Here is a 57,671-nt window from a genome sequence, read left to right as displayed (position 1 = left end):
ATCGACCATCAGGGACGGCCCTGCCCGTGCGGGCGGCTCGGCTGCGTCGAGCGGTACGCGTCCACCGCGGCGGTGGTGGCGGCGGCCCGGGCCGACCCGGTCATGCGGGCCGGATTGAGCCTGGACGGTGGCACGGCGGCGGCGTACGACGCCGTGGCCCGGGCCGCGATCAACGGCGACCCGGACGCCTTCGCCCTCCTCGACCGGGCCGCCGCCCGGCTGGGGGCCGCCGTGACCTCGATGGTGAACCTGCTGGGCCTGGGCCGCCTGGTGCTCACCGGGCCGGGCGTCGCCCTGGCCGGATCGATCTACGCCCGCCGGGTGCGCGCCTGCCTGGACCGGCCCGAGGTCAGTGTGGAGATCTCCGCCCAACCCCGGGACGCGGCCGGCATCGGCGCCGCCGCCCTGGTCATCCAAGCCTCCGTGGCGCCCGGGCACACCCCCGGGCGCGTGTCATGAGAAAGGAGTCCGCTGTGCCGGATGCAACGGCCGGACGGCCCCGGCGGGTCGGTCTGGTGCTGGCCCGGGCCTCCCGGGTACTCGGCGAGGAGCCGTACTACCACGAATTCATCGAGGGTCTGGAGCGGCTGCTCATCCCGGCCGGCATCTCGGTGCTGGTCAAAGTGGTCACCGACCACGCCGCGGAGATCGCCACCTACGAGCGGTGGTCGGCCGAGCACCGGGTGGACGGGGTGATCATGGTCGATCTCAGCCCCGGCGACCACCGCGTCGACCTGGTGCGCCGGCTCGGTCTGCCGGCTGTGGTGATCGGTGACCCGTCCACCGCGGACGGCCTGCCGACCGTCTGGACCGACGACGCCGGCTCGGCCCGCGAGGCGGTCCGGTTCCTGGCCGACCGCGGGCACACGGTGATCGGGCACGTCAGCGGACCGCTGACGCTCGCGCACACCCAGCTGCGCCTCGGCGGCTTCCGCGCCGAGGCGGCCGCCCGCGGGATCATCCTGACCAGCGCCGAGGGGGACTTCTCGCACGAGTCCGGCCGGGCGGCGACCGCGCGGCTGCTGTCCGCCGGCGCGGAGGTTCCCACCGCGATCGTCTACGACAACGACGTGATGGCGCTCAGCGGCCTCGTCGCGATCACCGAGCGCGGTCTGGGCGTGCCCGCCGACGTGTCGGTGGTGGCCTGGGACGACTCGGTGCAGTGCCAGCTGGCCGGGCCGGCGCTGTCCGCGATGAGCCACGACGTCGGCCGGATCGGCGAGATCGCGGCGAACGCCATTCTCGACGCGATGCGCGACATCTCGGCGACCCAGGTGTACGAGGCGCCGCAGGCACACATCGTGGATCGCGACAGCACCGGCCGACCGCCGCTTCTCTCGGCCCGGTGACCGTCCGGGGGTGCGATTCAACCCATGTCGTCAGGACGAGTGCGGCGTCGTGTGTGGCCGTCCTGCGACCATGGTCAACCTGCCGGGTGGAGGTCGCCTTCCGTGTGGAGGTCGCGGAGGGGGCGGACGCCGTCGTTGCGGAGGGTCCCGCGCAGTCTGCGCATGGTGTCGTCGTCGTCCACCTGGTCGGAGCGGCGGAGCCAGTGCTCGGCTTCGTCGGTGGCGCCGCGGTCGCGGAGGAGGCCGCCGAGTACGTACATGGCGAAGCTGTTGTCCGCTTCGGCGGCGCGGCGCAGCCAGATCTCGGCCTCGTCGGTGGCGCCGCGGTCGCGGAGAAGGCTGCCGAGCAGGCACTTCGCGTAGTCGTTGTCCGCTTCGGCGGCGCGGCGCAGCCAGATCTCGGCCTCGACGGTGGCGCCCCGGTCGCGGAGAAGGTCGCCGAGCAGACACTTCGCGTAGTCGTTGTCCGCTTCGGCGGCGCGGCGCAGCCAGATCTCGGCCTCGACGGTGGCGCCGCGGTCGCGGAGAAGGTCACCGAGCAGACACTTCGCGTAGTCGTTGTCCGCTTCGGCGGCGCGGCGCAGCCAGACCTCGGCCTCGACGGTCGCGCCGCGGTCGCAGAGGAGGTCGCCGAGGCTGCACATGGCGGAGTCGTTGCCCGCTTCGGCGGCGCGGCGGAACCAGCGTTCGGCTTCGTTGGTTTCGCCGTGGTCGCAGAGAAAGTCGCCGAGTTTGTACATGGCGTAGTCGTTGTCCGCTTCGGCGGCGCGGCGGAACCAGTGCTCGGCTTCGTCATCGTCGCCGCGGCTCAAGTGGAGGTCGCCGAGGCTGCACATCGCGAAGTCGTTGCCCGCTTCGACGGCACGACGGAACCAGGCCTCGGCGCTCACCTCGTCGCCGCGGCTCAAGAGAAGGTCACCGAGTTTGTACATGGCGTAGTCGTTGTCCGCTTCAGTGGCGCAGCGGAACCAGTGCTCGGCTTCGTCGTGGGCGCCGCGGCTCAAGTGGAGGTCGCCGAGGCTGCACATCGCGAAGTCGTTGCCCGCTTCGACGGCACGACGGAACCAGGCCTCGGCGCTGACCTCGTCGCCGCGGCTCAAGAGAAGGTCACCGAGGCTGCACATGGCGGAGTTGTTGCCCGCTTCGACAGCGCGACGGAACCAGGCCTCGGCATGGACCTTGTCGCCGCGGCTCAAGTAGAGATCACCTAGGCGGTCCATCGCGTAGTCGTGGCCCGCTTCGACAGCGCGACGGAACCAGATCTCGGCCTCGGCTGTATCGCTGCGCTTCCACAGCAGGTCAGCGAGTTCCACCATCGACGTGGTGCGGGCCGGGTCGGCGGCGATGGCCCGGCGGTGCCACGCCTCCGCCTTGACAGGGTTGGCGGGCGGCTGGTCGGCGGGGCGCAGCCAGCGCCGCCAGGGGACTCGGCTCACAACGGCCATCGTGGCACACGAATGTTAATGCCGGCCGTTCCCGAACGTCGCGAGCGGAATCGGACAACGACTCCAGGCGGCACGGAGCACACGTCAATGCGGTAGGGCCCGCCCCGGCGAACCAGCGGACACCGGGGCCGGGCCACTGAGGTGCCCAGTTGGGTAGCGCGATCGGGTAGCGCCGAGCGCGAATCACCGCGCAGGCTGCCGCGCCAGCCGCGGGTGTGCAGCTCGGCGCGCAACACGGTGGCGTCGATCAGTCCTTCGGCGCGGCGCCGGTCGCCGCCCGCCCTCGGCGCCTGCCCACCGACCAGGGCCGAACTGGACGCGTGCTGACTACGGCGTGTTCCCGGAGGTCTGCGGCTGCGTGGCGGCCGGTGGTGGCGGCAGCACCCGCTGCACGAACACCGCCGCCGCGCCGGTGCCGACCGCGGTGACCGTCGCGGTGACGACCGAGACCAGCATGGTCGACACCGAGGCGGTCAGCACGTTCATCCGGTGCAGCTCGCGCAGGTGCGCCCAGCCGTAGCCGAAGCGGCGCAGCGTGAGCAGATCGGTGGCGAGCCCCATCACCAGGCCGAAGGCCAGCCACTGCAGCGTCTGCAGACCCGCCGCGGCCAGTGCCGAGGCCCGCGTCGGATCCGGCAGCAGGGTGATGATCAGGGCCGGGACGGTCATCGTGACGAACAGGCTCAGGCCCTTGCCGAGCCCGGTGCGGCCGCGCACCATCGGGTACGCGATGCCGAGCACCAGGCCCGCGATGGTGAACCGGGCCACCACCAGGATCCCGCCGGCCGCGTCCACCAGGCGGAACGGTCCGCCCGAGGAGAGGGTGGCGAGCACCGTCGACAGGTCGATCAGCGACCAGGGCAGGCCCACCAGGGTGGCGAGCAGCCCCAGCGTCAGGGCGAGGCGCCACGGGGTCAGGCCGCGGTACGACGACAGTGCCGACCAGACCACCGTCGCCGACCGGCACGGCGCGCCGGCGAGGTCCGCGACCCGCTCGGCGCGCGCGTCCTGCACCGCGGCGTCGGGATGCCCGTCCGCGACGGCCCTGCGCAGGTCGCGGACGAGCGACTCGGTGACCCGCGCCCGGACCGCCGTCCGGGTCAGCTCCCCGACCTCGGCACGGGCGACGAACTCCTGGTCCGGTCCGACCGGCGGCGACAGATCCGGAACGGGCCGCGGCGGCAGCAGCCAGCGGTGGATCGCGAGGAGCCCGAAGGCGAAGGCCAGCGGCAGACCGGCCGTGGTGGCGGTCGGCGACAGCAGCCCGGTCACCGCGAGCAGCGCGGCGACCGCCCGGAGCTGCCCCCGGGTGCCCACCGCGGTGCCCCCGTCCGGCACGGCTCGGCCGAAGTGCCACATCAACAACACGAGAAGGAGTACCGCGACGGCGCGCAGCGTGCCGGCGATCGACACACTCAGCGACAGCGTGTCGTAGAAGGAGAACCGTGGCCCCTCGTCGCCGTAGACGACCACGGGCACCGAGAGCGCGACGGCCGCCAGGAGCCGCAGACTCCGCCAGGGCCGCAGCCGGGCGTGCAGGCCGAGCCACCACGACGGCGGGTCGGCGGTGACGGCATGCCGCAGGATCCGTTCGAACGCCGTCCACACCGCCACCCCCGCGGCGATCGAGACGGCGCCCTGCACCACCGTGCTCACGGTGTCGATCCGGGAGCCGAACGGCGTCAGGTACAACAGCGCGAGCAGCACCGCGGCGGTGGCCGCCGCCGTCCGCACGGTGTGGCCGCAGGCCCGGATCGACCAGGCCAGGGCCGCGGACGCGGTGACCAGCAGCAGGCACACCAGCAGCAGCGTGATGGCGTAGCCGGCCGCGGTACCGGTCAGCCAGTGCAGCGGGGACGGCTCCGCGACCGGCGGTACCCCGCCGATCGCGGCCGGGCGGGTCGCCGGGACCGTGACGGCCTCCGACTGTGGCGAAGCCCCGGCGGTCAGCATCGCCGAAGCGGGGACGGCCAGCACGACGAAGGCTACGAAGATCATCGCCCAGAACCGTCTCGCGCGGGGGTGCCGCACCGTGAGCACCGGCCACAGCGCGAGCGAGCGCCACAGCACCGCGGTGCACGCCACCATGGCCAGCGGGACCAGTTCATAGGGCGCATACAGCGACGTGGGCCAGGGATGGCCGGTCAGGCTCCAGTGGAACAGCATCTCGCTGACCACACTCTGGGTGGCCGAGCCGGCGCAGGCGAGGACGCCGAACGCCGTCATCGACCCGAAGACGTGCACGACCCGGGCCGGCAACTCGCCGGGCCACGCCCGGCCTCGCATCGAGCGCCACATCATCAGGATCGGCAGCAGAAGCAGCAGCCCGAACCACAGGTTCCGCAGCGCCACGGTGATCTGGCGCGGCAGTCCGAACAGCGGCCGCGGACGGGTGCCGGCGGCATCGGCCGGACCCGAGGGCTGTTCCAGGTCGAGGTGCGCGCCGCCGAGGCCGTGGAAGGTCACCGATCCGGCGGTCTGCTCGTCCCAGGCGCCGGTGGGGCAGTCCCCGCCCGCCGGCTCGGCGGTCAGCCGCCTCGGCACGAGTCGACCGGTGTTGACCACGACCGTTCGGGACCGGAATTTCCCGCAGAACATCGTCGCGGGAACGGCCATCGTCGTCCGGTCGCGCACCGGGACCAGCACCGAGCCGTGCAACCGCACGGTCGCCGCACCGGGGCGGACGGTGACGACCGGATCCTCCCAGTGGGCCGTGTAGGTGAACCGCACGGCGGCGCTGCCCAGCAGGGCCGGAATCTGTTGCTGGTCGGCACCCGAGCGCAGCAGGGACACCACGGGATGGTCCGCGCCCGGAAAGGTGAACGTCGCGTCGACGTCGAAGTATCGGGAGCCGCCACCGACTCGGCCCGGGGTGACCGTCACGTCCAGTCGCACGCTGCCGTCCGGGGCGGCGAGCCAGGCGTCGGACGCCGCCCGCACCCCCGACGCGTCGTACCGGAGCAGGGCGACCGCCAGCCGGGACGCGGGCGCCGCGAACGAGGTGAGCAGCGCGCCGGCCAGCGCGGCGAGCACTGCGACAGCGATCGTCAGGACCGTCCACAGCAGCACCCGCACGACCGGCCGGGCCGTTGCGGAGGGATCGGTGGCAGCCATGACGGCATGGTCGGGGACCGCCACCGGGCACCGGGCGCTTGCCGCGGAAGTTCGCCCGTCCGAGACCGTTGATCGCGGAGGATAGATTTCCGGCATGTCTGAGCAGTGGCGCGTCGGCGCGGTCGTCCTGGGCCGCTACGAGGTGAAGGGTGTCCACGAGGGCGGCGCCATGGGGCTGGTCTACCGGGTCCGGCACCGGCAGTGGAACACCGACCTGGCCGTCAAGGTGCCCCGCCCCGCCGTGCTGAACCAGCCCGCCTTCCGCGGGCAGTTCGTCGCCGAGGCCGAGACCTGGGTCGGCCTCGGCATCCACCCGCACGTCTGCACCTGCCACTACGTGAGCACCGAGGACGGCGTCCCGCGGGTCTTCGCCGAATATGTGGACGGCGGCAGCCTGCGCGACTGGATCGACGACGGCCGACTCTACGAGGGCGGTCCCGCCGACGTGGTGGCCCGGGGGCTCGACGTGGCGATCCAGGTGTGCTGGGGTCTGGACCACGCGCACACGAACCGGCTGATCCACCAGGACGTCAAGCCCGGCAACGTCCTGCTCGACGCCGACGGAACCGTCAAGGTCACCGACTTCGGTCTGGCACGGGCGGCCGCCTCGGTGCCGCCCGCCGGGCCGGGGCCGGTCGACGGGACGCTGATGGCGACCACCGGCGGGCTCACCCCGGCATACGCCTCCCCCGAGCAGATCGCCGGGGCGAAGCTCACCCGGCGCACCGACGTGTTCAGCTTCGCCGCCCTTCTCCTGGAGATGCTGACCGGCGACCGCACCTGGACGTTCGGGCCGATGGCCGCCGCCGCCCTCGCCGAGTACGTCGCCGCCGGCCGGATGCCGGCCCGGCTCGGCGGACTGCTGACTCGCTGCCTGCAGGAGGACCCGCAGCGGCGGCCCCGGGACATGGCCGCGGTGGCGGCTGAGCTGATCGACATCTACCGGACGATGCTGGGCCGGCCCTATCCGCGTCCGGTCCCCCGGATCGCCGGTCTGCGCGCCGACGAACTGACCAACCGCGGGCTCTCGCTGCTCGACCTGGGCCGCACCGCCGAGGCCGAGGCCGCGTTCGCCGAGGCCCTCGCCGCCGACCCGCAGCATCTGGAGGCCACGTACAACGCCGGTCTGCTGCGCTGGCGGCAGGGGCAGCTGTCCGACACCGCCCTGCTGACCTCACTCGACACGGTCCGCGCCACCACCGGGGACCCGTGGACGGCCCGCTATCTGACGGCCCTCGTCCATGTCGAACGCGGCGATCTGGAGTCGGCCGAAGCCCTGCTCGCCGATGCCGGTGACGACCCGGATGTGCGGGCCGCCCGGGACCTGCTGCGCGCCGGCGCGGTCACCGCGAGCGGGGCACACGCCGTCTTCGACGGTCACGAGAGGGCGGTGCTGTGCGTCGCGGTGGCCGCCGACCGGCACGTCGCGGTCACCGGCGACGAGGTGGGCACGCTGCGCGTCTGGGATTTCGACGAGCCGATGCTGCGGTACGCCGTGAAGGCCCACGATCACGCCATTCTGGCCGCCGCGCTCAGCGCGGACGCGAAGGTGGTCGCCTCCGTCGACGCCGACGGCACCGTCCGGGTCCGTGACCTGGAGCGCGGCTGGCGCCCGCGGCCGGCGCAACGCACCCTCACCGGGCACACGGACAAGCCGAGCAAGGTCGCGATCAGCCACGACGGCCGCCGGGTGGTCACCAACGACGGCCCGCAGATCCGCGTCTGGGACGCCGGCACCGGCCGCTGCCTGCGGGTGCTGACCGGGCACCCCGGCCGGGTGGTGATCGTCGCCGTGACCGCCGACGGACGCCGCGTGATGTCGGTCGACGCCGGCCGGGTCATGCGGCACTGGGACCTGGACACCGGCGTCTGCCTGCACGAACTGCCCGCCCCCGACTGGCCGGGCCACGGGGCGGTCAGCGCCGACGGGCGGCTGGGCGTCGCCGCGAGCACCCTCTCCGGCGCCCACCTGTGGGATCTGCGGGCCGGCCGGCTGGTGCGCACGGTCCAGGCACACTCGGACACGCAGGTGTTGTTCCGGCACGCCCCGGTCGCGCTCAGCGCCGACGGCAGTCGGATGATCACCTCCGGTCTGCATCGGACGTTCCGGGTGTGGGAGACCGCCACGGGCCGCTGCCTGCGCACCTACACCGCACACGAGGCCGAGGTGTGGGCGGCCGGGTTGACCCGCGACGGCCGGTTCGCCGCCACCGCCGACCGCGACGGCGTGCTGTACTGGTGGCGGCTTCCCGACCCGCGGCCGAGCCCGTTCCGGCTGTGCCGGCCGCGAACCCACGTCGAGCTCAGCGGCCTGCAGATCCGGGTCGAGGCGCTGCTGGCCAAGGCCGACAAGGAGCTGGCGGCCGGCAACCGGCCGGCCGCGCTCGCCCTGCTCCGCGAGGCCCGGGCCATTCCCGCCCACGAGCGTGAGCCGCGCGTCATGGACGCTTGGCGGCGCCTCGGCGAGCACACCACCCGGTCCGGGATCCGGGCCGTCTGGCCGGTCCGCACGCTCGCCGAGGACGCCGGCATCACCCGCGGCGTCAGCCTCAGCGCCGACGGCACCCTCGGCCTGACCGCCAGCGACAACGCGGTCCGTTTCTGGCGCACCGACGGCAGCGGGGCGTACGCCGTCCACGACCCCGGCGACTCCCCCGGCACCGCCTCGCTCAGCGCCGACGCCACCGTCGGCGTCACCGGTGGCCTGCGCCTGCACATCTGGGACGCCCGCACCGGCGAGTTGCGGCGCTCGTTCGGCGGGCACACCCACTACAAGGTGCTCAGCATTCAGGTGGACGCCGCGGCCCGGCGGGTCGTGTCCGGCGGCGGCGACCACGCCGTACGCCTCTGGGATCTGGAGATCTACAAACAGATCCGCGCCTTCACCGGGCATCGCACCCGCGTCACGTCGGTCCGCTTCGACCCCGGCGAAACCCGGATCGTCTCCGCCGGCGCCGACGGCCAGGTGCGGCTCTGGGACGTCGCCAGCGGCGAATGCCTGCAGGTGTTGACCGGTCATCGCGGCTGCGTCAACACCGCCGTCCTGACCCCGGACGGGCACACCCTGCTCACCGGCGGCGAGGACGGCACCATCCGCTGCTGGGACGCGGCAACCGGCGAATGCCGGTGGGCGGTGCAGGCAGACGGCGACTGGGTGAACGACCTGGCGCCGACCAGCGACAGCCGCTTCGCCGCATCCGCCGGCTACGACGCCACGATCCGCTTCTGGGATCTCACCACCGGCGCCTGCCTGCAGGTCGTGGAGGGCCACACGTACCCGGTGTGGTCGGTGTCGCTGAGCGCCGACGACCGCTATCTGCTCTCCGGCAGCCACGACCAGAGCATCCGCCTCTGGGAGGTCGACTGGGACCTCTAGCAGGCACTATGGTGTCGCCCATGATCGTTGAGGGGCTCGGGTGGGTCGCGCGGCGGCGGGTGGCGGTGCTGGTCACGGCAGTCCTGCTCGCGGTCGCTCAGCAGGTGTCGCTGCCAGCCGTGCACTCCCGGCCGCTGGACCTGACCATCCGCATGGTGCCGTCGACCGCGCTCATCCTGGGCGCGGCCCTCGCCGTCCGCGTCTTCCCGCCGGCGAAGCTCGTCGCCCGCCCCGCGGTGCCCGCCCTCGACACCCCGGCGAGTCCGGCGCTCGTCCTGATGGCCGCGAGCTACACGTCGTTCGCCGCCCTCCTTCTGACCACCCTGATCCGGACCGTCGAGACCGTCTCCGATGTCTGGTTCGCGGCCCTCCCGGTGCTCATCATCGGGGCCAACCTGGCCGCCGTCGGTCGGCTGATGCTGACCCGGTCCGGGGTTCGCCTCACCCCGGACGGCATCGAGGACCGCCGGATGTACGGCGATCTGTTCGTGCCGTGGGCGGCGCTGACCAGCCCGGACCCGGCCCATGTCACCGGCCGTCGACAGGTGGGGCTCGCCATCGCCCGCCCCGACCTGGTCCGCGTCCGCGGCTGGCGGGTCGGCCCCCGCACCCTGCTCCCCGCCGTCGGCGTCGACCCCGACGTGCTGGCCCGCACGATCAACGAGTACGCCACCATCCCGGACGCCCGGTCGACCATCGGCTCGGCGATGCCCCTCGCCGGCTCTGCCACGACCGCGGTGGCCTGACGACCTGCCGGGCGCTCACCGCGGCGGCGGTACCGGCCGTGGAAGGCGGGCAGGCCCCGTCGTGGTGCCGGCCGGGGACCAGGCGATCCAGCCGGCGTAGGCACGTCGGCGGTCGCCCGGCGTGATGGCGGGATCCCGGGCGAGCCGATGCAGCAGCCGGGCGCCCCGGCTCGGGTCGGCGGCGAGTCGCGCCAGGGCTTCGGCGACCGCCAGGGTTTCGGTCGGCGACAGCGGGCCGGTGACGAGCCGGTCCGCGGCCGCGACGGCGATCGGGCGCAACCTGGCATCCCATCCGGCGAGTGTCGCCGCGGCCAGGGCTGTCGGTGCATCGTCGATCCGGTTCAGGACCAGGGACCGCAGGACGTCGAGGCCGTCCCGGCGGGTTCTGCCGGACAGGGTGGTCAACGCGGTGGCGGCCGTGCGTCGATGCTCCACCGGCGACTGCGGGTCGTGGGCGACCGCGGTGAGTGCTCGAGCGGCGGCTTCCCGCCGCGCCGGCCGGACCTCCGCCAGGATCGCGTGCGCCATGGCCTGCTCACATCCGGACAGCTCACCGTCTGCGGCCAGGTCGCGGAGCAGCTGAAGGCCGGCGGTGGTGCCGCCCAGCCGGACCAGGATGGCGGCGGCCCCGGCGCGTTCCCGGACGTCGGCCGCGCGGTCGGCGGCGACCCGGTCGAGGGCGGCCAGGGCGGCGGGGCGGGCCGGCGGGCCGTAGGGAAGAAGGCGGTCCACCACGTAGCGGACCTGGTCAGCGGCCACCGCCGGGTGGCCGGCCAGCTGCTCCAGCACCTGGATCGTCGCCGGCCGGTGCGCCGGGTCGAGGGCCTCGTACGCGACCGCGCAGTCCGCCCTTTCCCAGACGTCGGCGTCGGGGTCGCGCATCAGGATCGCGAGACCGGCGGCGGCACGGCGCCGATGCTCCGGGCCGAGGCGGGCCGCCATCCGGGCCGCTTCCCGCCGCTCCCAGAGGCGCAGGTTCGCGTCGGCGGTCACGGCGTCGAGCAGTTCCGCGGCTGCCTCGATGTGTGCCGGGCCGAGTCGCACCAGGTACGCCGCGGCCCAGAGCCGGTCGTTCGGCGAGTTCGCGGCGTCGGCGGCCACCTCGGTGAGCAAACGCGCCGCACGGCCATCGGATCCACCCTCGATACCGACCAACAGAGCGGTGGCCATGGCCTGATGCAGCCGCCCGGGGTGGTCGGCCGGGAGGGCGATTGCGCGCAGGCGTTCCGCGGCGAGACCACGCGCTGCGGAGCCCAACCCGGCGAGGTGGCCGATCAGCACGAACCGGTCCGGCACGGCGGCGCGGTCCGCCTCGTCGGCGAGCAGCCGGGCCGCGTCGGCCCGGGCGGACTCCCCGAAACCGGCGAGGGTTTCGGCGGCCTGGCCACGATCCGCGGCCGCGATGCCGCGTTCCCTGATCAGGTCGCGCAGCATGTCACGGTGCAGGTCGGTGCTCGCCGGCTCGCGCTGCGCGAGATCCTGGATCGCCCTGATCCGCTCATCCGCCGCGACCGTGCCGTCGGCGGCGAGCTCGCGGAGAAGGCGGCATGCCTCCGCGCGATGCGCACTGCCCTGCCGATACAGCGAGACGGCCGCACCTCGTCGCGATGCAGCGGGGGCGACGGGGTCGACGGCGAGCCGGCGAAGTGTCGTGGTGGCCTCGTCGATTCCGGCGCCGCCCAGGGAGACCAGCTCCCGGGCGGCCGCCAAGCGGCCCCCGGCGGGCACCTCGCTGTCCGCGGCGAGGGTGGCGAACATCGCGATCGCCGACGCCCGCCGGCCCGAATCGACCTTGACCAGCTCGGCCAGGACGGGGACGCGATCCTCATCATCCAGATGCGGGTCGTCGGCGATGCCCCGGAGCAGGTCCACTGCCCGCCGCCGCTGCCCGTGGATACGGAGCAGTGCCTGCGCCGCGTCGAGCCGGGTCGAGGGCCACGCGCCGGGGTCGCCGGCGATGAGGGCGAGCAGATCACCGGCCCGATCCGCGGCCTGGTCGCCGAATCGGGTCACCAGGGTCGCGGCCTCCCGCCGGGTCTCGTCGTCCTGCGCCGGGTCCGAGGCGAGCTCCAGCAGAATCTCGGCGATCTGCGGCCGGCGCGGGTGGTCGGCCCGGGCCACCAGGTGGGCGGCCCTGACCCGCTCGGGGCCGGCCGTCACCGCGACGACGATCCGGCTCAGCTCGGTGATCGCCTGCACACGCCTGTCCGGCTGCAGACGGGCCAGCAACGTCGCCGCCGCTATCCGGACCGTTGCGTTGATCAACGGATCGGAGGCCAGCGCGCCGGCGAGGCGACACGCATGCTCCTGCCCGGTGACCCATCCGGTCAGCGACTGCAGCGCCTCCCCGCGGGTCGGGTCGTCCGTGGCGGGGTCGGCGACGATCTCGGCGAGGGCACGCTGAGCGGCGGCGGCACCGCCGCGGAGGGTGCCCAGCTCCCGGGCAATGGTGAGGCGGTGCTCCGCGTGGGGTCCGGCTGCCATGCCGGTGAGCACCTGCCTGGCAAGGACATGGGTCTCTGGCCGCAACCAGGCGAGGAAGGCGGCACCGACGGTCTGGTCGAGCGGACCGGCATGCTCGTCGGCCACCAGGCGCTCGGCGAGAGCGCCCGCCAAAGCCGACCGCGTCCCACCCAGCTCGGCCAAGGATTGGCCTGCCGACAGGCGGTCATGGAGCGGCACCGTTGGATCGGTCAGAAGCCCGGCGAATATGTCCGCGGCTCGATCAGTATGGTCAGGGCCGAGGTCGCACAGCGCCGATGCGACCGCGCTGCGCTCGTTCACCGCCAAGGGCACGCGTTCGTAACCCGCCAGAATCGTGAGTGAATGATCTTTTGTGAGTGATGGATCCCGGAGGCATCGAACGGCTCGCAGCCGCGTAGCCACGGGCAGGGTCGGATTCGTCCAAAGCTCCCGGGCGATCTGCGCGACCATGGGCGCGTCAGACTTTTCGAGTCGTTCCATCACCCACAAACGCCACCATTCATCCAGACGGGGGTCAGCACACCACTTTCGGCACAGGTCGATGAGCTTCTGTCGGTGCGACTCCTCTTGCTCCAGACGCCGCGCGGCTTCCGGGAGCAGCGACGGTGAAACGTCTCGACTCTCGAGAACCTGGACGAGAGCGGTCGCGAAGATGCCTTGATCACGGCTTTCCAGCGATTCGGCGAAGGAAATCAACAGGCTTCGGTCAGGCTCTGCTTGTACTTCCTCGCCCGCCGAACGCAGCACTTTGACGGCTTGATCGCGATACTTCTCGTCTGCCTGGACAAGGTCCTCCGCGGCTCGACAGAGACCGATCACCTCGAGTTCGCCATACCGTCGAAAATGGTCGAAGACAATTCTCGCCAAGCCTGGACGAAAACGTTCGAGAATGACGATATCATCAGAAAATAGGTACAGTGCACCTACCAGCGGATCCTTCAAGATCTCAGCGACCGTTTCCGCGGCCTTCACCGCCGAGTTCTGAGAAAAGGAGCGCAGCCGCCAAACGATCGATTGCAGGTCACCTTCGGCGGGCCAGGGGCCGGTCAAGCACTGGAGGAGCAGGGCACTCGCCTCTGCTCGATATGCGTCCCCGAGTCCGGCCAGGTCGGAGACACTATCCCCGTAGTCAGAAGGATCACCCGCAGTCGAGATCATCTCACGCAGGAGCTCGGCGGCCTGGCTCCGGTGAGTCTCCGCCACCTCGGCCAGTCGTACCGCAGCCGCTCGGCGTGAAAAGTCGGGAGAGAGCGGATCGGTCGCGGCCATCAGTAACAACCGTGCCGCTCGGTCGAGGTTGTGACCGGCCAACTGCGCCAGAGCATGGGCAGCCGCCAATCGGGCTACGTGGTGGCCGTCGGCGACGGCCGCCAGGTGATACAGGGTGTCAGCCTCCGTGGTAGCGGAATCCGGCTCCAGTGAAACCAGGATCACGGCCGCCAATATCCGGCTGGCCGGAGTGATGGTGGGATCGGCCAGCCACTCCCGGAATCGGGTCCTGACCTGGGTACGTCGCTGTTCGTCGAGGTTGGCCGCCTCCAGCGCCGCTTGCGCACGATCATTGAGATCCGTGGTGGCGGCGGAGGCGATTTCCAGCAGGCATTGCGCGGCCATCTCACGCGCGGCACCCTCATGACGGGCCAGCAGGCGCGCCGCACGACGCCGCGAGAAGCTGACCGCCGGATCACCGACGACAGCGGTCAGCGCCTCCAAGCTCCATTCCCGGTAGGCGGGGCCGAGCGCGGCGAGAGCCTCTGCCGCCATGGTACGCAGAACCCCCAACTGTGTGGAGAAAGCCATGTCTCTCATGGACCTTGCCGCGCTTCTGCGGGCAGACCCACCGAGGCTGGCCAGCTCACGAGCAGCGTTCAGCCGGAGGTGACCGGCGACCCACGGGTCCTCGCACACTTCCTGCAACAGCTGTGCAGCGCGATTCCTCCCATCCGCTTCGAGCAGCGACACGGCGGCGAGCCAGAGCCGGCGGTCATCGGAGTACAGAGAGCCAAAGGAGCTCGCGCTGAGCCGCAGGGCGACCATGGCACGGCGACGATGGTCGCCGCCCAACGCCGCGAGGCTCTCCGCAGCGCTGCGCCGCGCTTGTGGGTCGAGCGCGGTGTCAGTGGCGAGTCGGGACAGCAGATCGGCGGCACGATTGCGGCCGGCCGAGCCGAGCCGGGCGAGGTTCTCCGCGGCCTGGCGGCGATACCAGCCCTCGACGCCCGCATCCTCGGCGACCTGGTGCAGCAGGTCGGCCGCAGCCGTTCGGTGCTCGTCGCCGATCGAGGCCAGTGCCGTGGCGGCAGCGGTCCGGCAATTGCCTGAGAGGTCACGGTTCGCCGCGATCCGCAGCAGCGCCGCCACGGCCATCGAGGCGTAGGGCGCACCGAGTTTGGCGAGGACTTCGGCGGCACCGGAGCGGATCTCGCCAGGTTGTCCGGGATCTTCGAGCAGCCCTTCGAGGGTTCTCGCGCCTTCGTGCCGCACCTGCGGGCTGCGTTCCCGCATGATGTCGATGATGGCCAGTTTGATCCGGGCCGGAGTCCGCTCGTCGCGGAGCCAGGTGTACATCCGTTCCCGCACGGCGGGGTGGACAGTGAGACCGGACGCCGGTCGCAGGTCCAGATCCACGTCGGCGAAGATCTGCCCTTCCGTGGTGTCCAGGAAAGCGGCCAACTCCGCATCGGTGCGGGGCGTGCCCTGGAGGATGAGGACTCCGGCCTTCTCCCGCTCCGCCTGGCTACGTGCTTGCAGATACCCGATCAGACCGCTGTCCGACCTGTGCAGATGGAGGTAGTGGGCCAGGGTTCTTTCAGCGGACTCGTCGTCGAGCAGGAATTGCCTGATCAGCTCTCGCCAGACCGGCTCGGCAGGGGCGAATCTGCCGGGCAGGGCACGGGCCCGGGCAGTGGCCGCCAGATGCTCGGCGAAGGTCTGGTGCTGAAATCGCAGCCGCACCCCGTGCCAGCCGAGCAGGCCGGCCCGAGACAGCCAGTTCCCCAGCAGGCTCTCCCCACCGACCGGCAGCATCGTCAGCCTCGGGCCGTGTTCGTGGACGTAGCTTATGGCCACCTCGGCCAGCGGTGTCTCGCTGCGGGTGTACTCGGCGGCCAGCGTTTCCAGCAGGGTGGTCCGCTGCGCGTCGAGCCATGCGCACCAGGCCGGGTCGGCGGCGGCGCCGAACACTTCGGCCGCGGAGGCATTGCGGGTCGCGAGGTGGGCGATGTATGCCTCGTACAGCTCGTATCGGTTCGACGGCAACGGTTGGTCGCGGCGGCGGTCGGTGAAGACCTGCGCGGCGACCGTCGCGAGCAACGGCACGGTGAGGACCTGTTCGAGGCCGGCGAGGCGGACCTGGCTGAGGAATTCCGCCGCCTCGGCCGCTCCCCCGGCCGTCCCGTCCGGGTTGAAGTGCCGCTGGGCGAACATCTCCAGAGCCGTCGCGTCGAACGGCTGGAGTTCGAAGAACCCCACCCGCGGGCCCTGCAGCTGGGCGATCTCGCCCGGTACCAGTGGACGGCTGGTGACCAGTAAGCGCGCCGGCTCCGGGGTGGCCATCCGGGTCGACAGCACCTTGAGGAGCCGGTCCCGGTCGGCCTGATCGGGAATCTCGTCCAGGGCGTCGATGACCACGAGCCAGTTCCGCCCGGCGATCGGCCGCTGAAAGGTGTCCGCGCTGACGCCTTCGAGTGCTCCGTACTCAGCGGTCACCGCCTCGTGCAGCGCTTCTGCCCAGGGTCGTCCGATGTGCCTGGCGAGCACCCGGGCGGGCAGCATCACCGGTATCAGGCCGGCGGTGGGAAGACTGCTCGTCCTGCCGTCCAGCATCGTGCCGATGAGGTCGCCGACGAGGAAACGGCCCAGGGTCGACTTGCCGAGCCCGGCCGCGCCCGCGATCACGAAGTGGTCGTACTCGCTGAACACCTCGTCGAAGGGCTGGGCGAGCCGGGTGACGCGACGGTCCTCCTCGACCATCGCCACCTCGTCGAGCTCGCGATCCCAGACCTGACGCACGGCCTCGACCGGGCTGGCGACGCTTTGGCTGACGTAGACCGTGGAGAGCGCCTGCAGGTGCTGACCCGGCTGCTGCACGTACGGATGCTCTTCGGCGTACAGCCTCATCAGCCGCAGCAGTCCGATCACCGCCGCCGGGATCGGGGCTGCCGCTCGTGGGGTGGCGCGCTTGCCGGGGCGGCCGCCGCGCTGGGCGCGGCGGTCCTGCTGGGCCTGCCGGTGCAGCCGCAGCCAGTCCTCCACCGGGGGCGGCCGTTGCCCGGTGCGCTTCGCGACAAGGTCCTGGAGGAAGGTCACCACGAACTTGACGGCCGCCGCGCTGGTGGGCACCGACTTGCCGGTGAGCCAGTCGCTCAGGCTGCTGTCCGACAGCCGGATCGCCGGCCGCTGGACGCCGGCCTGGCGGATGAGGATCCGATACTCCGGGGAGCCGGCGGCCGTGTAGAGACGGTGGAGCTCGTCGGCGAAGCGCCGGGCGGACGGCGCCTCAGGCTCGGTCACCGCACGATCCGGGCGACCCGTCCAGCATTCCGGCGCCGGATCCGGCCGTGAGCGCGTTCTCGCAGCATGAACGCACCATAGACAACGATGATATCGCCGGAAACCGGCCGGACGGGCGAAATGGCCGCATCGCCACCGTTCGCTGGAGGGAATCGCGATGTCACTGCTCACCGATCTCGTGCCGGAAGTCCTGCATCCGGACGGGGGCCTGCTGACCGGGGCGGCAAGTCTCGTCTATGCCGGCACCGTCACCGGCGCCACGATCGCGGCGCTCTTCAGCCGCGACCCCGGACGACGCCGTGCCGCCCGGTACGTTCTCGCACTGCTCCTGCGTCGGACCGGGGGCGGTGGATCCGACACGCCCGAGAGCTGACCGGGACGGCACCGTGGCCGAATGGGGTTGCCCGGCAATCGGCCCCTGTCCAGAATGGCCCGGTGCAGGTGCGAGCGCTCGATCCCCATGACCCGGAGGCCGGCCCGTGGCATGCGGCGTTCCGTGCCGGTCTGGTCGCCGGCCGCGAGCAGCCGACCGTGGCCGGTGCCGAGTCGACGCTGACCTCGCTGCGCACCATCGCCGACAACGCCGTCCTCGACCGCCGGGCGTTCGGCGCGTGGGACGGCGGCGAGTGCCTCGGCGGCGTCATCGTGGACCTGCCCCGGGTGGCGAACACGCACACCGTCGGGTTCGAGCTGGCGGTGGCACCCCGGCATCGCGGCCGGGGCGCCGGCACGGCGCTGTGGGAGGCGGCTGTCGCGGTGGCCCGGGAGCACGGGCGCCGGGTCGTCTCGACCGAGCTTCCGGTCCCGCTGACCGCATCGCTCGCCCAGCACCCCGGCGGCCGGTTCGCCCTGGCCCGCGGCTTCGCCGGCAAGCTGCAGGAGCGCCGCTACCTGCTGGGGTTGCCCGCCGAGCCGGTGGCCGCCGAGGTGCCCGCCGGGTATCGGCTGCACTCCTGGACGGGACCGGTGCCGGCCGGGTCGGCAGCCGACTTCGCCGCGATGTGCACGCTGATGGAGCGGGACGTCCCGACCGGCGACCGCGACCACGATCCGGTCGTCGTCACCGCCGGGCAGGTGCTGCGCGGCGACGAGCGGCTGGCCACCGGGGGCTGGGGGCTGGTCACGACGCTGCTGGGTGCCCCGGACGGCAGGCCCGGCGGGTACACCCGGATCTTCGTCAACGCCGACCGCCGCCACGCTCAGCAGGACGACACGTTCGTGCTGCGGGCGCATCGCGGCCGCCGTCTCGGCGCCGTTCTCAAGTCCGCCAACCTCGCCCGGCTCACGGAGCATTTCCCGGGCGTTCGCCTGCTGCACTCGTGGACCGCCGATGACAACGGCGCGATGATCGCCACCAATCGGCGCTTCGGTTTCCGCCCCGTGGAGATCCTGCACACCATGGAGGGCCCGGTCCCGTGAGCCTGAGGAGGTGCGCCCGCCGGGCGCACCTCCGGCGGCCGCTCAGCAGACGGTGGCGCGGCGGATCTCGGTGCGCAGGGCCGGGGCGCCGTCGACCGGGGCCGGGTCGTCCGCGGTCGGGGTGATGCCACCGGCCGCCACCCGGTCCAGGGTCGTCAGGCCGGCCGGGCGGACCGACCCGAAGACGGTGTAGTTCGGACGGAGCGCCGAGTCGGCGTAGACCAGGAAGAACTGGCTGCCGTTGGTGTCCGGGCCGGCGTTGGCCATGGCCAGCACCCCGCGGGCGTAGAGGCGCCGCACGCCGGTCGGGTCGGTGGGCGCGGGCGGCAGGTTGACCGGCAGCTCGTCGGCGAACCGGTAGCCGGGGCCGCCCTCGCCGGTGCCGGTCGGGTCGCCGCACTGCAGCACGCTCAGCGTCGGGTATGCGGTGAGCCGGTGGCAGATGGTCCGGTCGTAGAAGCGGTGCCGCACCAGGTGCAGGAAGCTCTGCACGGTGCACGGCGCGGCCGCCCGGTCCAGCCGCAGCGGGATCGGGCCCAGGTTGGTGCGCAGGACCACCTCGACGGTGCCGTGGTCCGGGGTGTGCGAGGTGTTCCGGGGCGGGGACACCGGGCGGGCGGCCGGATCGTCCGGGGTGGGGGTGTAGGCGCAGGACACACCATGGTGGCCGGCGGCGTTCGCCGGGGTGGGCGCCGCACCGAGGGTCACCAGCGCGGCCACGGTCAGTGCCGCCACTACTCTGCCTGTCAACGTGTGGGTCACGTCGTACACACTAATCGATGACTTTGAATTGACGGCAGGTCGCGCGGCCGGTCGTGGACGGCGGAACGCAAGAAAGCGGCCGGGCATCCACGGGGGAGAATGCCCGGCCTGGTTAGATCAAAGCACATGATCGGTCTCCCGCGCCATCCGGTCGGCTTTACCTTCGGCACGCGGCCATGGAGAATCGGCCACCGCAGATCGCCTAGACCACGGGAACAGCCATGCCATTCGATGGTTTCATCTCCTACAGTCACGCCGCTGACGGACGGCTGGCGCCGGCCGTCCAGCGCGGTCTGCACCGGCTGGCGAAGCCGTGGCACCGGCGACGCGCCCTGTGGATCTTCCGAGATCAGACGGGGCTGGCGGTCACGCCCAAGCTGTGGACGTCGATCCAGGACGCGTTGGACGGCTCCACCCACTTCGTGCTGATGGCCTCCCCCGAGGCGGCCGCCTCGCCGTGGGTGAACCGTGAGATCGAACACTGGCTGGCCACCAAGTCGGCCGATCAGATCCTGCCGGTGGTCACCGACGGCGAGTGGTGCTGGGACGGCACCGCCCGCGACTTCACCGAGGATTCCACCGCGGTGCCGGCCGCGCTGCGCGGCGTGTTCGAGGAGGAGCCGCTCTATCTGGACCTGCGCTGGGCCCGTGACGACCTGCACCTGACCCTGCAGCACGTCCGGTTCCGGGACGCGATCGCCCAGCTCGCCGCGCCGATGCACGGGGTCAGCAAGGACGAGCTGGAGGGTGAGGACGTCCGGCAGCACCGGCGGGCCCGGCGGCTGTCCACCGTGGCGGCCGCGGTGCTGGTCCTGCTCACCGTGGTCGCCTCGGTGACCAGCGTGGTCGCGGTGCGCAACGCGGAGCGGGCGAACACCTCGGCGGCCGAGGCGCACCGCCAGCAGCAGGTGGCCGCGCAGCAGCGGACCAACGCCGAGCGGGCCACCGAGGAGTCGGTGCGCCAGCAGCAGAACGCCCAGGTGCAGGAGAACCGGGCGCGCGACGCCAAGGCGGAGACCGAGCGGCAGGAGAAGCTGGCCGCCGAGGCGGCCGCCAACGCCAAGCGGGAGCAGGACGCCGCCGCGCGGTACCGGATCACCGCGCAGTTCCAGCAGAAGCTGGCCGACCAGGCGGCCTCGCGGGCCAAGGACCAGAAAGCGCTCGCCGAGCAGTACCGGGACCTGGCCGACCAGGCCGATCAGGAGCGCAAGAAGCAGGAGAAGCTGGCTCAGCAGGCGCAGCAGGAGGCCGCGAAGCAGCGGGCCGAGGCGGACCGGCTGCAGCGCATGGAGGTCAGCCGGCGGTTGATGATCCGGGCCCGCGAGCTGATCGCCGACGATCCGCGTCAGGCGCTGCGGGTGGGCGCGGCCGCGGTCGCCCTGAGCCCGGACGCGAGCGGGCGCGAGCAGCTCGGCCACCTGGTCATGTCGACCCACTACGCCGGCACGCTGACCGACGTGACCAGCGTCGCGACGCTCGCCGGGCAGATGACCGCGACCACCGGCGCGACCGGCCGGGTGTCGCTGTGGAACGCCGCCAACCCCGCCAAGCCGGTCCGGGTCGGCTCACTGCCCGGCACGGCCGCGGCCACCACCGTGGTGGGTCGCCCGGACCGGCCCACGGTCGCGGTCTTCGACGGGAGCCCGACGGCGACGGTGTGGAACGTGACCGATCCGGCCCACCCGTCCCGGGTCGCCACGCTGACCGACCCGGCCGGGATCGTGGCGATGAGCATCAGCCCCGACGGACACACCGTCTCGACCAGCAACCTGGCCGGCGACTCCCGACTGTGGGACATCCGGGACGCCACGCCGACCGCGCTGACCACCCTGACCGGTGTCTACCCCCTGAAGTTCAGCCCGGACGGGCGGACCGGCGTGACCAGTGGCGCCAGCGTGGTGATCTGGGACCTGACCGACCCGGCGCACCCGGTGCGGGGTGTCACCCTGGACCCGGCCCTCGCCGACCTCGCCGGCGCGGCCGTGGACTTCAATCCCCGGGTGCCCGCGTTGGCCGTCGAATCGAAGGTCGCCAACGTGATGTTCTTCAACCTGAGCGACCCGGCAAAGCCCGTGATGAGCGGAAGCACGCCCTACTCGTACGACGACGCCCGGCCGACCGCGATGGGGTTCTCCCCGGACGGTTCGTTGTTCACCCTCACCAACTCGGACGGCGAGACCGGGTTGTGGTCCTTCGACACGAGCTCCCAGGGGATGAGTGTCAACAGCAAGCTCGCCGCCCTGAACAGCCCCGACGGTGGGGTCCGGTCGCTGGGCTTCAGTTCCGACGGGGCGACGCTGACCACGGCGAGCGCCCACCACGTCGCGACCATGTGGAGCACCCGGGGCCGGTATCCGAGCAGCCCGGTCGGGTCCATGGAGCGCCCGTTCGGCGGCACGCTGGTCGGTCTCGCCTACGCGCCGGCCGCCGGACCGCTGTTCTCCGCGGGCTACGCGGGAACGGCGGTGCCGTGGGACGTGACGGACCGCACCCACCCGGTGCGGGGCGCCACCTTCCCGCTGCTCAACGGAACCGTGGAGGGGCTCGTGCTGAGCCCGGACGGCAGGACCCTGGTCGCCGCCGGTTCCGACACCTCGGTGCCGCTGGTCGACGTGTCCCATCCGGAGGCACCGGTGCCGCTCAGCGTGATCAAGGAGGAGGGCGGCGCGATCACCGCGCTCGCCTTCAGCCCGGACGGACACACCCTGGCGATCGGCCACAGCGAGGGGCGGGCCTCGCTGTGGAACGTGACCGACCGACGGCGGCCGGTTCTGCTCCGCGCGATCACCATGCGCCAGTACGTGTGGGCGCTCGCGTTCAGCCCGGACGGACACACCATGGCGGCCGGTGAGGGCAGCAACATCTCGCTCTGGGAGGTCACCGACCCGGCAGCCGCCGAGCAGCTCTCGTCGGTGGTACTCAAGGAGTACATCCTCTACCACGCGACCGCCATCACGTTCAGTCCGGACAGTCGCCTGCTCGCCACCGGCACCACCGCGCACACGGTCATCATGTGGGATGTCGCGGACCCGGCCCGGCCCCGCCAGAGCGCGGTGCTGGGCGGGCACACCTGGGAGATCACCAATGTGATGTTCAGCCCGGACGGGCAGACCGTGGCGTCGGTCAGCTCGGACGGCCTGACGATGCTGTGGGATGTCGCCGACGCCGTCCGTCCGGTCCCGTTCGCCTTCCTCAAACCGGCCGCCCCGGAGTACCTCGCCGCCGCGTTCAGCCCGGACGGCCGTACCATCGTGGTCGGCGGCTCCTTCGGCAAGGCGCCCCAGCACGCGACACTCTGGGACACCGGCGTCCCGAAGTCGCTGGCCCTCGACCCGGTCGGCAACGCGTGCGAGATCAGCGGCCGGGGTCTCAACCGCGACGAATGGAGCCGCTACGCCCCGGAGCTCGACTACCGCCCGACCTGCTGACCACCCGCGGGCCCGGCCGGGGCCGGCACCTCCAGCTCGGCGAACAGCCGCCGGGCCCGCTCCGCGTGCGGACGGGCCCGGTCCGGGTCGCCGGCGTCGAGGAACGCGGCCGCGATGCCGTCGTGCGCGCGGGCCATCTCGTACCGGTCGCCGATCTCCTCGGCCAGACCCAGCGCCTGCGCGTGCTGGGCCCGTGCCTCGTCGCCGTCACCGGCGGCCCGCAACACCTGGCCCAGGTCGTTGAGCGCTTCCGCCTCGCTGGCCCGGTCCCCGATCCGGCGGTGCAGCACCAGCGCCCGGCGCAGATGCCCGGCCGCCTCGGCCAGCCGGTCCTGGCGGGCGTGCACCGCGGCCAGATCGGAGAGCACGTACGCCTCGGCGGTGCGGTCGCCCGAGTGGCGGACCGCGCCGAGGCTCTGCTCCAGCCGGGCGGCGGCCCGGTCCAGCGACGCCGGCCGGTGCGGCAGCCGGGCCAGCAGGGACAGCACGTACGCCTCGCTGAAGGTGTCGCCGAGCGACGCGTACCGCTGCAGCGCCGCCTCGAACCGCTGCGTCGCGCCCAGCGGATCCCCCAGCCGGGCGTCGATCATCCCGAGCCGGACCAGCGCGTCGGCCTGCCCGGCGCCGTCCCCGAGCTCGCCGTAGAGGGTCAGCGCCCGCTGGAAGTGGTCGGCGGCCGCCCGATAGTCGCCGAGCAGCCAGTCGACGCTGCCGAGGTTCCGCTGCACCATGGCCTCCGCCGCGCGGTCACCGAGACCGGCATAGAGGCTCAAGGCTTGCCGGTACGCGGTGGCCGCCTCGTGCGGACGACCCAGCCGGCGATGCAGCCGCCCCAGATGGGACAGCGCCCGTGCCTGCGCATCCCGGTCCCCGATCGCCCGGGCCGCGGACACCGCGCACGCCGTGATGGTCGCCGCCTCCGCGACCGGCCCGCCCGCGTCCAGATACCGGAACAGCGTGCCGGCCAGCGCGATGGTCTGCGGATGGAACCCGTGCGCCGTGCCGTAGGTGCACAGCACCGCCAGATTGGGCCGCTCGGCCTCGATCCAGTCCCGGGCCGCGTCCGGATCGCCGGGCGCCCCGGCGCCGTCCGGGTACAGCGTGGCCATCGCCTCCGCCGACCGCGCCAGGTAGTGGTCGAACAGCCCGGTCAGGGCCGCCCGCCGGGCCGCCTCGCTGTCGTGCCGGTCGGCGAGCTCGGCCGCGTACGCCCGCAACAGGTCGTGCAGGCCGTACCGGCCGCCCCGGCCGGCCTGCGCCAGGCTCGCCCGGACCAGCACGGCGAGCAGCCGTCGCGCCTCCACCGGATCAGTTCCGGTCAGCGCGGCCACCGCGTCCACGTGCACGGTCTCCCCCGGGTGCAGCCCGAGCAGCCGGAACAGTCGGGCCGCGGCCTCCGGCAGATTCCGGTACGACCAGGAGAACACCGCACGCACCTCGGCCCGCGGGTCACCCGCGTCCAGCAGATCCAGCCGCAGCCGATGATCGCCCAGGTCGGCGACCAGCTCGGCCAGCGGCACGTCGGCACGATCGGCGGCCAGCTCAGCCGCGATCCGCAGGGCCAGTGGGAGCCGGGCGCACGCGGCCGCCAGACTCTCGGCCGCGGACGGCTCCTGGTCGACGCGTACGCCGACAAGCTTGCGCAGCAACCGCAGCGCATCCGGAACCGGCAGCAGATCCAGATTGACCCGCTGGGCGCCGTGTACCGCGACCATGCCGGGCAGCGAATCACGGCTGGTGACCAGAACCAGACAGGAGCCGGTGCCGGGTAGCAGCGGCCGGACCTGCTCCACCGACGACGCGTTGTCCAGCAGCACCAGCATCCGGCGGCCGGTCAGCTCCGAGCGGTACCGCGCGGCCCGCTCCTCGATACCGGGCGGAATCTCCGGGCCGCGCACCCCGAGCGCGGTCAGGAAACCGGCCAGCGCATCCGCGACCGCCACCGGCTGCTCCGCGTCATAGCCGCGCAGGTTGATGTAGAGCTGGCCGTCCGGGAACGCGTCCCGGACCCGGTGCGCCCAGCGGACCGCCAGCGCCGACTTGCCGACACCGGCGGTGCCGGAGACCAACGCCACGGTCAGCGGCGGCTCGGCGCCGCCCGGCGACACCAGCAAGGCGTCCAGAGCCGCCAATTCGCCGGTACGGCCGGTGAAGGCGCGCACGTCGGCGGGCAACTGGGCGGGGACCGGCGGCTCCTTCTCCCCCGGCCTGTCGGCGGCCTTCTCCCCCGGCCGTTCCATGAGCCTGTCGATCGCCTGCTCCACCGGCCCCACCAGCGCCGGATCGGCCGTCAGGATCTGCTCGTGCAGCCGGCGCAGCGCCACCCCCGGGTCGCTGCCCAGCTCGTCGGCGAGCGCCCGGCGGATCCGCCGATACTGCTCGTCGGCGTCCGCCTGCCGGCCACACCGGTACAGCGTCACCATGAACTGACCGGCGAGCCGCTCGTCCAGCGGATGCTCGGCCACCGCGGCCGACAACACCGGCAGCAGCTCGGCATGCCGGCCCAGCCGCAACAGCACGTCGGTGCGGTCCAGCTCGGCGACGAACCGCTCGCCCAGCAGGGTGCGCCGCATCCCGTCCAGCCACGGCGTGTCCAGCCCGGCGAACGGGTCACCCCGCCACAATCCCAGCGCCTGGGTGAACAGGCCGGCCGCGACCCGGTCGGCGCCGGCGGCCCGGCCCTGCGCCATCAGGCTCCGGAACCGGTGCAGATCCACCGTTTGCGGCTCCACGGTGAGCAGATAACCACCCGGCTCCCGGCGGATCTCCACCTCGGGCGCGCCGGCCACCGCCCGGCGCAGCCGGGACAGGTAGCTGTAGAGCGCGCCCGCCGCCCGCTGTGGGGCCTGCCGGCCCCAGACCCGGTCGACCAGCTGGTCCACCGAGACCGGGCGACCCGCCTCCACCAGCAGGACACCGAGCACACATCGCTGCCGGGCGTGTCCCAAATCGACGGACACGCCGTCGATCCGGGCCTCGACCACACCGAGCACGCCGAACTCCGCCGCCAACGGACCCCCGTTCAACCAGGAGATTCAAGAAATCCTCAAGGACGGTACGAGTCTTGCATGCTTCGTACAAGGTCCGTTCGCGAGCATTGAACACGTTGCAGGGAGGCAGGTCGCTCTCGCCCGGTTATGGCAGCGTAACGGGGGAATCGGGACGCCACAGTGACTCATTCGGCGCGAGCGACCTGCCCTGCAACGCGCCGTTGCCGGCCTTCTCCGGTGCCCCCACGGCCCGGCCCTGCCCGCGGACCGCTGCTCCGGTCACCCTTTCCCGGCCGCCCTTCTCGGCCCACCCTGCTGCTTCACATACCCCTTTCCCAGCCCGGCCCGTCGGCTTGGCCCCCTCGTTCGGCGATTTTTGTCGGGGGGTGGGTCTAGCGTGCGGGGCATGGAGACAGTGACCTCGCGGGACGGCACCACCATCGCCTTCGACCGTTACGGCGACGGGCCGCCGGTGGTCCTCGTCGGCGGCGCCTTTCAGCACCGGTGGATCGACCAGCAGACCGCCCGCCTCGGTGAGCTGCTGGCCCAGGCCGGCCTGAGCGCGCTGCACTACGACCGGCGCGGCCGCGGCGACAGCGGCGACACCCCGCCCTATGCCGTGGACCGCGAGCTGGAGGACATCGACGCCCTGCTGGAGGCGGCCGGCGGGTCCGCGATGCTGTTCGGCATGTCGTCCGGGGCGGCCCTTGCCCTGCGCGCCGCCGCCACCGGCCGGCCCGTGGAGCGGGTGGCGGTCTATGAGCCGCCGTTCCGCGCCGGTGCCGACCCCGAGACGACGGCGGCGGTCATCGCGGCGGCCCGCGAGGGGCGACGGGCGGACGCGGTGCGCGGCTTCATGCGCCTGACCGGGATGCCCGACGCGATGATCGACCAGGTCCAGCAGAGCCCGGGCTGGGCCGGCCTGGAGGCGGTCGCGCCGACTCTGGCCTACGACCTGACGATCATGGGTAACGGCGACGTCCCGGTGGAGGTGCTGGCCGCGGTCAAGGTGCCGGTGCTCGCCATGGATGGCGGAGCCAGCCCGCCGTGGGCCGGCGAGGCCGCCGCCGCGGTCGCGTCCGGGGTCGCCGACGGGCGCCGGCAGACCCTGCCCGACCAGACCCACGGCGTCGACCCGGAGGTGCTGGCCCCGGCTCTGATCGATTTCTGCCGCTGACTTCGCGCTGCGCATGGGCTCATGCCGGCGGCAACTCTGCCAGGTGACGGCTGTGCCCCAGGGCCGAGGCCGTAACGATTGTCATCCAGGCGTTCTCTACCTCGAGGGCCGGCCGGTTCGCGCTGTTTCGGTGAGCGGCTGCCCGGGAGAGGTTGTACCAGGGGCCGGCGTGCAGGGCCGCAGCGTGGGGCACCAGATGCTCATGCTGCGGCGACCTTGGCGGGATCGGTCTCGCCGGGCGCCTCGGTCTCGTATCTGCGGAAGGTGCCCTTTCCGGCGTTCTTGGCTCGGTAGAGCGCTGCGTCAGCGTCCTGGAGCAGCTGGTCGAGATCGTGGCCACCGCCGTAACCCACGGCGATGCCGATGCTGGCCCGTACCCGGTACGTGCGGTCGGCGAGCGTCATGGGCATACCGATGGCGTCCAGGATCCGCTGAGCGGACTCATCGGCCTGCTCCGCCGCGGCAAGCCCCGTCAGCAGCACCACGAACTCGTCGCCGCCGAGCCGGGCCGCGGTGTCCCCCGGTCCGAGTGCGGCCGCGAACCGACCGGCGACCGTGACCAGCAACGCATCACCGGCGGCATGCCCCAGCGTGTCGTTGACCAGCTTGAAACCGTCGAGGTCGAGAAGTAGGACGGCCGTACACCGGCCGTCCGGCGCGGACGCCAGTGCGCCGTCCGCCACGGCCTGGAACGCGGCGCGGTTCGGCAGGCCGGTCAGAACGTCATGGTTGGCCTGGTGGTGCAGGCCGGCCATGAGCCGGCGAATCGTGACCAGCATGAGGAGCTGTCGCAGCATCGCCATCGTGATGGCCGACAGCAGCAGCCACATGAGAAGCGGCGGAAGTGTGCCGGTGCGCAGGTACACCCGGATCACTTCGACGACGGCGATGATCGCCGGAACGTACGGTATGAAAGGCCAGATGCCGGAGAGGGCACGCCGGCCCGTGCTGTCGGCCGAGGGCAGTGCCGTCCTGCTGGAGAGCGCGATGAGCAGCGCAGCGATGAGGTAGCCCGCGCCCGCTCCGGTGGCATACCACGGCGAGCCTTCGGCGCGGTTGTACACCGCGATGATGGCCGTGGCCGCGAACGTCCCGAGGCCGCCGGCGAGGAGGCGCAGCGCATATCCGTTCGCGGTGGGCGTGGAACGTGACATCAGGACCAGAGCCACCGCCGCGCCCCCGATTTCCAGTGCGGCGGTCGTCAGGAACATCAGGCGCGTCGGCGCGTCGAGAGCCGCTGCCACCTCGGACAGGGCCAGCTGCCAAGCCAGCACCAGCAGCGCGCCGCCGACGGTAGCCACATCGATAAGAAGTGTGAGCCGGGCCACAACGCCGGACAGCGGCGGCGCGACCAACAGCAACGCGACGAGCGCCACCGCTGCCGCGCCCACCGACAGGAGGCCGGCCACGTCGGGCGTTGCGGGGGTGCGGGCCCAGATCGCTTCCATGGTGTAGAGCACGTACGCCACACCCAGCAGACCGGCGGACAGGGCTCCTACCGCCCAACCGGCAAGCAGACGGCCACGCTCTCGGCGAGCGAGCCGCACGAATCCCACCGTCGCATAGAACCCCGCCAGTGCGACCGGAATACTTCCTGCGACGAGGCCGACGGAGTGCGAGAGCTGCTGTACCACCAGTTGCAGCACCAGGCCGATGACCGCAATGGCTGCTAGCCGAGGCCAGATGCGAAAAGTCATGAGCACCCTCCGCGGTCCCTATCGACATGACGCCGGCGAAGCTGAGCCGTCGCCGGCTCCGTCGGCGACCGCACGAGTTCGTCAGCGCCGCTGCGGGGCCGGCGTCATGAACATCGTCTCCGTCAGTCGCCGACCACGACGGCCCGGTGGGCGTATGCCCATTCGGCGACGAAGTCTTTGGCTTCGGTCACCCGCGGCTGGCTGAGGGCCGCGTCGAGGGCGTCCCGCAGGGCGCTCATCCCCATCGCGGTCATCGGGATCCGGATGCCGTCGTGTTCCCCCACTTCCAGGGCGAACGGGTACACCACCTCGCTGGTGGCCTGCACCCGCACCGGCGGGTGCCCGGCCTGCTGCCAGGGCGTGACGGCGTGCTGGTGATTGCTCATGATGAGGGTCTCCCCTGTTGTGGCGGGCTGTCCGGCCATGCTGCGCGGCGGGTCTATAACGATCCTGTCGGCCGTGACGGCACGTCTTACTCTCAGGTCATGTTGACCGCCAGCAAGACGAGCGTGTGGCGTGGCCGGTATCAGATCGACGCGGACGGGCGTCCGGTGGCTGTCTGGGATCCGTCGTGGTGGCGCAACGGCGGTGCTTTCGAGATCGACGGGCAGCGGTTCGAGGTGCGGGCCAACGGGTGGGGCACCAAGTATCGAATGTACGACGCCGCCGGCAACGAGGTGGCACTGGTGGAGCGGGCGGGGCGGAAGTACTGGTCGGTGCAGGCCGACGGACGTATGTACGAATTCCGTCGTTCCTCGTTCTTCGGAAACCGGCAGGAGTTGGTGGTCGGCGGGGAGCCGGCCGGCGAGGTGCGGCGCACCGGGGCGTGGTCGGGCAACATCGAGGCCGATCTGCCGGGCCTGCCGCTGCCGTTGCAGATTTTCGTGGTCGGCGTGCAGATCGCGATCTGGCAGGCACAGCAGGCGTCGAGTAGCTGAGCCCCGGCCGGGGTATGGGAGCGGCATGCCTGACCTGGACGACGAGACGATCGCGTACGCCCACCGCATGTTCGACCTGGCCCGCGCCGGGGACACCGGGGAGCTGCTGGACAACGTCGCGGCCGGGCTGCCGGCGAACCTGACCAACGACAAGGGTGACACGCTGCTGATCCTGGCGGCGTATCACCAGCACGCGGACACGGTGGCCGGGCTGCTGCGGCACGGCGCCGACCCGAACCGGGTGAACGACCGCGGCCAGTCGGCGCTGTCGGCAGCGGTGTTCCGGCAGAGTGCCCAGACGGTGCGGGCGCTGCTCGCGGCCGGCGCCGACCCGCACGGCGGCGCCCCGTCGGCGGTCGCGACCGCCGAATACTTCAAGTTGCCGGACATGACCGCCCTGCTGCGGGGCTGATCAGGCCACTATTTCGGCACCCGGGCGGCGATACCGTCCAGCATGCACTCCAGGCCCAGGCGGAAGGTCTGGTCCGCGTCCAGGTGCGCCGCGTCGCGGACGACCGCCGCCAGCGCCGGGAACCGGCCGCTGGCGAAGGTCCGCATCAGGTAGGGCCCGGAGGCGACCTGCCACTGCCGCTTGTCCATCCCGCTGGCCCGCTCGGCGCGCCGCTCGGTGATCTCCCGCCGCACCGCGCCGATCACGTACGAGTTGACCGCCTCGACCACCGGCATCACGTCGTCCACGGTCACCGCACCCATCGCGGCGATGACCGCCTCGCCCCGGGCCAGCGCGTGCGGCCCCAGTTGCGGCCGCCCACCGAGCAGGTCGGCGAACCACTCGTGCCGATGCGCCGCCGCCCGGGTCTGCTCGGCCATCGACCGCAGCACCGCCCGCCAGTCCTCGCCGGCCGGCCGGATCTCGGCGTGGACCGCGTCCACCATCAGGTCGAGCAGCTCGTCCTTGGTGGCGAGGTAGCCGTACAGCCGCATCGGACCGACCTCCAGCGCCCCCGCGACCTTGCGCAGCGACACCGCCTCCAACCCGTCCGCATCCGCCAGCCGGATCGCCGCACCGACGATCCGTTGCCTGCTCAGCGGGCTCGGCACCGGCCGATCCGGCGGCTCGGGCCGCTCCCACACCAACATGCCGACGACCATACATCGTCCGCCTCGATACACCGTATCGCCACATTAGGGAAGCTCGGAGGAGCGCGTCTCGCCGTGAGGTGATCCCGGCAAGGAACGGGATCCGAGCCGGTTCGGACAATGCCGGATGCGGGCGTGGAGCCATCGATGAACAATCGCCGTGCGGCAGCGGTACCGCTGTGACATCCTGCCCCATGACGATCAGCTGGCGTCGGCTCGGTCAGCCGGACTTCCCACTCCTGCGACGATGGCTCGAACAACCACACGTCGCCCGGTGGTGGAACCACGAGACCACTCCCGAGGCGGTCGAGCGCGACTTCGGACCGGCGGCCCGCGGCGAGACGCCGTCCGAGGACCTGCTCGCCATGCTCGACGGCGGGCCGGTCGGGCTGGTACAGCGGTACCGCATCGCCGACTTCCCCGAATACATCGACGAACTCGCTCCGCACGTCGATGTACCCGCCGGTTCGATGAGCATCGACTATCTCATCGGTGACCCGGCGCTGATCGGCCACGGCCTGGGCCCCCGCATCATCACCACGATCGTCGCGCGGACCTGGCTCGACCGTCCCGATGCGACCTGCGTCATCGTGCCGGTCGTGGCGGCCAACCGGGCTTCCTGGCGAGCGCTGGAGAAGGCCGGCCTGCGCCGGGTCGGTGCGGGGAACCTCGTACCCGACAACCCGATCGACGATCCCTGGCATTTCATTTATCGGGTCGATCGCCCCTGACGCGCGGGGGGGGGTGTCCCTATGGGTTTGTCAATGGGGTGTCGAGGGCCTTGGCCCAGGCGATGACGTGGTCGATGGCGTCGCGGGTGAGGCCGATCGTCGGGTCGGCGGTGATCAACAGGGTGGGGTTGGTGCGTGTGGCGGCCCAGCTGCGAGCTTCGGGTGTGTGCAGGTCGTCGATCCATGCCGCGGGCCGTTGCTGGGCGTATGCGGCGATGAGTGGGATCTTGTCGCTGGGGTCGAAGGGTGGGGCTGGCATGGTGATCACAGGTAGAGGTGTGATGTGAAGAAGCGGAGCGAGAAGCTGGTTGGCTTCGTCGTTCCAGCTTGTGGCCCATGCGATGTCCAGGACGGTGCTCGCTTCGGTGATCCAGGCGCCGTGTGTGGGGTTGATACGAACGGGTTCCTCGTCCTCGGGGAACAGGTGGTGCTCGGTGTAGCCGACCGGTGGCTGAGTGGTTCCGTGGGGGTTGAGGACGCCGTCGACGTCGAGTAGCAGCAGGGGTCGGCTCATTCGGAAGATTCTGCCTGGTGTGGTCAGCCGGTGATGACCGCAACGATCGGCCTTGGCTGGTAATCGACCTTGTCGCGGAGCATGGCGAATAGGACGTCGCAGCGACGGCGGGCCAGGCAGATCAGGGCGGCGTTGTGGCGTTTGCCTTGGGCTCTCCTGCGGTCGTAGTAGGCGCGGCTGACCGGATCAGCGAGGGCGGCGAACGCGGTTGGTCGACGCGCGAGCAAGGTCCCGGCGATAGACGTTCTCCGAAATGTCGGTGGGTGTCGGCAGAATGCCATGCATGAGGGCAGATCTGGGTACGGTCGTCATCACCGGGGCAGCGGGGCGAATCGGCTCGGTGGTGCGTCGACATCTGCGCGCCGATGTTCGCCGGCTCGTGCTGGTCGACCGGGTTCCGTTGTCCGTCGAGTCGCCGGTGGAGCAGACGATCCGGCTGGACCTGGCGGACCTGGACGCGGTGGCCGCCGCGATGGCGGGTGCGGACGCCGTGGTGCATCTGGCCGGGCTGCCGGATGAGGCGCCGATGGCCGATCTGCTCGACAGCAACGTGCTGGGCACCTACCACGTTCTGGAGGCCGCCCGCAGGCACCGGGTGGGGCGGGTGGTGCTGGCCGGCAGCAACCGCGTCACCGGCTTCTACCCGGTCGGCCAGGTCGTCACACCGGACGACCCCGTGCGGCCGGACGGGTTCTACGGGGTCAGCAAGGTGGCCGTCGAGGCACTCGGGCGCCTGTATGCCGACAAGTTCGGGCTCTCGGTGGTGTGCCTGCGCATCGGCAGCTTCGAGGACGAGCCCACCGAGGCGCGGTATCTGGCGACGTGGTTGAGCCCACGGGACGGCGTCGGTTTCATCCGGGCCGCGATCACCGCGCCCGATGTGCACTTCGTGACCGCCTACGCGGTCTCGGCGAACACCCGGAGGTTCTGGGACACCGCGGCCGGAGCCCAGATCGGCTATCAGCCGGTGGACAACGCTGAAACGTACGCCGCGCGAGTGCCCGGCTCGGAGGCCACCACCGACTCCGCAGCCGTCCAGGGCGGCGCTTACGCCAGCCCTGAATACTCGCTGCGGCACGCCGTCACGCCGCCGCCGTCAGGCGTGCGCGGTGTCGGGGCCGAGCACGCTGGTCAGAGCACCGGTGAGCACGGCGATGAACGGTTCCGGCGGGGGTGACCCAACCGGGGCGGCGAGCGCGGCGGCGATGTACGGGTGGTCTCCTGCCGCAGCGGCGTGGCGGAGATAGGCGCTCTGGCGTGCGACGTCGGCGGCGGCCACCTCGTTCTGGACGAACAGCGCGGTCAATCCGCCGAGGAGCGCGAACGCCCGCAGTTTGCGGGCCGGCTCGGCGGGATGGCCGTCGAGGACGGCGAGGACGTGCTCCAGCAGGTCGATCCCGTGCGGCCCGAGCGCCGGGCGGGCGATGACCAGGGCGGGCAGCCACGGGTGCCGGCGCATGATGTCGCGGGCCTGGTGGGCGACGGCCAGCAGGTCGGCCTGCCAGTCGCCGCTCGCGGCCGACAGCCGGTATTCGCCGGCCGTGCTGTCGATCATCAGGTCCAGGAGATCGTCGCGGGTGGCGACGTAGCGATACAGCGAGGCCGCCCCGGTACCGAGCAGGGCGGCGACGCGGCGCATCGAGACGGCCTCCAGCCCCTCGTGGTCGGCCAGCCGCACCGCGACCGCGGTGATCTCGGCGCGGCTGCGCTCGGCCGGCCTCCCGGCCGCGGCACGTTCGGGGCGCAGCCAGATCACCGGTTCCTGTTGCCCGACCACCCACCGGCTCCCTTCGTGCGCCCTGTCGCCGCCTCCCATCTTCGCATACGATGTTCGCGTACACCGTTCGCAAACAAACCGAGAGGAGCGACATGACCACGCAGTACGCGATCAACGGCGGGGTCCGGATCGCCGTCGAGGAGCTCGGCGGCGCCGGCGGCGCTCCGCTGCTGCTGGTGATGGGCCTGGGCACGTCACGGTTCTGGTGGCCGGACGGCCTGGTCACCGAGCTGGTGCGGCGCGGCTTCCACGTCGCCGCCTACGACCAGCGCGACGCGGGGCAGTCCACCCGCCTGCCCGCCGTTCGGCGTACCGGCCCGCCGATCGCGGCGCTGGTGCGCCGATCGACGCCGGCGTACACCGCGGAGGACCTCACCGATGACGCGGTCGCCGTTCTCGACACCCTCGGCTGGCACCGCGCACACCTGTTCGGCCATTCGATGGGCGGTCTCGTCGCCCAGCGCATCGCGATCCGCCATCCCGGCCGGGTTCTCACCATGACGAGCTCCGCCGCGATCCCCAGCGACGTCCGCGGCCTGCGCACCCTGCGCCATCTGCGCCTTGCGCCGTTGGTCAGGTTCGCCCGCCTGCACCACCCCGCCACGCCCGACGGCGACCTGCGCCTCGCCGTGGCCATCGCCCGGATCCTGGCCGCGCCCGGCCAGGACATGACCGAACGCGACGTCCGCGAGTTCGTCACCAGGGAGGCCGCCCACCACGTCGCCAGCTTCCGCGACGACGAGGCCCAGAGCCGCCAGACCGGCGCGACATGGTCCGGCGGCCCACTGCACCGGATCACCGCACCGACCCTGGTCCTGCACGGCGAGCGGGACCCGATCGTCCGGGTCGGTGCCGCCCGCGCCATCGCCGCAGCCGTACCCGGCGCACGACTGCGCATCATTCCCGGCGCCGGCCACTTCCTTTCCCGCGACCTGTGGAACGTTTATGCCGAGGAGATACACGCCATCGGCGGGCCCTCGGCATGCGGCTGAGGTCGGGCGGTGGCCGGCGGGGCCGCGTCCCGGCCGAGGTCCGCGGCGACCCTCTCGACGCGGCCCGTCCGGTCAGAACGCGATCAGGGCCTTGAGCACCTCACGGTCGTCCATCGCGCGGTACGCGGCGGGCACCTCCTCGATCGACACGGTGCGGTCGAACACCTTGCCCGGGTTGACGCTGCCGTCCAGGATGCCCGGCAGCAGCTCGTCGACGTAGGCGCGGACCGGCGCCGGCCCACCGTTGAGTGTGATGTTGCGGCCGAACAGGCTGGCCCGGCCCACCGGAGCCTCGTCGTACTGCGGGACGCCGACCCGGCTGATCACCCCGCCCGCACGGACGATGCCGACGGCCTGGTCGTACGCCGGCCGGTGACCGACCGCCTCCAGGACCTTGAGCGCGCCGCCTCCGGTGAGCTCGCGGACCTTGGCGATGCCCTCCTCGCCCCGCTCGGCGACCACGTCCGTGGCACCGAATTCGACGCCGAGGTCGGTGCGTGCCTTGTGCCGGCCCATCAGCACGATCTGCCCGGCGCCGAGCTGTTTGGCGGACAGGACGGCGAGCAGGCCGACCGCGCCGTCGCCGATCACCGCGACCGTGTCGCCCGGCGTCACCTGGGCCTTCTTCGCGGCGTGGTACCCGGTGCCGTAAACGTCGGCGAGCGTGAGCAGCGAGGGCAGCAGCTCCGAGTCGGCCGGCACCGGCAGTTTCGCCAGGGTGCCGTCGGCGAGCGGAACCCGGACGAGTTCGGCCTGGGCGCCGGCGAAGAAGCCGGCTTCCGGGTGGGCGCACGCGGTCTGCACGCCGGCGCGGCAGAACTCGCAGGTGTTGTCCTGGTAGGAGAACGACGCGACGACCAGGTCGCCGGCCTTCACCGTGGCCACGTCCGCGCCGGTCTGCTCGACGATGCCGAGGAACTCGTGGCCGACCTGCCGGCCCTGCTCGGCGGCGGGCATCGAGTGGTACGGGTGCAGATCGCTGCCGCAGACGCAGGACCGCACGACGCGGACGACCGCGTCGGTCGGACGCTGCGGGGCCGGGTCGGCGACGGTCTCGACGCGGACGTCACCGGCGCCGAACATGAGAGTGGCACGCATGCCTGTGATCCTTAACTTCCGGCAGATTCGACCCTTTCACGATCCAGCAAACCAGGGCCGGGTGACAGGTACTGCCGGAACACCTCAGGACGGCAGGCCGGCGAGGATCTCGTCGACGGTGAGCGTGGCCACGCCGATCCGCGCCAGGTCGGTCACCCGCTCCGCGGTGACCTGCGAGATCGCGTCGACCGGCAGCACGGTGCGGAAGTCGCGCTCGCTGGCCTCGAACACGGTGGCCCGGGGGCAGTTCGGCAGGTTGCAGCCGGCCACCACCACCGTGTCGACGCCCGCCTCGCGCAGCCGTTCCTCCAGATCAGTGCGGTAGAAGGCGCCCCAGCGCGGTTTGAACAACACGATTTCGGCGGTACGCACGGACTGCGCCCGCCCCGCGAGGAGTTCCGCGGCGTCCAGGGCGAACGGTCCCGAGTCGCCGGTGACGCCCGGCAGCAGCGCCGAGCCCGCGGTGCCGGGCGCGACCAGCTGACCACCCGCCGCCACGAACGCCCGGCGCGGCGGGTCGACGTCGGCACCGCCGGGAACGTACAGCCGAATCATGTGGACGATCGGAAGGCCGGCGCGCCGGAAGCCGGCGGCGAGCCGGCGCACCGCGGGCAGGACCGCCGTGGTGCCGGGGATCGCGCCGGCCCCGCCCTCGGCGAAGTCGACCTGGAGATCGATGGTGACCAGTGCGGCGTTGGCCCAGTGCGGCGCGATGTAATCGACCGACATGGATGTCATCCTGTCATGCCGTCCCGGGTGGGTCAGGCGCAGGAGATGCAGTGCCGGGCGAACGGACGGACGGCGAGCCGCTCGGCGGCGATCGGCCGGCCACAGCCCTCGCAGACGCCGTAGCCGCCCGCGTCCACCCGGGCCAGGGCGTCGTCGACCTCGGCGATCCGTTGCCGCGCGGCCGTCAGCAGCGCGGTCAGCTGGGCCCGCTCGAAGCCGATGGTGGCGCCCTCCGGGTCGTGCTCGTCGTCGGCGTTGGAATCCCGGGACGCCGCGAAGAGCGCGTCCAGGTCACCGGCCAGCGTCGCCGCTTCCGCCTCGGCGTCCTCCCGGAGCCGCACCAGCTCGTCCCGGACCATGCTCGAACCCTACCGGCTGTGGCGGCGCCCCATCGTCCCCACGTCCCGGAATCACCGCATGGGCTCAGAACAGGGGCTCACCGTCCGGCCAGGTGACGAGCTGGCTGCGGGCGGCGTAGCCGCCGTTCCCGTCGCCCCGGTAGAACCACAGCGTGCCGGTGGTGTCCCGGCCGATGAAGTCCTGGTTGCCGTCGCCGTCCACGTCACCGGCCGCGGCGATGGCCGGGTAGATCTGCCAGTCGGTGCCGATCTGTGTGGCCGGCCCGAAGCCGCCCCGGCCGTCGCCCCGCAGCAGCCAGAGGGCACCGTCCGCAGTGCGGCCGATCAGGTCCGGGGCGTCCGCGGCGTCGCGGGCGAAGTCGCCCGGGGAGAACAGCAGATCGTACGTGCTCCACGGGACGCCCGCGGCCGCCGGGATCGCGATCGGAGGGCCGTAACCACCGGCCGCTGTGCCCGGGTATCGCGACAACGTGCCCTGCCGGTCGCGGACGACCAGATCGGGTTGACCGTCACCGTCGATGTCACCCGGAGCCAGCAGCGTCTCGGTGCCGCCGAATCCGGAGCCCGCCCGAACCTTGGTGCCGCCGGTGTACCGTCCGTTCGCCGGGTCCGCCGGATAGCGCCACAGCACGCCGTCCCGGTCGACGGCGACCAGCGTGGTGCCCTGCCGCGCGACGTGGGTGAGGTAGGAGGGGGCCCAGCCGTAACCGCGCTTGCAGGCGCCGGCCAGGGTGCCACCGGCCTGGCCGGCATAGTGGTAGAGCAGACCGGCCGCGTCGATCCGGAACAGTCCCGCCGCGCCCGGGCTCAGCGCGCCGCAGTCGGCCCAGGCGGCGCCGCCGCGCAGCAGCCGGTGGTCGGAGACGGTCGCGTCCTGCGGCAGTGCGTCACCGACCACCTCGCGGAAGAAGCGCGAGGTGACGAAGATGTAGTCGAGTTTGCGGCCGTCGTGGAAGGTCGGCTCGCCGGACCGGCAGTGCCCGCTGGTGCACCCGGACGGGAAGTGGTCCCCGTCCGTCTCGTCCACCTCGGTCATGTCGCCGCTGCCCTGCTGGGTGCCGGGCGAGTAGAACGCGTCGGTGGTCGTGGTGCCGGGCTGACCGTTGAAATCGCCGCCGATGATCACCGGAAGGCCGGCGGCCTCCCAGGCCCGGGTCTGGTCGGTGAGCTTGCGCGCGTTGCCCTCCCGCAAGGCCGCCTCGTTCCAGTAGAGATGTGCGGTGCACGCCCAGGTGAGACGGTTCTGCACCCAGCTCTTGACGCACGGGCTCTTGATCGGCTCCTGCTCCGCGCCGACGGTCAGCGTCAGGATCTGCTCGCCGACCTTGGTGCCGCGCGCGAAGACCGCCTCGCCGTAGGCGGATCCCTTGCACACCTTCCGGCCGCTGATCACCGTGCCGGCCGGCAGGCGCTCGGCGTACACGCCGGTGAAGCCGGCCGGCAGCTTCGCGGCGATGTCGTCGTACTGATACCTGCAGACCTCCTCGAGGAAGAGGTAGTCCGCGCGCCAGCCGCCGGTCGCGGCTTGAGCGACGACGGTGGCGGTGCGGTGCGCGTCGTCGGCACCGGTCCCGTCGGCCACGCACATGTTGCCGCACAGGTTGTAGGCCACGAAACGCAGCGGCGCCGCGGTCTCCGGCTGCGGCGCGTCGGCGACCGCGGCCGACGTGCCGCAGCCGAGCCCGACGACAAGGACGAGACTGCTCACCAGCGCGGCGAGCCTCCGTGACATCCCCATGACACTCCTGATCAGACAAGCGGTTGAGCGAGCCCGAACCATACCGAGGCGGCGATGGAACACCGGTTCAGTGGAGGCTGCCTCCATTCATTACGGTAGCTATTCATGAGATCCAAATCGGCTTCACATGGGGATTCGCCCGGCGGTTGCTCGCCGCGGCGATGATGTCGATCCTGGTGGGTGTCGCGGCGATGGCCGGGCTCACCGGCGCCGCCACCGCGGCGACCGCCACTCCGCCCGGTAACCGGGCCAACTACACCGTGGTGCTGATGCGCAACGCCGGCGCCACGTCGTTCGTCCGGCTCGCCGAGTACAGTCTGCGCGCCGACGGGTCGGCCCGGGCGGACTACTGGGCGTGGAACAGCCAGACACCCGAGGCCAGCGTCGCGTCCGGGTTCACCAACGAGGGCTGCGGCAACAGCTGCCCGATCCTGACCACCGACGGTTTTCAGAACCCCGCGCAGCAGCTTTTCGGCACCTGGTCCGTCTCCGGCGACGATCTGACGATCTCCTGGACGAGCGGCAACCCGCAGACCGAGCGCTGGAAGTTCACCAACCAGGCCACCGCCACCAGGGTGGAGCTGGCAAGCCATCCGACCGCGACGAACGGCTGGGGCTGGGGCAGCCGGATCAGTTTCGGCTCCGGCCTGTCCGCGCAGCAGGTGCTCGCCGCGAACACCACGCTCAGCGGCCGGTACATCCAGAACGCCGAGGGTGTGACGACGAACCCGACGCCGTGGGGCACCACCTCGCTCGGCCTGCGCCCGGGAGCCACCGTCAAGCTGTGCAGCGCCACCTGCATCAGCGTCGGCAACTCCGCCAACAAGGCTTACCTCGCCGGCAGCGGCGCCGACCGCCGGATGTACTACAACCATGAGCAGTTCGCCGTGCACGCCGACCCGTGCATCGTGCACGGGCACCTGAAGCCGGCGTTGCAGGTGCTGGACGACAACGGCGCCTTCCGCGGCCTGATCATGGTGGAGGCGTCGCTCTACGCCGACCTCGGGCCGACGGGCAGCACCATCCTCGGCATCTACGACCTCAACGATTTCACCAGCTGACGATCCGCCGGGAACGTGGCCACCACGCCGCGTTCCCGGCGTTCCCGGCTTTCCACGATCAAAGTCCTTTCCCTTGTGTACGTCGTCAACACCGTCGCCGCGCCGACGTCACGGTGGCGATGACGCCGAGGCCACGGCACGCGGGCGGGAACCGACGGCCCGAACGGCTCGGGAACTGTTCCACCTAACCGCATCGCCCCATTGCCGCCCACGGCCGGACAGCTTTTCGGACAACCGCAGCGGTCGGCCTATTCGTCAACGTTCTATACAGCAGACAGTGCCGGTGCGCGATCCGCAAAACGTACCGCTCCCGTCGCGTATCAGGCTGATGACCAGCTCAACGGAGCTTCCGATGTCGACGTTCGGACGGACAAACCATGTGGATATGACGTCGATGTCCGCCTTTCCCTGCTGTCGGATACTGGTGAAAAATGACCGGTAGATTTAGACGTTCATCGCTTTACAATCCAAGCTGCCAGCAGGGACGGTGGCCAACTGGACTGTCCCACGTTCTCGCGATGAGGGGCTCCACATGACTGACGGCTGGCCGCGGTGAGAGGCCACCACGGGCCACAGGTCCGGCTCCAGCTCCTGGGGCCGCTGCTCGGCTGGCGCGACGACGAGCAGGTCAGTCTCGGTCCGGTGCGCCAGCAGGTGGTCCTCGCCGTGCTGGCCCTGAGCGCCAACCGGCCGACCGGCCGCGCCGAGCTGATCGAGGCGATCTGGGGCGAGTCCACCCCGGCGTACGCGGTGAATCTCGTCCAGAAGTACGTGTCCGGTCTGCGCCGCGTGCTGGAACCGGTGCGGCCCGGCCACCACCCGTCGCAGGTGCTGTCCTGGACCGACGCCGGCTACCTCCTGTCGTTGCCCGACGGCGGACTCGACCTCGAGGAGTTCGAGCGCGGGGTGGCCCGCGCGCGGGCCGCTCGCGTCGAGGGTGACCTCAAAGCGGCATCCCGATCACTGCACGAAGCTCTGGAGCTGTGGCGCGGTCCCGCGCTGAACGGCTTGTCGAGCCCGTTGCTGGACGCGGAGCGCAACCGCCTGGCCGAGCGGCGGATCAGCGCGCTAGAGGAGCGTATCGAGATCGATCTGGCTCTGGGCGAGCACCGTGACCTGGCCGAGGAGGCGGGCCGCCTGGTGGCCCAGCACCCTCTGCGGGAACGGCTGTGGGCCCTGCTCATGCGGGCGTTGTACCAGGAAGGACGGCAGGGCGAAGCGCTCGCGGCCTTCCGCGAGGCCCGCGACCACCTGAGTTCCCAGCTCGGCGTGGAGCCCGCGGCGGAACTGCAGGCCCTGCACAAGCGGATCCTCAACGGTGATCCGGACCTGCTGGCCCCCGGCCCGCGGGTGCCGCAGACGGGGGCCGTGCCGGCATCGCCCGGACCGGCCCCGCTCCCCGTCCGGCCGGCCCGGCCGGAACCCCGACCCGCTCAACTGCCCCACGGGCTGCCCGAGTTCGTCGGTCGCCGGGCCGAGTTGGACCGCCTCGACGCCCTGGCCGCCAGCGGGCAGAGCGTGATGATCGCGGCGATCACCGGCACCGCCGGTGTCGGCAAGACCTCACTGGCCGTGCAGTGGGCCCACCGCATCAGCCATCGGTTCCCCGACGGCCAGCTGTACGTGAACCTGCACGGCTTCGACCCGTCCGGGTCGGTCGCACGGCCGGCCGAGGTGCTGCGTGGTCTCCTCGACGCGCTCGGGGTCGGTACGCAGCAGATCGAGGGTACGGTCGATGAGCTGGCCGCCCGTTACCGGAGCCTGCTCGCCGGTATGCGCCTGTTGCTGGTGCTGGACAACGCCCGCAACACCGAGCAGGTACACCCCTTGCTGCCCGGGACGCCCGGCTGCATGGTCGTGGTGACCAGCCGCAGCCGGCTCTCCGGCCTGGTCGCGGCCGGCGCCGTCCCGGTGACCGTGGAGCTGCCGACCGCCGAGGAGGCCACGGAACTGCTGAGCCGCCGGATCGGTCCCGAGCGGGTGGCCACCGAGCCGCTGGCGGCGGCCGCGGTGGTCGCGGCCTGCGCCCGGCTCCCCCTGGCGCTGGCCCTGGTGGCCTCCCGGGCCGCACCGCACCCGCGGTACCGGCTGTCCGCGCTGGCCGAGGAACTGCGCCCGGCCCGGGCCGACGTGCTGGACGCGTTCATCGGCGAGACCGAGAGCACCGACGCGCGGGCCGTCCTGTCCTGGTCGTACCACCAGCTCAGCGCCCCGGCGGCCCGGCTGTTCCGACTGCTCGGGCTGCACCCGGGACCGGACATCACCGCACCGGCCGCGGCCAGCCTCGCCGGGGTCCCGGCGCGACAGGCCCGCCGGATAATGGCCGAACTGTCCGGCGCCCACATGATCGAGGAGCACACACCCGGCCGTTTCACCTTCCACGACCTCCTGCGGGCGTACGCGGCCGAGCAGGTCGAGGAGGAGGAATCGGTGACCGAGCGGCAGGCGGCGACCGAACGGCTGCTCGACCACTACCTGCATTCGGCGCATGCCGCCGACCGCACCCTGTATCCGTACCGCACACCGATCGTCGTCGATCCTCCCGGGCCGGACGCCACGGTGCTGGCCTTCGCCGGCCCGGACGAGGCACTGGCCTGGTTCACCGCCGAACAACCGGTGCTGCTGAACGCGATCGCCCATGCCACCGGAGCCGGATTCACCGCGTACACGAGCCGCCTCACCTGGACGGTCACCGCGTTCCTCAACTACCAGGGCCAGTTCCACAGCTGGGCCCGTTGCCTGCGGGCCGCCCTGCTCGCCAGCCGCCAGCTCGGCGACCGGGCCGGCGTGGCGCAGGCGCATCAGCTGCTCAACATCGCCTGCCGTCACCTCGGCCTGATCGCGGAGGCCGACACCCACGCGGAGCGGGCGCTGCACCTGTTCGACCAGCTCGGTGACAGGTCCCGGCAGGGCCGGCTGCTGCTCGACATCGCCCGTGGACTGGAACACCGGGGCGAGTACGAGCAGGCGTTGCGGCGGGCCACCCGGGCCCTGTGCCAGTTCCACGAGGCCGGCGACCGGATGGGTAAGGCCGACGCGCTGAGCTGGGTCGGCTGGTACTACAGCCGGCTCGGCGACCACGACGCGGCGATGCGCCACTGCCACGACGCGCTGCGCCTGCACCGCGAGGGCAACTGGCCCGGCCAGGCCGACACCTGGGCCATCCTCGGCAACGCCCATCACCACCTCGGCCACTACGACGAGGCGCTCGACTCCTATGCGCAGGCGCTCGCCCGGTGGGGTGAGCTCGGTGACCGCTACGAGGTGGCGATCACCCTGCAGCGCCTCGGCGACACCCAGCAGGCATCCGGTCGCATCGACCAGGCCCGGAGCCGATGGGAGCAGGCTCGCACGATCTTGGAGGAGCTCGGCCACCCCGACGCCGTGCTCCTCCAGGCACGGTTGGACGCTCACGGCGCCGGTGGCGCCGCTAACGAAAGGTGAGAAAGTGTCGCAGGAAGACTCGGAGAAGGACACCGTGACCAGGCGCGGCCGGCGGGCCGCGGTCGTCATCCTGGGTGGCCTCGCCGCAGGAGCGGTCCTGAGCGGCGGGGCCGCCGCGGCCGACCCGGCGCCGTCCATCCACGACCAGTTCCAGTCGGCCTTCGTCGCGGGGCCCGCGCAGAGCGACGACGGCCTCACCGTCCAGATCGTTCTGGGGGACTAACGGCTGTGGGTACCGAACTGCCGCTGGTGAGCAAGGACGTCCCTGCCACCCCGGTGGGGCTCGCCCACCCGGATGCCGGGCAACGGGCGCAATGGCCGGTGGTGCTGGTGGCGATGCCGTTCCTGGAGACCGGCTGGCCCTCCATTCAGATCGGCCTGCTCGCGGCGATCCTGCGGCAGCACGGCTACCCGGCGCAGACCCTGCACGGGAACCTCGACTTCGCCGCCCGGCTGGGAGCCGAGTATTACCACCTCCTGGCCGGGCGGCGGGCCCGGATGGTCGCGGACTGGCTGTTCTCGGTGGAGGCGTTCGGGTCCACCGCCCCGGACCCGAACGGCAAGCTGCTGGACGACTACGCCGCCGAGTTGGCGGAGCTGGGGGGCGCCGACGAGTCGACGTGGCGCGATCGGCTGCTGCGGGTCCGGCACGAGGACGCGCCGGCCTACCTCGACGCGCTCGCCGCCGACCCGGTCTTCCACGGCGCCCGGGCGGTCGGCTTCACCACCACGTTCCAGCAGAACACCGCGTCCTTCGCCCTGGCCCGCCGGCTCAAGCAGCGCTACCCCGGCCTGGTCACCATCTTCGGCGGCGCCAACTTCGACGGCGAGATGGGCCCGGAATGGGTCCGCGCGGTGGGCTGCATCGACCTGGCAGTGGTCGGGGAGGCCGATGCCGCCCTCCCCCGGCTGCTGGACTGCCTGGTCGCCGGGGCCAGCCCCGGCGCCGTCCCGGGTGTGGTGCACCGGGACGGCGGCGACGTCGTGGTCACGCCACCGGCCCCGCCGTTACGCCACCTGGACGACCAGCCGCTGCCGGACTACACCGAGTATTTCGAGCGGGCCGGCCGGCTCGGCGTGCTGCCCCGTACCGGCCCGAGCCCCGTACCGATTCCCTTCGAGACCGCTCGCGGCTGCTGGTGGGGCGAGAAGCACCACTGCACCTTCTGCGGGCTCAACGGCTCCAGCATGCAGTTCCGGTCGAAGTCCCCGCAGCGGGTGGCCGACGAACTGGTCGCCCAGGCCCGCCGGTACCGCAGCTTCCGGTTCCACGGCGTGGACAACATCGTCGACATGGCCTATCTGTCGGACCTGTTCCCGGTGCTCGCGCGGGCCGGCGTCACCTTGGACATCTTCTACGAGGTCAAGGCGAACCTGAACCGCAGTCAGGTCCGCGCGTTGGCCCAGGGCGGGGTGACCGGGATCCAACCGGGCATCGAATCGTTGAGCTCGAACGTCCTGCGGCTGATGAACAAGGGGGTCCGCGCCGCGCAGAACGTCAACCTGCTGCGCTGGGCCGCCTACTACGGCGTCGGGTGCGGCTGGAACATCCTCTGGGGCTTCCCGGGCGAGACCGAGGAGGACTACCGCGACCAGGCCGCGGTGCTGCCGCACCTGGTGCACCTCGCCCCGCCGTCCAGCGCCGGGCGGCTGTGGATCGAGCGGTTCAGCCCGCTGTTCACCGCATCGCCGACGAAGACCCCGGAACGGGCGTACACCTATGTCTACCCCGACGAGGTGGACCTGCGCCGGACCGCCTACTTCTTCGAGTACGACCTGCCCGGCGCGCTGCCCGAGCACGCCTACGACGGCGTACGCCAAGGGGTGGCCGACTGGGTCGCGGCCTGGGACGGCGGCAACCGGCCGACGCTGACCTTCTGGTCGTCGCCGGGAGTGATCCAGATCTATGACGGCCGGCGCCCGGGTACCGAGGGCACCTACACGTTCGAGGGGCCGATCGCCGATCTGTACACGCTGTGCAGCGACCGGCCGATCGGTGCTGCCGCGGCCCACGAACGGCTGGGCGGGCGCCTGTCCCCGGACGAGATCCGCGAGGCGTTCGACGAGTTCCGCCAGCGCGGCCTGATGTTCCTGGACGAGTCGCTCGCCCTGTCCCTGGCACTGCCGGCCGGCCCGCCACGCTGACCTGACGGCCTTCCATCTCCTCTGCCGGCCCCCGGTTCCTCCGTACGGACGAACCGGGGGCCGCCTTGTGCCCGCAGCCTGTTCCAGTCTGAGTTCCCGGCCGGTTCCAGCGGTCCTTCCTGCGGGTGTTCCAGGGGTACCCCAGACGATCGGGGTGCGGCGGTCGACAACGGTTCCGCACCGGAACGAGCCGATCGCGGGCACGAGCGATAAGTCGAGGTGAGATGCATGACAGACCATGAGGTCGGCATTCTGGCGATCGGCGCGGGGCCGGCCAATCTGGCTCTCGCAGTAGCGCTTGAGGACTCCGGCCCGGCCGATCTGGCCGGCAGCACGATGCTGTTGGAACAGAGCCCGGACATCAAATGGCAGCGCAACCTGCTGATGCCGTGGGCCCGCAGCCAGGTGTCGTTCCTCAAGGACCTGGTGACGCTGCGCAACCCGCGCAGCCGGTTCTCGTTCCTCAACTTCCTGCACGAGAGCGGCCGCCTGAACGAGTTCGTCAACATGGGGACCTTCCACCCGTTCCGGTGGGAGTTGTCCGACTATCTGCAGTGGGCGGCGTCCAGCCTGGAGCGCGTACGCATCCGCTACAACGCGCGGGCGTCGGCGATCGAGGCGACCGTCGCCGCCGACGGCTCGATCGCCGGCTGGCAGGTCACCCTGACCGACGGCGACACGATCCGCTGCCGCGACCTGGTCATCGGGGGCGGACGAGACCCGCATATTCCGGAGGTCTTCAGCACGCTCCCGGCCGATCGGGTCATCCACAGCACCAAGTTCCAGAGCCGGATCGGCCAGATCCCCGACGACCGGCCCGTCCGGGCGGTGGTCGTCGGTGGAGCCCAGAGCTCGGCCGAGATGTTCTACGCCCTGCACCAGAACCTGCCGATGTGCCAGTCGACCTGGGTGATCCGCTCGGTCGGGCTGCAGAACTACCAGACCAGCAAGTTCGTCAACGAACTGTTCTTCCCGTCGTTCGTCGACGAGTTCTACTCCAGCGCACCGGAGACCCGTGCCCAGATCCTCGACGAGATGCGCCTGACCAACTACGCCGGGCTCGCCCCGCCGTTCCTCGACGAGCTCTACACGATGCAGTATCAGCAGAAGTTCGTCGGACCGCAACGCTCGTCGATCCGCCCGATGTGCGAGGTCGTCGGGGCCACCATGGACGGCGAGGACGTGGTGCTGGACCTGCGCGACCGGACCAGCGGCAAGACCGAGCCGCTGCGCTGCGACGTGGTACTGCTGGGCACCGGGTACGACCAGCGGATGCCCCGGATGATGCGGGACCTGGCCGACCGGATCGGCCTGGACAGCGTCACGGTCAGCCGCTCCTACCGGGTCGACATCGGCGACTCGGCGTGGGGCGCGCTGTATCTGCAGGGCTTCAACGAGCAGACGCACGGCATCGCCGATTCGCTGATCAGCGTGCTGGCCCACCGCTCGCAGGACATCCTCGAGGACCTGCTGGCCCGCCGCGCCGAGCAGACGGTCGCCTGATGGCCGAGCGGCTGATGATCGTCGCGCCCGGCCCGACCGCCAACGGTGATCTGCATCTGGGCCATCTGGCCGGGCCGTTCCTGGCCGCCGACATCTGCACCCGGTACGCCCGGGCCGTCGGCCGGGACGTGCTGTTCGGTACCGGGATCCACTCGACCCAGAACTACATCGTCACCACGGCCCGGCGACTGGACGAGGCACCGGAGGAGCTGCGCGAGCGCGCGGCGGGGCTGGTCCGCGAAAGCCTCGCCACGCTGCGGGTACAGGCCGACGGGTTCGTCACGTTCGACGACCGGTACGTCAAGACGGTCATCGCGTTCTTCGAGCGTCTGCACAGCCTGGGCAAACTGCGGCTACGGCCGGTCCGCTTCCCGTACGTGGCCCGCACCGGTGAATACCTCACCGACGCGTACGTCCGCGGCAGCTGCCCGGTGTGCCTCGCCGACGGCTGCGCGGGTCTGTGCGAGAGCTGCGGGACCTGGGTGGCCTCCGGCGACCTGATCGATCCGCGGTCCACCCTCGACCCCGGCGACGTCGTGGAGCTGCGCGAGGCGAGCGTCCTGGTCCTGCCGGTCGAGGAGTACCGGGCGGGGCTGACCGCGTACTTCGAGAAGCACGGACCCACGATGCGGCCACGGCTGGCCCGGATGATGGAGGAGATGCTGTCCCGGCCGTTGCCGGACTATCCGGTCACGCTGCCGATCTCCTGGGGCATCGAGGCGCCGTTCCCCGAGGTCGCCGGGCAGGTCATCTACTCCGACGCCGAGACGATCGCCTGGAGCATGCGGTGCACCGCGTTGGCGGCGGAGGCGCGGGGCGAGATACCGACCGGCGAGGACGAGTTGTGGGACGCCGGCGCCGACGGCCGGGTCGTCTACTTCTTCGGCTCGGACGCCACCTACGCGTTCGTGGTGGTGGGCACCGCGATGCTGCTGGCGCTGGGCGGATACGTTCTGCCCGAGCAGTTCATCACCAACGAGTTCTACGAGCTGGACAGCGACAAGTTCTCCACCAGCCGCGGACATCTGGTGACCGGCCGGGAGCTGGCCGCCGAGGTCCCGCGCGACCTCATCCGCTTCTACCTGGCCTCGACCGGGCCGGAGTTCCAGCGCACCAACTTCACCCGCTCCGCCATGGACCGGGTGACCGGGCAACGGCTGGTCGAGCCGTGGAACCGGGTCGCCCGGAGAGTCAACGCCCTGGCCGGACGCGGGCCGCTGCCGGTGTCGCAGGCCTCCCGGGATCGGGCGTTGCTGATGATGCGACGGTTCGGCGGGGATCTCGCGCCGCGCCGGTTCAGCATCAGCGCGGCCGCGTTCACCCTGACCGAGCAGCTGTCCCGGCTGGACCGGTGGGAGGCCGGCGCGGACGACGCCGGCGACTTCTGCCACGAGGTCGAGATGTTCCTGCGGTGCGCCGCGCCGATCCTGGTCGATCTGGCGGAGCAGGCGTTGCCGGACACCACCATTCCGGACCGGCCGCGGGCCACCCGGATCATGCCCCGGTCGATGCCGCTGCTCGCCCTGTCGGCGGCGTGACGATCGTGGCCCGGACCCGCCGGGTGCTCGTCGTCGGTGCCGGGGTGACCGGTCTACTGACCGCGGTCGCCTGTGCCCGCGCCGGATACCGGGTGACGGTGCTGGACCGTGGCGGCGCCCCCGATCCCGGGGCCGCCTCGTACGACCAGCACCGCGCGTTCCGGGCGTTCATCGCCGGCGACCCGCAGGCCACCGGGCAGCTGCTCACGGCTCGCCGTCGCTGGCGGGAACTGGAGGCGCTGCTCGGCGGCACCCTGTTCCGCCGGGTCGGTGTGGTCACCAGCAGGCCACGCGACCAGGTGGACGCGCTGGCCGCCGAGGCGACCGCGGCCGGCGCCGCGGTCGAGGTGGTCGACCCGGGTGAACTGCCGCACATGGTCCTTCCGGCCGGCTCGGTGGGTCTGAAGGAACACGACGCCGGGGTGCTGCTCGCCGCCCGGGTGCTGCGCGCCGCGGCCCGCTGGCTCGCCGGGCAGGACACCGTGCAGCTGTGCCCGGGCCAGACCGTCTCCACGGTGGACACGCAGACCGGCCGGGTGCGGCTCGCCTCCGGGCGGGTCCTCGGCGCCGATCTGATCCTGGTGGCGGCCGGCGCCTGGACCCGCGACCTGGTCGACAGCCCGGTGGTGCTGTACCGGCAGACGATGGTGTACCTGCGCCCGCCGGACGACCTGCGGCACTGGTGGAACGGTGCCCCGGCGGCCGGGGGGCTGGGGCCGGACCGGCGGGCCTGGCTGGTGCCCTCCGGTGCCGGGACGCTGCTCAAGCTCAGCACGGATGCGGTGTGCCGGGTGGTGAGCACCGTCCGGCCGGACGACCCGGCGCCCCGGTGGACGCAGCGGGTCCTCGCCGCCCGGATCGTGCGCGACGCAGGCCGGTACACCGTCGTCGGCGTGAAGGACTGCCACTACGCCGCGGCGGCGGCCGGCGGCGGGGCCCTGCTCGTCCGAGCCGGCCCGACCGTGTGGTCACGCGCCGCGTGCGGGGGCAGCGGCTTCTCCACGGCGCCGCTGGTCGCCGACCGCATCGTGCAGGCCCTGAGCGAGGCCCTGTGAGAGACCCGCGAACAAGTCAGACAGGAGCGCACCCGTGAGCGACAACCCACAACCGGGAGTCATCGCCACCCTGCGAATCACCCCCACCCCGGTCCGACATCTCCTCACCGGTGTGTTCATCAACCAGCTCGGTGCGTTCGTCCAGACCTTCCTGGTGCTGTATCTGGCGTTCCGCGGGCAGTCGGCGGGTACCGCCGCCCTGTGCCTGGCCGCTTACAGCGTCGGCTCCATCTTCGGGACGATGGTCGGCGGCGAGCTGACCCACCGCGTCGGCGCGCGGCTGACCATCGTCACCGCGATGGCCGTCGCCGGCCCGACGGTGTGGGTGATCCCGTGGGTCACCCACACCGGAGTCGTGGCCGCGCTGATGGTCGTGGTGGCGCTGGCGGGCCTGGCAACCCAGGCGTACCGGCCGGCCGCCGCGGTGATGATCAGCGATCTGATGCCGGAGGAACACCAGGTGATGGCGTTCTCGATGATGCGGACCGCGCTGAATCTGGGAGCCGCCCTCGCGCCGCTCATAGCCGCCGGGCTGATCCTCGTCGACTGGGACCTGCTCTACTGGTTCGACGGCGCCACCGCGCTGCTGTACGCGGCGTTCGCGTTCTTCGTACTCCCCCGGGCCGTCGGCCTGACACCGGACAGCGAGCCGGAGACCGATGCGGCACCGAAAGCCACCGGCCGCGAGGTCTACGCCCTGCTGGTACGTGACCGGAAGTTCCTGTGCTACCTGGCCGCGGTCTTCCTCGGCACGATCGCCTACACCCAGTCGACCAGTGCCCTGCCCCTGGCGATCGTGGCCGAGCACTACCCGGCCGCCCTGTACAGCGCGGTCCTGACCGTATCGTCGCTGGTCGTCATCCTCGCCCAGCTCAAGATCACCACGTACGTCACCCGGCTGCCGAAGACCGTGGCCGTGGGCCTCGGGCACCTGCTCGACTCGATCGGGCTGGCGGTGTTCGTCCTGGCCGCCTGGTGGGGCGGGATCTTCATCATCGGCGTCGTGCTGTCCGTGGGCGGCCTGATGATCGCGGGGCCGAGCATGTTCGCCCACCCTGCCACGTTCCACCCCGTCGTGAAGGCCCGGTACATCGCCACCATGCAGTCGGTCGCCGGGCTGGCCGCCACGATCGGGCCGCTGTTCGGAGTCCTCACCTGGCACGCGCTGGGCAGCCCGTTCTGGCTGCTGTGCGCCTTCATCAACGGCATCGCCGGTGTCCTCGCCGTCCTTGCGCTGCGCCGCACGGCCGAACCGGTTCCCGCCTCCGCGACCGAGACCGCAGGAGAGACCTCATGAACGTCCAGCCCGGGACCGGCCGGCCGGTGGTGGTCGTCGGCTACGTCGGCGTCACCCTGGCCGCTGTCGCCCGCTTCCAGCCTGCCGGTTCGGTCGTCTATGTCGAGGAACCCGACGTCATCCGCAAGCGTGCCGTCCGCGCGCACCTCGACGGCGTCCCGTTCGTCCGCGACCTGATCGCCTGGGAGTACCTGCGGCCGGGAGCGGCCGACGAATTCTTCGACGCCCATCCCGGCCTGGACCCGGCATCGGTCATCCCGGCCATCGAATACGCCACCCCGTTCGCCGCCCGCCTCAGCGAACGCTACGGCCTTCCCGGCGCCGGCAGCGGTGCTGCCGCGATCATGCGGGACAAGATCATGCTGCGGGAGGTGACCCGGGCGGCGGGGATCGTCAACCCAGCCAGCGCCGAGGTCGCCGGACCGGACGACGTGGCGGCGTTCCTGGCCGGGCGAACCGGGCCGGTGGTGCTCAAGCCGGCCAACCGCCAGGCCTCGGTGGGCACGGAGGTGATCCACGATACGGGTGACGTCGCGGCGGCCTGGGAGCGCTGTGGCCGACAGGACGAGGGCATCTTCGTGCCCGACCGGCCGATGGACGTGCGCATGCTGGTCGAGGAGTACGTCGCCGGCGACGAGTACAGCGTCGAGATGCTCGTCCGCGACGGCGTACCACTGTTCACCAACGTGACCGGCAAGCGGCTGTACCCGGGACCACGACCGGTGGAGCTGGCCCACATCGTTCCGGCGGACATTCCCCGTGAGCTCGCCGCGCTGCTCGGCTCGCACACCACCGACGTCGTCGCGGCGACCGGCTTCGGCACCGGGGCCGTGCACTGCGAATGGATCGTCTCGCAGGGCACGCCGTATCTGGTGGAGTGCGCCGGCCGGCTGCCCGGGGACGGGATCGTCGACCTCATCGAAGCCGCGTATCCGATGGACCTGCTGCGCTGCTACTACGCCATGATGAGCGGGGCCGACGTCACGGCCGGCCTGCCGCAGCGGGCGACCGGCGGGGCCGCGGTGCACTTCCTGACCGCCACGCCCGGTCTGGTCGAACAGGTCAGCGGGGTCGAGGAGGCCCGCGCCGTCGACGGGGTGCTCCTGGTCCAGGTCACCGTCGAGCCGGGGCAGCTGTCCCCCGCCGTGCGCAGCTCCTGGGACCGGGCCGGCATCGTCATGGCCACCGGCGCCGACGCCGGCCAGGCGCTACGGCGGGCGCGGACCGCAGCCGATCTCGTCCGCATCGACACCCGCCCGGCAACGGACCGGGGCACGCTGCTGGTCATCGGCAGCGGCCTGAAGGTGTATCGCGAGTACCTGATCCGACCGATCCGGCGCCGCGCCGAGGAGGCCGGCCTCGACATGGTGCTGGTCAACAACCTGCGGCCGACCTGGCAGAGCGAGTATTTCGACGAGATCGTGGTCGCCGACGTGTTCGACACCCGGACGATGCGCGAGGCCGTCGACCGGATCGCCGCGCGCCGCCGCATCGTGGCGCTGATGTGCTGGGACGAGCCGCTCGTGCTCGACGCCGGCCTGATCGCCGCCGAGCTCGGGGTGCCCGGACTGTCCGAGGCCGGCGTACAGGGCTGCCGCGACAAGCAACGGACCCGCGCCGAGCTGACCGCGGCCGGACTGCACCAGCCGGCCTTCGGGCTCACCCACACCGTCGAGGAGGCCCGCGCGACCGCCGCGCGGATCGGGTACCCGGTGGTGCTCAAGCCCCGCGCGATGGGCGCCAGCATCGGCGTGGTGCTGGCCGCCGACGAGTCCGAACTGGACGACGGCTTCCGGGTCGCGCTGTCGGCGAGCGAGGTGGATCCCGGACCGTACCGGGCCTGTGTGATCGTCGAGCAGTACGCCCGCGGTCCCGAGATCAGCGTCGACGGCGCCGTGCACAAGGGCGAGTACCTGCCGATGTTCGTGGCTCGCAAGCAGAGCGGCGAGGAACCGTACTTCGAGGAGACCGGCCATCTGGTCGACGCCGCCGACCCGCTGCTGGCCGACCGCGACCTGATGCAGGTGCTCACCCGCGCGCACCGGGCGCTCGGCGTCGAGGACGGCATCACCCACACCGAGCTGCGCCTGACACCCCAAGGGCCGTTGATCATCGAGGTGAACGGCCGGCTCGGCGGCGACCTGATCCCGTTCCTGGGCCGGACCGCCACCGGCATCGAACCGGGTGAGGTGCTCTTCGACGTGGCGACCGGGCAGCGGCCGCACCTGACGGCGACCCGCCGGATGGTGGCCGGCATCCGGTTCGGCTACCCCGAACAGGACTGCGTCCTGCGGTCGATCACCGTCCCGGACGCGGCGCCCGGGTTGGTCGCGGCGGCACCGATGGCCGAACCCGGCGCCCTGCTGCGCCTGCCGCCAGGCGGTTACCTGGCGCGGCACTCGTTCGTGGTGTGTGCGGCCGACGACACCGCGACCTGCCTCGACCGGCTCGCCGCGGCGGCGGCCCTGGTGCATCTCACCGGCGACCCGGTCGGGCCGCCGGACGGGCAGACCCCGTTCGCCATGCCGGCCGGTCTGCTCGACGTCGACTCCGAGGAGCTGTGAACACATGACCCCGACCACGCTCTCCGCGGACGATGTCCTCGACCGCGCCAAGGCTCTCGCCCCGCTGCTGCGGGAGCGGGCGGCCGAGATCGAACAGGCCCGCACCCTGCCCGCCGACGTCGTCGAGCTGCTGCGCGGCACCGGCGTGTTCCGGATGTGTTTCGGCGAGGACTGGGGCGGCCCGCAGCTCACCTCCATGCAGCAGACCCAGGTGGCCGAGGCCTTGGCGTACGGTGACGCCTCCGCCGCCTGGTGCGGCATCATCGGCGCCAACACCGGCCTCCTCAGCAATTTCCTGGAACGCGCGGTCGCCGAGAAGATCTATCCGACGCTGGACACCATCACGGCGGGTGTCCTGGCTCCCGCCGGGCACGCGGAGCGGGTACCGGGCGGGTACCGGCTGTCCGGCCGGTGGTCGTTCGGCAGCGGGGTGAACCACAGCGACTGGGTGATGTCGGGCGCCTTCGTCTTCCAGGACGGCGAACCGTACGCCAGCCCCGACGGCAGCAACCCGCACGAGTCACGGCAGTTCCTGGTCCCCCGATCCGACGTCCAGGTCCTGGACAACTGGGACACCACCGGACTGTGCGGCAGCGGCAGCAGCGACTACACCATGACCGACGTTTACGTCCCCGAGGAGCACACCCTCACCTTCGACACCGTCAAGGGCACCCCCGGCCCCCTCGCCCAGCCCGACTCGTTCATGCGCAGCCTGTGCGGGGTTCCCCTCGGGGTGGCCCGCGCCGCGCTGGACCACGCCCGCGAGATCTCACTGCGACGGACCGACCGGATGACCGGGACCGCCTGGGCCGACAGCTTCCGCGTCCAGGTCACGCTGGCCGAGTGCGAGGCCGAGTACAACGCCGCCCGCGCCGGCGTCTACACGGCCATGACCCGGCAATGGGAGGTCCTGTCGGCCGGCGGCACCCTCGACGATCTCACGCTCGACGAGCGGGCGGCGTCCCCGATCGCCTGGCTGCACGCCTTCCGCACCTCACGCCGGGTGGTCGGCCGCCTGTACGACCTGCTCCAGGCCTGGTCGATCAACCGCAGCTCACCGATGGACCGGTGGCTGCGCGACACCACCACCATGTGCCAGAACCTCAGTGCCCAGGACGCGATCCTCGAGTCCGCCGGAGCCTATCTGCTGGGCCGGCCGCCGAGATTCCGCATCTGCCTCGGCATCGTCCGCTGAAACCCGACCTAGGAGTACCGCCATGACCACGACGCAGGTGCCGGTCATCTCACCACCCCGGACGGCAGCCGAAATCCTCGACCGCGCGAAAGCCCTGGCCCCCGTACTGCGCGAGCGGGCGGCCGAGATCGAAAAGGCCCGCACACTGCCCGCCGACGTCGTCGAGCTGCTGCGCGGCACCGGCGTCTTCCGGATGTGTTTCGGCCCGGAGCGCGAAGGCCCCGGGCTCACCTCCATGGAGCAGATTCAGATCATCGAGGCCCTGGCGTACGGTGACGCCTCGGCCGCCTGGTGTGCGGTGATCGGGGCGAACAGCGGCATCTACAGCCGCTTCCTGGACCCGGGCGTGGCGCGCGGGATGTTCTCCAGCATCGACATGGTCGTGGCCGGCCTGCTCCAGCCGTCCGGCCGGGCCGAACGGGTACCGGGCGGGTACCGGCTGTCCGGCCGGTGGTCGTTCGGCAGCGGGGTGAACCACAGCGACTGGGTGATGTCGGGCGCCTTCGTCTTCCAGGACGGCGAACCGTACGCCAGCCCCGACGGCAGCAACCCGCACGAGTCACGGCAGTTCCTGGTCCCCCGATCCGACGTCCAGGTCCTGGACAACTGGGACACCACCGGACTGTGCGGCAGCGGCAGCAGCGACTACACCATGACCGACGTCTACGTCCCCGAGGAGCACACCCTCACCTTCGACACCGTCAAGGGCACCCCCGGCCCCCTCGCCCAGCCCGACTCGTTCACCCGGACCATGTGCGGGGTTCCCCTCGGGGTGGCCCGCGCCGCGCTGGACCACGCCCGCGAGATCTCACTGCGACGGACCGACCGGATGACCGGGACCGCCTGGGCCGACAGCTTCCGCGTCCAGGTCACCCTGGCCGAGTGCGAGGCCGAGTACAACGCCGCCCGCGCCGGCGTCTACACGGCCATGACCCGGCAATGGGAGGTCCTGTCGGCCGGCGGCACCCTCGACGACCTGACCCGGTGGGAACGAGCCGCCTGCCCCACCTCGTGGGTGCACGCGTTCCGCACCTCCCGGCGCATCGTCGATCGCCTGTACGACCTGCTCCAGGCCTGGTCGATCAACCGCAGCTCACCGATGGACCGGTGGCTGCGCGACACCACCACCATGTGCCAGCACCTGATCGCACAGGATCGCATCCTCCAGTCCGCCGGGGCGTACCTGCTCGACTCGAGGCCCGAGTTCGGCATCTGCCTCGGCATCGTCTGAGGAGGCGACGATGAGCAGCGGTCTGATCACACTGGTGAACCCCAACAAGGTGTTCCCCCCGATTGCCCCGTACGGGCTGGACGTGCTGACCACCGCCCTGGAGCAGGCGGGGTTCGACGTCGACGTACTCGACCTGACGTTCCGCCGGGACGAGTGGAAGTCGTTCCTGGCGGAATACTTCGCGGAACGCACCCCACTGCTGGTCGGGGTGTCGGTGCGGAACACCGACACGGTGTACGCCCTCGAGCAGCGCCCGTTCGTCGGTGAGCACAAGGAGATCATCACCGAGGTGATGCGGCTGTCCGACGCGCCCCTGGTCTGCGGCGGCATCGGCTTCTCGACGATGCCGTTCGCCCTCGTGGAGTACTTCGGCGTCGACTTCGGGGTCAAGGGCCCCGGCGAGCAGATCCTGGTCGACCTGGCCGACGCCGTCGCCACCGGCCGCGATCCCGCCACCGTGCCCGGCCTGATCCGCAACACGCCCGAGGGCGTCACCCGGGTGCCGCCGCCGGTGCTACGCCTGCCGCACGGCCTGTCGGCACCGGTGTCACCGACGGCCGACGGCGAGGACCGGGTGTGGCAGGTCGAGCGGTCCGGTTCCTACCGGCGCCGGTCGGGCCAGCCGTACAAGGTGGACAATCTGCAGCACTACCACGGGGGCGGCCTGGGCAGCATCCTGACCAAGAACGGCTGCACCTATCGGTGTGCGCACTGCGTCGAGCCGAATGCGAAGGGCAATCGGTTCGGCCGGCGGGACGTCGCCGCCGTCGTCGACGAGATGCAGTCGCTCACCGAGCAGGGCGTGCTCGACCTGCACACCACCGACAGCGAGTTCAACCTGTCGATCGCCCATGCCAAGAGCGTGCTGCGCGAGATCGTGCGGCGCAAGCGGGCCGACTCGGGCAACCCGCTCAACGACCTGCGGTTGTGGGTCTACTGCCAGCCCTCACCCTTCGACGAGGAGTTCGCCGGGCTGCTCGCCGAGGCCGGTTGCCAGGGCGTGAACGTCGGCTCCGACCACATCCGCGCCGACCTGCTGCAGGGCTGGAAGGTCACCGGCGGCGGCAGCACGTACTACACGTTCGCCGATACCGAACGGCTGGTCCGCCTGTGCCACGAGAACGGCCTGAAGACCATGGTCGAGGCGCTGTTCGGGATGCCCGGCGAGACGATGGAGACGATGCGCGAGTGCGTCGATGCCTTCATGGCCCTGGACGCCACCGTCACCGGCTTCTCACTCGGGCTGCGGCTGTTCCCGTACATTCCGCTCGGGGTCGATCTCGCTCAGCAGTGCGACGGGGTACGCACCGCGCCCGGGCTGCAGTCCAACACGGCGACCGAACCGATCGTGCTCAAACCGCTGGCCGCCTGTTCCGGGCCGGCCGAGTACGAACGCCAGTTCATGTTCGATGAACACGGCGACTTCCGGCTGGTCTGCTATCTCTCGCCGGGCCTGGCCGAGGACGTCACCAACCCGTCCGTGCAGTGGGAACGGACTGTCGAACGGCTCTGGGATCTCGTCGACCCCGCCGAGCACCACCGGGTCATGCTGCCGACACTCGGCGGCACCAGCGAGATCGACAACAACTACGCCGACAACCCGTTCCTGACCAGCCTCAGTCAGCTGGGGTACACCGGAGCGTTCTGGTCGCACTGGCGCGACCGGGAGGCGATCATGCGCGAGGCCCGCGAGGCCGGAATCCTCCCGACACCCGAGGCCGGGCGACGATGACCAGCGAACGGAGCAGAACTGTGACCGGAGCGGAAAGCGGCGGCGTGCAGGTTCGCCGCCAGGAACCCGACGACCTCGCCCGCGCGCACGGGCTGGACCTCAAGCTGTTGCAGCCGTGGCCCGGCGTGGACACGCCGTTCGAGGGTGCCTGGTGCGTGCTGCGCCCGGGCGACGTGACCGACACCCACTCCCATCCCGAACGGGAGATCTTCATCGGGATGGCCGGTCGCGGCGTCCTGGTCACCGCGTCCGGTGAACGGCACAGCATCGTGGCCGGTGACCTGCTGACGATGCGGCCCGGGCTGGAACACCATGTGGAGAACGACAGTGACCAGGACTTCTCCTACTACGCGATCTGGTGGGACGGCGCAACGGCGGCCGCCTTCCTCGACCGTGCCGCCCAGCCGTCATGATCGACTACGACGGGCGG

General features: G+C 71.7%; 42 protein-coding genes and 1 pseudogene (2 of these 43 only partly in view). 28 read left to right on the top strand and 15 right to left on the bottom strand.

The genetic code is table 11. The features are described from left to right. Both ACSP50_RS17620 and ACSP50_RS17615 read left to right on the top strand, forming a co-directional pair. Nucleotides 1-459, top strand: the 3' portion of a protein-coding gene (locus tag ACSP50_RS17620; protein WP_014690594.1) for an ROK family protein. Its footprint begins 96 nt before the window's first position; 459 of the gene's 555 nt are visible here — the last part of the coding sequence; its start codon lies off the left edge, out of view; it ends in the stop codon at nucleotides 457-459. Between the two features lie 14 nt (nucleotides 460-473). After that, nucleotides 474-1,349, top strand: coding sequence for a LacI family DNA-binding transcriptional regulator (locus ACSP50_RS17615; protein WP_014690593.1), 876 nt, complete (start codon nucleotides 474-476; stop codon nucleotides 1,347-1,349). Between the two features lie 74 nt (nucleotides 1,350-1,423). Here ACSP50_RS17615 and ACSP50_RS17610 read toward each other — a convergent pair whose 3' ends face one another. Continuing rightward, a complete protein-coding gene (locus tag ACSP50_RS17610) occupies nucleotides 1,424-2,785 on the bottom strand; it encodes a lipopolysaccharide assembly protein LapB (protein WP_052311607.1) in 1,362 nt (453 codons plus the stop codon). Nucleotides 2,786-3,121: 336 nt separating this feature from the next. After that, complete coding sequence (locus tag ACSP50_RS17605) at nucleotides 3,122-5,908, bottom strand: hypothetical protein (protein WP_014690591.1); 2,787 nt, start codon at nucleotides 5,906-5,908, stop codon at nucleotides 3,122-3,124. A 94-nt stretch (nucleotides 5,909-6,002) separates the two neighbouring features. On the opposite strand from ACSP50_RS17605, the gene ACSP50_RS17600 reads away from it, so the two are divergent. Together ACSP50_RS17600 and ACSP50_RS17595 are read left to right on the top strand one after the other, a co-directional pair. Then, nucleotides 6,003-9,284 (top strand): WD40 repeat domain-containing serine/threonine protein kinase, encoded by a 3,282-nt coding sequence (locus tag ACSP50_RS17600; protein ID WP_014690590.1) that lies wholly within the window; start codon nucleotides 6,003-6,005, stop codon nucleotides 9,282-9,284. 20 nt (nucleotides 9,285-9,304) lie between these two features. Then, nucleotides 9,305-10,030, top strand: a complete 726-nt coding sequence (locus ACSP50_RS17595) for a hypothetical protein (RefSeq protein WP_080127887.1) — start codon at nucleotides 9,305-9,307, stop codon at nucleotides 10,028-10,030. Between the two features lie 15 nt (nucleotides 10,031-10,045). On the opposite strand, the gene ACSP50_RS17590 is transcribed toward ACSP50_RS17595, so the two are convergent. Then, nucleotides 10,046-16,288 (bottom strand): hypothetical protein, encoded by a 6,243-nt coding sequence (locus ACSP50_RS17590; protein ID WP_231956960.1) that lies wholly within the window; start codon nucleotides 16,286-16,288, stop codon nucleotides 10,046-10,048. Here ACSP50_RS17590 and ACSP50_RS41970 point away from each other — a divergent pair. From ACSP50_RS41970 to ACSP50_RS17585, 3 genes are all read left to right on the top strand, one after another. After that, nucleotides 16,259-17,077 carry a hypothetical protein gene (locus ACSP50_RS41970; protein WP_155123533.1) on the top strand — a complete coding sequence of 273 codons (819 nt, stop codon included), beginning with the start codon at nucleotides 16,259-16,261 and terminating at the stop codon, nucleotides 17,075-17,077. The genes ACSP50_RS17590 and ACSP50_RS41970 overlap by 30 nt on opposite strands. Before the next feature lie 106 nt (nucleotides 17,078-17,183). Beyond that, complete coding sequence (locus ACSP50_RS43045) at nucleotides 17,184-17,399, top strand: hypothetical protein (RefSeq protein WP_014690587.1); 216 nt, start codon at nucleotides 17,184-17,186, stop codon at nucleotides 17,397-17,399. Nucleotides 17,400-17,461: 62 nt separating this feature from the next. After that, nucleotides 17,462-18,445 carry a GNAT family N-acetyltransferase gene (locus tag ACSP50_RS17585; protein ID WP_014690586.1) on the top strand — a complete coding sequence of 328 codons (984 nt, stop codon included), beginning with the start codon at nucleotides 17,462-17,464 and terminating at the stop codon, nucleotides 18,443-18,445. A gap of 42 nt (nucleotides 18,446-18,487) precedes the next feature. Here the strand turns inward: ACSP50_RS17585 and ACSP50_RS17580 are convergent, their stop codons facing one another. Next, nucleotides 18,488-19,180 carry a peptidylprolyl isomerase gene (locus tag ACSP50_RS17580; protein WP_014690585.1) on the bottom strand — a complete coding sequence of 231 codons (693 nt, stop codon included), beginning with the start codon at nucleotides 19,178-19,180 and terminating at the stop codon, nucleotides 18,488-18,490. A 248-nt stretch (nucleotides 19,181-19,428) separates the two neighbouring features. Here ACSP50_RS17580 and ACSP50_RS17575 point away from each other — a divergent pair, with 248 nt between their 5' ends. Beyond that, entirely contained in the window at nucleotides 19,429-22,635 is a 3,207-nt protein-coding gene (locus ACSP50_RS17575) for a TIR domain-containing protein (RefSeq protein ID WP_014690584.1), read from the top strand. Here ACSP50_RS17575 and ACSP50_RS17570 read toward each other — a convergent pair. Continuing rightward, nucleotides 22,617-25,661 carry a BTAD domain-containing putative transcriptional regulator gene (locus ACSP50_RS17570; RefSeq protein ID WP_231956959.1) on the bottom strand — a complete coding sequence of 1,015 codons (3,045 nt, stop codon included), beginning with the start codon at nucleotides 25,659-25,661 and terminating at the stop codon, nucleotides 22,617-22,619. The two genes, ACSP50_RS17575 and ACSP50_RS17570, sit on opposite strands and share 19 nt — an antisense overlap. Before the next feature lie 370 nt (nucleotides 25,662-26,031). Here ACSP50_RS17570 and ACSP50_RS17565 point away from each other — a divergent pair, with 370 nt between their 5' ends. Continuing rightward, on the top strand, nucleotides 26,032-26,802 hold the full coding sequence (locus ACSP50_RS17565; RefSeq protein ID WP_014690582.1) for an alpha/beta fold hydrolase: 771 nt from the start codon (nucleotides 26,032-26,034) through the stop codon (nucleotides 26,800-26,802). A gap of 200 nt (nucleotides 26,803-27,002) precedes the next feature. On the opposite strand, the gene ACSP50_RS17560 is transcribed toward ACSP50_RS17565, so the two are convergent. Both ACSP50_RS17560 and ACSP50_RS17555 read right to left on the bottom strand, forming a co-directional pair. After that, the gene (locus ACSP50_RS17560; protein ID WP_014690581.1) at nucleotides 27,003-28,499 is read right to left on the bottom strand and encodes a GGDEF domain-containing protein; all 1,497 of its coding nucleotides are present in this window, start codon (nucleotides 28,497-28,499) and stop codon (nucleotides 27,003-27,005) included. A 122-nt stretch (nucleotides 28,500-28,621) separates the two neighbouring features. Beyond that, complete coding sequence (locus ACSP50_RS17555; protein ID WP_014690580.1) at nucleotides 28,622-28,885, bottom strand: hypothetical protein; 264 nt, start codon at nucleotides 28,883-28,885, stop codon at nucleotides 28,622-28,624. Between the two features lie 99 nt (nucleotides 28,886-28,984). On the opposite strand from ACSP50_RS17555, the gene ACSP50_RS17550 reads away from it, so the two are divergent. Together ACSP50_RS17550 and ACSP50_RS17545 are read left to right on the top strand one after the other, a co-directional pair. Further along, nucleotides 28,985-29,437, top strand: coding sequence for a hypothetical protein (locus ACSP50_RS17550; RefSeq protein WP_014690579.1), 453 nt, complete (start codon nucleotides 28,985-28,987; stop codon nucleotides 29,435-29,437). A gap of 25 nt (nucleotides 29,438-29,462) precedes the next feature. Further along, nucleotides 29,463-29,849, top strand: coding sequence for an ankyrin repeat domain-containing protein (locus ACSP50_RS17545; RefSeq protein ID WP_014690578.1), 387 nt, complete (start codon nucleotides 29,463-29,465; stop codon nucleotides 29,847-29,849). An 8-nt stretch (nucleotides 29,850-29,857) separates the two neighbouring features. Here the strand turns inward: ACSP50_RS17545 and ACSP50_RS17540 are convergent, their stop codons facing one another. After that, nucleotides 29,858-30,538, bottom strand: coding sequence for a TetR/AcrR family transcriptional regulator (locus tag ACSP50_RS17540; protein ID WP_043514494.1), 681 nt, complete (start codon nucleotides 30,536-30,538; stop codon nucleotides 29,858-29,860). A gap of 194 nt (nucleotides 30,539-30,732) precedes the next feature. On the opposite strand from ACSP50_RS17540, the gene ACSP50_RS17535 reads away from it, so the two are divergent. Continuing rightward, complete coding sequence (locus tag ACSP50_RS17535; RefSeq protein ID WP_014690576.1) at nucleotides 30,733-31,269, top strand: GNAT family N-acetyltransferase; 537 nt, start codon at nucleotides 30,733-30,735, stop codon at nucleotides 31,267-31,269. Between the two features lie 19 nt (nucleotides 31,270-31,288). Here ACSP50_RS17535 and ACSP50_RS17530 read toward each other — a convergent pair whose 3' ends face one another. Both ACSP50_RS17530 and ACSP50_RS17525 read right to left on the bottom strand, forming a co-directional pair. Then, nucleotides 31,289-31,783, bottom strand: coding sequence for an HAD domain-containing protein (locus ACSP50_RS17530; RefSeq protein ID WP_014690575.1), 495 nt, complete (start codon nucleotides 31,781-31,783; stop codon nucleotides 31,289-31,291). Nucleotides 31,784-31,806: 23 nt separating this feature from the next. Further along, nucleotides 31,807-31,992, bottom strand: a pseudogene (locus ACSP50_RS17525) (IS110 family transposase); the annotation flags it as partial. 74 nt (nucleotides 31,993-32,066) lie between these two features. Between ACSP50_RS17525 and ACSP50_RS17520 the strand changes: the two are divergent. Continuing rightward, nucleotides 32,067-32,960, top strand: coding sequence for an NAD(P)-dependent oxidoreductase (locus ACSP50_RS17520; RefSeq protein WP_014690574.1), 894 nt, complete (start codon nucleotides 32,067-32,069; stop codon nucleotides 32,958-32,960). On the opposite strand, the gene ACSP50_RS17515 is transcribed toward ACSP50_RS17520, so the two are convergent. Continuing rightward, nucleotides 32,880-33,560 carry a TetR/AcrR family transcriptional regulator gene (locus ACSP50_RS17515; RefSeq protein ID WP_014690573.1) on the bottom strand — a complete coding sequence of 227 codons (681 nt, stop codon included), beginning with the start codon at nucleotides 33,558-33,560 and terminating at the stop codon, nucleotides 32,880-32,882. The two genes, ACSP50_RS17520 and ACSP50_RS17515, sit on opposite strands and share 81 nt — an antisense overlap. Before the next feature lie 92 nt (nucleotides 33,561-33,652). Here ACSP50_RS17515 and ACSP50_RS17510 point away from each other — a divergent pair, with 92 nt between their 5' ends. Further along, complete coding sequence (locus tag ACSP50_RS17510; RefSeq protein ID WP_014690572.1) at nucleotides 33,653-34,552, top strand: alpha/beta fold hydrolase; 900 nt, start codon at nucleotides 33,653-33,655, stop codon at nucleotides 34,550-34,552. A gap of 72 nt (nucleotides 34,553-34,624) precedes the next feature. On the opposite strand, the gene ACSP50_RS17505 is transcribed toward ACSP50_RS17510, so the two are convergent. The 4 genes from ACSP50_RS17505 to ACSP50_RS17490 all read right to left on the bottom strand — a co-directional run bounded on the left by ACSP50_RS17505 (nucleotide 34,625) and on the right by ACSP50_RS17490 (nucleotide 38,476). Then, nucleotides 34,625-35,650 carry an alcohol dehydrogenase catalytic domain-containing protein gene (locus ACSP50_RS17505; protein ID WP_014690571.1) on the bottom strand — a complete coding sequence of 342 codons (1,026 nt, stop codon included), beginning with the start codon at nucleotides 35,648-35,650 and terminating at the stop codon, nucleotides 34,625-34,627. Between the two features lie 84 nt (nucleotides 35,651-35,734). Continuing rightward, complete coding sequence (locus ACSP50_RS17500) at nucleotides 35,735-36,379, bottom strand: cysteine hydrolase family protein (protein WP_014690570.1); 645 nt, start codon at nucleotides 36,377-36,379, stop codon at nucleotides 35,735-35,737. Nucleotides 36,380-36,411: 32 nt separating this feature from the next. Continuing rightward, the gene (locus ACSP50_RS17495; protein ID WP_014690569.1) at nucleotides 36,412-36,738 is read right to left on the bottom strand and encodes a TraR/DksA C4-type zinc finger protein; all 327 of its coding nucleotides are present in this window, start codon (nucleotides 36,736-36,738) and stop codon (nucleotides 36,412-36,414) included. 64 nt (nucleotides 36,739-36,802) lie between these two features. Beyond that, nucleotides 36,803-38,476, bottom strand: a complete 1,674-nt coding sequence (locus ACSP50_RS17490) for an endonuclease/exonuclease/phosphatase family protein (protein WP_085945574.1) — start codon at nucleotides 38,474-38,476, stop codon at nucleotides 36,803-36,805. 146 nt (nucleotides 38,477-38,622) lie between these two features. Between ACSP50_RS17490 and ACSP50_RS17485 the strand changes: the two genes are divergently transcribed. From ACSP50_RS17485 to ACSP50_RS17420, 14 genes are all read left to right on the top strand, one after another. After that, complete coding sequence (locus tag ACSP50_RS17485) at nucleotides 38,623-39,537, top strand: hypothetical protein (RefSeq protein WP_231956958.1); 915 nt, start codon at nucleotides 38,623-38,625, stop codon at nucleotides 39,535-39,537. A gap of 552 nt (nucleotides 39,538-40,089) precedes the next feature. Then, a complete protein-coding gene (locus tag ACSP50_RS17480) occupies nucleotides 40,090-42,981 on the top strand; it encodes a BTAD domain-containing putative transcriptional regulator (RefSeq protein WP_014690566.1) in 2,892 nt (963 codons plus the stop codon). Nucleotides 42,982-42,985: 4 nt separating this feature from the next. Then, on the top strand, nucleotides 42,986-43,204 hold the full coding sequence (locus ACSP50_RS17475) for a hypothetical protein (protein WP_014690565.1): 219 nt from the start codon (nucleotides 42,986-42,988) through the stop codon (nucleotides 43,202-43,204). A gap of 5 nt (nucleotides 43,205-43,209) precedes the next feature. Continuing rightward, on the top strand, nucleotides 43,210-45,126 hold the full coding sequence (locus ACSP50_RS17470; protein ID WP_014690564.1) for a RiPP maturation radical SAM C-methyltransferase: 1,917 nt from the start codon (nucleotides 43,210-43,212) through the stop codon (nucleotides 45,124-45,126). A 228-nt stretch (nucleotides 45,127-45,354) separates the two neighbouring features. Further along, nucleotides 45,355-46,629: a lysine N(6)-hydroxylase/L-ornithine N(5)-oxygenase family protein gene (locus tag ACSP50_RS17465; protein ID WP_014690563.1), complete on the top strand. Its 1,275-nt coding sequence runs from the start codon at nucleotides 45,355-45,357 to the stop codon at nucleotides 46,627-46,629. Next, nucleotides 46,629-48,167: a class I tRNA ligase family protein gene (locus ACSP50_RS17460; RefSeq protein WP_014690562.1), complete on the top strand. Its 1,539-nt coding sequence runs from the start codon at nucleotides 46,629-46,631 to the stop codon at nucleotides 48,165-48,167. Before ACSP50_RS17465 ends, ACSP50_RS17460 begins: the two co-directional genes overlap by 1 nt. Further along, a complete protein-coding gene (locus tag ACSP50_RS17455; protein WP_014690561.1) occupies nucleotides 48,164-49,222 on the top strand; it encodes an FAD-binding oxidoreductase in 1,059 nt (352 codons plus the stop codon). Before ACSP50_RS17460 ends, ACSP50_RS17455 begins: the two co-directional genes overlap by 4 nt. A gap of 34 nt (nucleotides 49,223-49,256) precedes the next feature. Next, nucleotides 49,257-50,519 carry an MFS transporter gene (locus ACSP50_RS17450; protein ID WP_014690560.1) on the top strand — a complete coding sequence of 421 codons (1,263 nt, stop codon included), beginning with the start codon at nucleotides 49,257-49,259 and terminating at the stop codon, nucleotides 50,517-50,519. Then, entirely contained in the window at nucleotides 50,516-53,083 is a 2,568-nt protein-coding gene (locus ACSP50_RS43400; RefSeq protein WP_014690559.1) for an ATP-grasp domain-containing protein, read from the top strand. The genes ACSP50_RS17450 and ACSP50_RS43400 overlap by 4 nt, the downstream gene beginning before the upstream one ends. 4 nt (nucleotides 53,084-53,087) lie before the next feature. Continuing rightward, the gene (locus ACSP50_RS17440) at nucleotides 53,088-54,278 is read left to right on the top strand and encodes an acyl-CoA dehydrogenase family protein (protein WP_014690558.1); all 1,191 of its coding nucleotides are present in this window, start codon (nucleotides 53,088-53,090) and stop codon (nucleotides 54,276-54,278) included. Between the two features lie 22 nt (nucleotides 54,279-54,300). Then, nucleotides 54,301-55,509: an acyl-CoA dehydrogenase family protein gene (locus ACSP50_RS17435; protein ID WP_014690557.1), complete on the top strand. Its 1,209-nt coding sequence runs from the start codon at nucleotides 54,301-54,303 to the stop codon at nucleotides 55,507-55,509. A gap of 10 nt (nucleotides 55,510-55,519) precedes the next feature. Then, nucleotides 55,520-57,241: a tryptophan 2-C-methyltransferase gene (gene tsrT, locus ACSP50_RS17430; RefSeq protein WP_014690556.1), complete on the top strand. Its 1,722-nt coding sequence runs from the start codon at nucleotides 55,520-55,522 to the stop codon at nucleotides 57,239-57,241. Between the two features lie 20 nt (nucleotides 57,242-57,261). Further along, nucleotides 57,262-57,654 (top strand): cupin domain-containing protein, encoded by a 393-nt coding sequence (locus ACSP50_RS17425; protein ID WP_197688152.1) that lies wholly within the window; start codon nucleotides 57,262-57,264, stop codon nucleotides 57,652-57,654. Beyond that, nucleotides 57,651-57,671, top strand: partial view of a hypothetical protein gene (locus ACSP50_RS17420; protein WP_014690554.1) — the start only. The gene runs 303 nt beyond the window's last position; only the first 21 of its 324 coding nucleotides appear in the window; the start codon lies at nucleotides 57,651-57,653; the stop codon falls past the right edge of the window. The genes ACSP50_RS17425 and ACSP50_RS17420 overlap by 4 nt, the downstream gene beginning before the upstream one ends.

Origin of the sequence: Actinoplanes sp. SE50/110, assembly GCF_900119315.1 — a bacterium.
Lineage (GTDB): Bacteria > Actinomycetota > Actinomycetes > Mycobacteriales > Micromonosporaceae > Actinoplanes.
Note: the sequence above shows the minus strand (reverse complement) of the source record. Positions and strands in the feature narration are given on the sequence as shown.

Excerpts from the sequence above, each read along its gene's own strand:
- ACSP50_RS17605 (WP_014690591.1), bottom strand. The coding sequence starts at position 5,908 with ATGGCTGCCACCGATCCCTCCGCAACGGCCCGGCCGGTCGTGCGGGTG.
- ACSP50_RS17600 (WP_014690590.1), top strand. The coding sequence starts at position 6,003 with ATGTCTGAGCAGTGGCGCGTCGGCGCGGTCGTCCTGGGCCGCTACGAG.
- ACSP50_RS17595 (WP_080127887.1), top strand. The coding sequence starts at position 9,305 with ATGATCGTTGAGGGGCTCGGGTGGGTCGCGCGGCGGCGGGTGGCGGTG.
- ACSP50_RS17590 (WP_231956960.1), bottom strand. The coding sequence starts at position 16,288 with ATGCTGCCCGCCCGGGTGCTCGCCAGGCACATCGGACGACCCTGGGCA.
- ACSP50_RS43045 (WP_014690587.1), top strand. The coding sequence starts at position 17,184 with ATGTCACTGCTCACCGATCTCGTGCCGGAAGTCCTGCATCCGGACGGG.
- ACSP50_RS17575 (WP_014690584.1), top strand. The coding sequence starts at position 19,429 with ATGCCATTCGATGGTTTCATCTCCTACAGTCACGCCGCTGACGGACGG.
- ACSP50_RS17565 (WP_014690582.1), top strand. The coding sequence starts at position 26,032 with ATGGAGACAGTGACCTCGCGGGACGGCACCACCATCGCCTTCGACCGT.
- ACSP50_RS17560 (WP_014690581.1), bottom strand. The coding sequence starts at position 28,499 with ATGACTTTTCGCATCTGGCCTCGGCTAGCAGCCATTGCGGTCATCGGC.
- ACSP50_RS17555 (WP_014690580.1), bottom strand. The coding sequence starts at position 28,885 with ATGAGCAATCACCAGCACGCCGTCACGCCCTGGCAGCAGGCCGGGCAC.
- ACSP50_RS17550 (WP_014690579.1), top strand. The coding sequence starts at position 28,985 with ATGTTGACCGCCAGCAAGACGAGCGTGTGGCGTGGCCGGTATCAGATC.
- ACSP50_RS17545 (WP_014690578.1), top strand. The coding sequence starts at position 29,463 with ATGCCTGACCTGGACGACGAGACGATCGCGTACGCCCACCGCATGTTC.
- ACSP50_RS17540 (WP_043514494.1), bottom strand. The coding sequence starts at position 30,538 with ATGTTGGTGTGGGAGCGGCCCGAGCCGCCGGATCGGCCGGTGCCGAGC.
- ACSP50_RS17535 (WP_014690576.1), top strand. The coding sequence starts at position 30,733 with ATGACGATCAGCTGGCGTCGGCTCGGTCAGCCGGACTTCCCACTCCTG.
- ACSP50_RS17530 (WP_014690575.1), bottom strand. The coding sequence starts at position 31,783 with ATGAGCCGACCCCTGCTGCTACTCGACGTCGACGGCGTCCTCAACCCC.
- ACSP50_RS17520 (WP_014690574.1), top strand. The coding sequence starts at position 32,067 with ATGAGGGCAGATCTGGGTACGGTCGTCATCACCGGGGCAGCGGGGCGA.
- ACSP50_RS17510 (WP_014690572.1), top strand. The coding sequence starts at position 33,653 with ATGACCACGCAGTACGCGATCAACGGCGGGGTCCGGATCGCCGTCGAG.
- ACSP50_RS17505 (WP_014690571.1), bottom strand. The coding sequence starts at position 35,650 with ATGCGTGCCACTCTCATGTTCGGCGCCGGTGACGTCCGCGTCGAGACC.
- ACSP50_RS17500 (WP_014690570.1), bottom strand. The coding sequence starts at position 36,379 with ATGTCGGTCGATTACATCGCGCCGCACTGGGCCAACGCCGCACTGGTC.
- ACSP50_RS17495 (WP_014690569.1), bottom strand. The coding sequence starts at position 36,738 with ATGGTCCGGGACGAGCTGGTGCGGCTCCGGGAGGACGCCGAGGCGGAA.
- ACSP50_RS17490 (WP_085945574.1), bottom strand. The coding sequence starts at position 38,476 with ATGGGGATGTCACGGAGGCTCGCCGCGCTGGTGAGCAGTCTCGTCCTT.
- ACSP50_RS17465 (WP_014690563.1), top strand. The coding sequence starts at position 45,355 with ATGACAGACCATGAGGTCGGCATTCTGGCGATCGGCGCGGGGCCGGCC.
- ACSP50_RS17460 (WP_014690562.1), top strand. The coding sequence starts at position 46,629 with ATGGCCGAGCGGCTGATGATCGTCGCGCCCGGCCCGACCGCCAACGGT.
- ACSP50_RS43400 (WP_014690559.1), top strand. The coding sequence starts at position 50,516 with ATGAACGTCCAGCCCGGGACCGGCCGGCCGGTGGTGGTCGTCGGCTAC.
- ACSP50_RS17440 (WP_014690558.1), top strand. The coding sequence starts at position 53,088 with ATGACCCCGACCACGCTCTCCGCGGACGATGTCCTCGACCGCGCCAAG.
- ACSP50_RS17435 (WP_014690557.1), top strand. The coding sequence starts at position 54,301 with ATGACCACGACGCAGGTGCCGGTCATCTCACCACCCCGGACGGCAGCC.
- tsrT (WP_014690556.1), top strand. The coding sequence starts at position 55,520 with ATGAGCAGCGGTCTGATCACACTGGTGAACCCCAACAAGGTGTTCCCC.